The organism is Streptomyces sp. NPDC052016 (assembly GCF_044548445.1).
Classification (GTDB): domain Bacteria; phylum Actinomycetota; class Actinomycetes; order Streptomycetales; family Streptomycetaceae; genus Streptomyces.
Window position 1 is genome coordinate 111,475 of record NZ_JBIUBX010000027.1, and the last position, 41,841, is coordinate 153,315.

The window sequence follows — 41,841 nt, forward strand, 5'->3', positions numbered from 1 at the left end:
CCGCTTCACCCAGGCGGAGCTGGAGGCCGCCCGCGACCGTCTCGTCCCGGACGTGGTCGCGGGCGGTCTGCGCGTGCTGTTCTGCGGGATCAACCCGGGGCTGATGACGGCCGCTACGGGCCACCACTTCGCCCGCCCCGGCAACCGCTTCTGGCCGGTGCTGCACCTGTCCGGTTTCACGCCGCGTCTGCTGAGGCCCGCGGAGCAGCGGGAGCTGCTGTCGTACGGGCTCGGCATCACGAACGTGGTCGCGCGGGCGACCGCACGGGCCGACGAGCTGACGGCGCGGGAGTATCGCGAGGGCGGGCGGCTGCTGGAGGAGAAGGTGGTCCGGCTGAAGCCGCGCTGGCTGGCGGTGGTCGGTGTCACCGCCTACCGGGCCGCCTTCGACGACCGCAAGGCCGCGGTGGGCCCACAGGAGCGGGTCGTCGGGAACACCCGCGTGTGGGTGCTGCCGAACCCCAGTGGGCTCAACGCCCACTGGACGGCCGCGACGATGGCGGAGGAGTTCGCGCGGCTGCGGGTGGCGGCGGAGGACTGACGCCGGCCGGGCGCCTCCCGGCGTCCGGGTGATCCGGTGAACCCGCCGCCCTGACCGTCGCCGCGCGTCAGGTGGCCGGTGGGCTCAGGCGTCCCTGCGCCGCACCCGCCACGCCCCCGCCGCGAGGGCCGCCGCCGTCCACAGGGCGGTCACCGCGAGGCCCGTCCACGGTCCCAGGGTGCCGTCCCGCTCTGTGTGGAGCACCACCTGACCAGCCCGGTCGGGGAGGAAGTCCGCGACGCTGCCGGACAGGTCGCCGATCACGAAGGACGCGAGCAGCAGGAACGGGACGAGGATGCCGAGCGCGGCCACTCCGCTGCGCAGGACGGCCGTCAGCCCCGCGGCGAACAGGGCCATCAGCATCAGGTGGATCCCGCAGCCCACGGCGGCGCGCGCCCCCTCGGCCGCACCGATTCCCTCGGCTTCCTCCCCCAGCGTCACGCTGCCCACGGCCAGGGTGGCGAAGCCCGTGATCAGACCGACGGCCAGGACGGGCAGCGCGATCGCGGTCGCCTTGGCGGCGAACCAGAGGCCCCGACGAGGCACCGCGGCCAGCGAGACGCGCAGCGCGCCGCCCTGGAACTCGGCCGCCACGGCCGTCGTCCCGAACGCGATCGCCGCGACCTGGCCGAACGTGACGCCGAAGAAGGCGGAGAACAGGGGGTCGACGTCGTCGCCGTCCGTGTCGGCGCCGGCGAGGGCGGAGAAGGCGACGGTGGCGAGCAGGACCGCGCACAGGCCGCCGACCTGGGAGCGCAGGGTACGGATCTTGATCCACTCGGCGTGGAGGGCGGGCTGGAACGCCATGGTCAGGCCTCCTGCGGCTGGGCGGCAAACTCGGTGGCGGCCGCGGTCAGATCGAGGTAGGCCTGCTCCAGCGTGCCCTCCTCTGCGGCCAGTTCGAGCAGGGGGACGCCGGCGTCGGACGCGAGGCGGCCGATGTCGTCCACGCGCGCGTGCTCCACGGTCCAGTGCCCGTCGTCGTGGGCGACGGCGTCGTGGCCGTGGCGGGCGAGGGCCTCGCCGAGCGCGGTGGGGTCGGTGGTGCGGATCCGTACGCGGGGCCGTACGCGCGCGTCGATGAAGTCCCGCATCGGGGTGTCGGCCAGCAGGCGGCCCCGGCCGAGGACGACCAGGTGGTCGGCGAAGGAGGCGGTCTCGTTCATGAGGTGGCTGGAGACCAGGACCGTGCGCCCCTCCCCCGCGAGCCGGCGCAGCAACCCGCGGATCCAGACGATGCCTTCGGGGTCCAGGCCGTTGGACGGCTCGTCGAGCAGCACCACCTCGGGCTCGCCGAGCAGCGCGGCCGCGATGCCGAGCCGCTGGCGCATCCCGAGGGAGTAGGTCCTCACGCTGCGGCGCGCGGCCGGGGCCAGCCCCGTCTCCTCCAGCACCTCGTCGACCCGGCGGACGGGGATGCGGTTGCTCGCGGCGAGGGCGCGCAGGTGGTCGCGGCCGGTGCGGGAGCCGTGCGGGGCCTGCGCGTCGAGCAGGGCGCCGACGTGGCGCAGGGATTCGCGCAGGGTGGCGTAGGGGCGGCCGCCGAGGGTGGCGGTGCCGGAGGTCGGCCGGTCGAGGCCGAGCACGAGCCGCATGGTGGTGGACTTCCCGGCGCCGTTGGGGCCGAGGAAGCCGGTGACGCGGCCGGGGACCACGGTGAAGGTGAGGTCGTCCACGGCTCGCCGGGTGCCGTACTCCTTGGTGAGGGCGAGGACTTCGATGCTGGTCATGGCAGCAGCCTCGCCGTCGGGGCGGGGGTTCTTCCTCCCCCTGGGGTGGAGATCGTCTCCCCCGGGCGGGGGAGGTCGGGCGTCGGTGGCGGCTGGCACGATGACGCCATGGTCCGCTTGCTGCGCCCCTTCGGCAGGGCGGTGACGTACACACGACTGCTGCATCTGTTCATCGCCGTCGTGTGGCCGTCCATGTTGCTGTTCGTCAGGGAGGCGTGGTGGATCTGGGCGGTGGCGGCCGCGGCGCTGGTCCCCGTCGGACTGGTGCCCGCGATGCGCACCGTGGAGGGGTTGCAGGCCAGGCTCCTGCTGACCGGGCAGCGGCACGACAGCGGGAGCACCGGCATCGTCGTCGCGCCGTCCGTCACCTGGGCGGACCGTGGGCGGCTCGTGGTGTGGCTTCAGGCGCGGCTCGTGCTCGGGTGCGCGACCTCGGTCGTCGTCGCCCGGCTCCTCTACGCCTCCGTGGACTCGGTGTCGTCGGCGTTCGGGCGTGACGTGGACGAGAGCGCGCTGTTCGCCCTCGACGGCCACCACTGGTGGCATGTCGTGCTCGTGCCCCCGGCGCTGATCGCGTCGGCCGTGACCGTGGTCGTCTCGGGCAACCTCATCACCGCGCTCGCCCTCCGTCTGCTCGGCCCCTCCCCCACCGAACGCCTCGCCGCCCTGGAGGAGCGCACCGAGCAGCTCCTGGAACGCGCACGTATCGCCCGCGAACTCCACGACTCCATCGGCCATGCCCTGACCGTCGCCGTGGTCCAGGCGGGCGCGGCCCGCGCGGCCGGTGATCCCGACTTCACCGCCCGAGCCCTCGACGCCATCGAGGAGACCGGCCGGACCGCCCTGGAGGATCTGGAGCGCGTGCTGGGCGTCCTGCGCGAGTCCGGGCGTCCGGTCGGCGGCCGGCCGACGCTCACGGACGCCGACCGCCTGCTGGAGTCCGCGCGCGCCTCCGGCGCGAAGGTCGACGCCGACATGACCGGGCCCGTGGACACCGTGCCCGGGCCGGTCTCCCGGGAGGGCTACCGCATCCTCCAGGAGTGCCTGACGAACGTGCTGCGGCACGCCGGGCCCGTCCCGGCCCGGGTCCGCATCGCCGTCACGGACGGCACGCTCGCCCTCGAGGTCCGCAATCCGCTCACCGCCGACGTGCCCGGGCCCGGCAGGGGCAGCGGCCTGCGCGGGATACGCGAGCGCGCGGCCCTCCTGGGAGGCAGCGCGCGGACCGGTCCGGACCACGGCGACTGGCAGGTGCGCGTAGAGCTGCCGCTGCGCTGATCTACGCTGGCCGGATGCCGGTGACCGTACTCCTCGTCGACGACGAACCCCTGGTCCGCGCGGGCCTGCGCGCCGTGCTGGAGGCGCAGCCCGACATCGAGGTCGTCGGGGAGGCGGCCGACGGCGCGGCGGTGATCCCGCTGGTGCGGCGGCTGCGGCCCGACGTGGTCGCCATGGACGTCCGCATGCCGCTGATGGACGGCATCGAGGCCACGCGCGCGGTGCTGCGGACGGTGCCGGAGCCGCCGAAGATCCTCGTGGTGACGACCTTCGAGAACGACGAGTACGTGTACGAGGCACTGCGTGCGGGGGCGGACGGGTTCCTGTTGAAGCGGGCCAGGCCGGCCGAGATCGTGCACGCGGTGCGGCTGGTCGCCGAGGGCGAGTCGCTGCTCTTCCCGGCGTCGGTGCGCCGGCTCGCCGCCGAGTACGGCGACGGGCGGGGCAACCGGGCGGCCCGGGACGTGCTGGAGCGGGCCCGGCTGACCGAACGGGAGGCCGAGGTGCTGCGGCTGATGAGCCGTGGGCTGTCCAACGCGGAGATCGCCGCGCAGCTGGTCGTCGGCGCGGAGACGGTCAAGTCGCATGTGAGCGCGGTGCTGGCGAAGCTCGGGGCGCGGGACCGTACCCAGGCGGTGATCACGGCGTACGAGTCGGGGTTCGTGGCGGCGGGTTGAGCCGGGGTGCGCCGCGTCACGGTGCGGATGCGGCACTCGCCGGGGCCCGTCGCGCCGAGTACGATCCGGCCCAACACGCGCACGAGCTGGGAGGACGGACGTTGGGGCGGCTGACCGGCGGGGATCCCTCGCTGCTGCGAAGGATCAACTCCGCGGTGGTGCTGCACGCGCTGCGTGCCGCCGACTGCGCGACGCTGACGGAGATCACGCGGGTGACCGGTCTGTCCCGGCCGACCGTCGAGGGGGTCGTCGAGGACCTGATCGGCGCCGGTCTCGTCGTCGAGCAGGCCGCCGAGGAGGGCGCCGCACGGCGGCAGGGGCGGCCGGCGCGGCGGTTCCGGTTCCGTGCGGAGGCCGGTCATCTGCTGGGCCTGGAGATCGGAGCGCACCGGGTGGCCGCGCTCCTCGCCGATCTGGACGGGCGGGTCCTGGGCGCGCAGGCGAAGGACGTCGACGAGACGGCCCCCGCGGACGAGCGGCTGGAGCGGCTGCGCACCGCGGTCGCCGAACTGCTGCGTCGGGCGGGCGTTCCGCGCAGCTCCCTGCGGGCCGTGGGCGTCGGCACACCCGGGATCGTGGAGGCCGACGGGACGGTGCGGCTGGGCACCGCGCTGCCCGAGTGGACGGGCCTGCGGCTCGGAGAGCGGCTGAGCCGCTCCTTCAAGTGCCCGGTGCTGGTCGAGAACGACGCCAACGCGGCGGCGGTGGCCGAGCACTGGAAGGGGTCGGCGACCGACTCCGACGACGTGGTGTTCGTGCTGGCGGGGTTGAGTCCGGGTGCCGGGTCACTGATCGGGGGGCGGCTGCACCGGGGGTTCGGCGGGGCGGCGGGTGAGATCGGCGCGCTGCACCTGCTGGGCCGGGAGGTGACCCCGGAGACGCTGCTGTCCACGACGGACGAGCCGCTGCACCCGCTGGACGAGCAGGCGGTCGCCGAGGTGTTCGCGCAGGCCCGGAAGGGCGACCAGCGGGCCCGGGCGGCCGTGGACCGCTTCATCCAGCGGCTCGTCCACGACGTGGCCGCGCTGGTCCTGGCCCTCGACCCCGAGCTGGTCGTCGTCGGCGGCTGGGCGGCCGGGCTGGACGGCGTACTGGAGCCGCTGCGGCGGGAGTTGGCGCGGTACTGTCTGCGGCCGCCGAAGGTGGCGCTGTCACTGCTCGGTGAGGCGGCCGTGGCGACGGGGGCGCTGCGGCTGGCGCTCGACCACGTCGAGGAGCAGCTCTTCGCGGTGGAGGGGACGGTGACGGGCCGCTCGGCGGTGGGCCGTCCGTGAAACGCCGCGCGCCCCGGAGGAGTTCCGGGGCGCCGGAGGGGTGCGCTCGGCGGCCGGGTGCGGACCGTTCACGGAGTCCGCCGTACGGGCCGCGCGAGCGCGCCGGCCGTCAGGACGCCTGCCGCTCCGGGCCGTGGTGGATCTCCACGCCGCCGGACGCGCCGAACGTCAGCCGGCAGGTGTCCGCGCGGTAGGTGGCGACGGAGAGCGCCGCGGTGCGGCCCTCGGCGAAGAAGCGGGTGGTGACGACGAGGACCGGGGCGCCGGGCAGCCGGTCCAGTTCCTTGGCGTCGTCCGCGCGGGCGGAGCCCAGCTCCACGGCACGGTCCTGCCCCTCCAGCGCCGGGCGCTGCAGCTCGCGCAGCACGGCACGCGCGCGTGCCGCACCGGACGGGGCGTCGATCGCCGTCAGGTCGGGCACCGACGAACGTGGCACGTAGAGGAGTTCGGCGGCGACGGGCTGGCCGTGGGAGACGCGCGAGCGGCGCACGATGTGCACGGGCTCGTCGCGGTCGGTGCCCAGGGCGTCGGCGACGGCGGCCGGCGGGGCCGCGAGCGTGCAGTCGACGGGGTGCCAGGTGTCACCGGTCGCGCCGGGCCAGTCCTGCCGCTCCGTTCCGACGTCCACGCCCACGCGGGGCGGCGCGACGGTCGTGCCGACACCGCGGCGGCGCTGCAGCCGGCCTTCCAGCTCGAGCTGCTCCAGGGCCTGCCGGAGCGTCGCGCGGGCGACACCGAACCGGGCGGCCAGTTCACGCTCGTTGGGCAGGATCTCGCCCACGGTGAACTCGGAGTCCAGTGCCTCGCTGAGCACGGTCTTGAGATGCCAGTACTTCGGTTCCGGCACCGATTCCAGTTGCGTGGTCCCCACCCTGTCCTCCGCAATCGCCTGGTCCGGCGGCGTTTTCGCGCCCTTGTTTATTAAAGGTTGTTGTACTTCTCTGCGACCATAGGGCGGCCCCCACCCTTGGTCAAGACCAATCCTCGATCCCCCGGGGAGCCCGCGGGGCAGGGCGGCGCAGCGTTCACGCGGAGTTCGCACGAGGCCGTTTCCCGCGGCATGACGACGAGGCCCCCGTCGTGGGACGGGGGCCTCGATCCGGTGCCGTGTTCAGGCGGCCAGGGCGCGCAGCTTGTCGGGGTTGCGGATGATGTAGACGGCCTGGACGCGGCCCTCGGCCACGTCGAGCTGGAACACCGAGTCCGCCTTGTCCCCGGACAGGACCAGGACGGCGAAGCCCCCGTTGACCTCGACGAAGCGGTAGGACAGGTCGGGGACCCCCCGGCGGGCCACGCCGATGAGGAAGCGGCCGATGTGGTCGGCGCTCTCCAGGGTCCGCAGCGGCGCCTTGGCCTTGCCGCCGCTGTCGCCGACGAGACGGGCGTCCGGTGCGAGCAGCTCCATCAGCGCCTCCAGGTCGCCGTCCGCGGCGGCGGCGAGGAACCGTTCGGTGAGCTCCCGGCGCTGGGCGGGGTCGACCTCGTAGCGCGGCCGTCGCTCCTCGACGTGCCGGCGGGCCCGGCCGGCCAGCTGGCGCACCGCCGCCTCGGTGCGGTCGAGGACGACGCCGATCTCGGCGTACGGGTAGCCGAAGGCCTCGCGCAGCACGAACACCGCGCGTTCCAGCGGGGAGAGCGACTCCAGGACGACCAGCACGGCGAGGGAGACGGAGTCGGCGAGGACGGCCCGTTCGGCGGTGTCCTGGACGGTGTCGCCGAAGTCGGTGACGTACGGCTCGGGCAGCCAGGGGCCGACGTACGCCTCGTTGCGGCTCTTGATGCGCGCGAGGCGGTCGAGGGCGAGGCGGGTGGTGACGCGGACCAGGTAGGCGCGCGGTGCGCGCACCTCGGCACGGTCGGCGGCCGACCAGCGCAGCCAGGCGTCCTGGACCACGTCCTCCGCGTCGGCGACGCGTCCGAGCATGCGGTACGCGACGCCCAGCAGGAGTGGGCGGTGCTGTTCGAAGACGTCGGTCGCGGTGTCTGTGGTCACGGGGCCATCCCAGCCGACGCGGCCCGCGGGTGTCCAGACGACGCGCGAACGGGGCTACCCGTGGGTAGCAATTGCTGACAAGCTGTCTACGCGGTGCCGCCGCCCGCCTGCCTTCCGGCGGCCCGTCGACCCGTCGGTCCGTCAGTCCATTAGTCCCGCTTTACGCCAGTCCGTTCAGACGAGGAGCACGCCCATGTCCGCAACCGTGTCCTTCACGGTCCCCTCTCCCCGTGGCCCGCTGCCCGTCACCGTCTCGTACGCGCGCGTGGGGCGCGGCGAGCCGTTGCTCCTGCTGCACGGCATCGGGCACCACCGGCAGGCCTGGGACCCCGTGGTGGACATCCTCGCCACCGAACGGGACGTGATCGCGGTGGACCTCCCCGGCTTCGGCGCGTCCCCTTCCCTGCCCGACGGGCTCGCCTACGACCTGCCCACGACCACCGCGGTGTTCGGCGCCTTCTGCGAGGCGCTGGAGCTCGAACGCCCCCACGTGGCGGGCAACTCGCTGGGCGGCCTGCTGGCCCTGGAACTGGCCCGCGAGAAGCGCGTACGGTCCGTCACCGCCCTGTCCCCCGCCGGGTTCTGGTCGGAGGCCGAGCGCCGGTACGCCTTCGGCGTGCTGCTGACCATGCGGCAGATCTCACAGCGACTGCCGCTGCCCCTGGTCGAGCGCCTGTCACGCTCGGCGGCCGGACGGACGGCCCTCACCAGCACCATCTACGCCCGCCCGGCCCGCCGTTCACCCGAGGCGGTGGTCGCCGAGACGCTCGCGCTGGCGCGGGCCACCGGATTCGACCAGACCCTGCGGGCCGGCACGACCGTCAGGTTCACCGACGACATCCCCGGCATCCCCGTCACGGTGGCCTGGGGCACCCGCGACTGGCTGCTCGTGCGCCGCCAGGGCGTGCGCGCCAAGCAGATCCTTCCCAAGGCCCGCCTGGTCCGCCTGCCCGGCTGCGGCCACTGCCCGATGAACGACGACCCGGCGCTCGTCGCCCGCGTGCTGCTGGACGGGAGCCGCTGAGGCATCCGGCCCGCCGGGCTCGGGGACCCTCGCGGCGACACCCCATAGGCCCGCGGGCGGACCGGGGCATCCCGCCGCAGCTCCATGTCCCCGCACTGGGTGCGCACGCGCGCTCGACGGGGATCGGACGGCGCCCACCGGAACGCCCGGGCGCCGGTGCGCCCGAGCGGGAAATCGGCGCGGGAACGGACGGCGCCGCCAGGGCGCCTCGGCACGCGGACGCCCGGGCCGCCGTACGCCGCGGCGCCCCTCGTCGTCCCGCGGGACAGGCTCCGTCCGCCGCCCCGCGCGCCTGTCCCCCTCGCCGCGAGCCCAGTTGTTCACTTGTGGTTTCCGTGGTCGCTGCGGCGCACCAGTAGGTGTGACGGTGCACACCGGCCGGTTCCCGTCCCTGGAGGCCCTCATGTCCCACCGTCCGTTCCCCGGGCGCCGCAGCGTTCTGCGCGGCTCGCTGGCCGCGTCCGCGGCGCTCACCCTGCCCGTCGCCGCGGGAGCGGCGCCGGCTCTCGCCCTGTCCGGGCGGCCCCGTGCGGGGTGGGGCGTGCAGACCGGGGACGTGACCTCCGACTCCGGGCTCGTGTGGGTGCGGTCCGACCGCCCCGCACGGATGATCGTCGAGGCGGCGGCCACGGAGTCGTTCCGGGGCGCGCGCCGCTTCCACGGCCCGCTGCTCGGCGCGGGCACCGACTTCACCGGCACGGCCCGGCTGCACGGGCTGCCGCCCGGCGAGCAGATCCACTACCGCGTGCTGCTCGCCGACCCGGACGACCCACGCCGTACCGGGGAGCCGGTGACCGGCACGTTCCGGACGGCGTCCGCCCGGCGGCGTGACGGAGTGCGGTTCGTCTGGTCCGGCGACCTGGCCGGGCAGGGCTGGGGCATCAACCCCGAGATCGGCGGTTACCGGATCTACGACGCGATGGCCGCCCTCGACCCGGACTTCTTCCTGTGCAGCGGCGACAACATCTACGCCGACGGCCCGCTCACCGGCACCGTGGCCCTGCCGGGCGGGCGGACCTGGCGCAACGTCACCACCGAGGAGAAGGCGAAGGTCGCCGAGACGCTGACGGAGTTCCGCGGCAACTTCCGCTACAACCTCCTCGACGAGAACCTGCGCGCCTTCAACGCACGGGTGCCGTCGATCATCCAGTGGGACGACCACGAGGTGACCAACAACTGGTTCCCGGGCGAGCTCTTGTCCGACTCCCGCTACACGGAGAAGGACATCGACGTGCTCGCCGCGCGGGCCCGGCAGGCGTTCTCGGAGTACTTCCCCATCTCGACGCTGCGCCGCCCCGACGGCAGGGTGTACCGGGTGGTGCGGCACGGCCCGCTGCTGGACGTCTTCGTCCTGGACATGCGCACCCACCGCAACGCCAACTCGCCGGACGACCAGACCACCGACCCGCAGGGCATCCTCGGCCGCGAGCAGCTGGAGTGGCTCAAGCGCGAACTGGCCCGCTCACGGGCGGTGTGGAAGGTGATCGCCGCCGACATGCCGCTCGGCCTGGTCGTGCCCGACGGCACGGACGGCGCGCCGAACTACGAGGCGGTCGCGCAGGGCGACCCCGGCGCGCCGCTCGGTCGTGAGCTGCAGATCGCCGAGCTGCTGCGGTTCGTCAAGCACCGCCGGATCACCGGCACCGTGTGGCTGACGGCGGACGTCCACCACACCTCGGCCCAGCACTACGATCCGTCGCGCGCCGCGTTCAAGGACTTCGCGCCGTTCTGGGAGTTCGTCTCCGGACCGCTCAACGCCGGCGCCTTCCCGGCCAGCGCGCTGGACGGCACCTTCGGCCCGGACCGCGTCTTCGTGAAGGCGCCCACCACGGCCAACGTCTCCCCCGCCGACGGCTACCAGTTCTTCGGCGAGGTCGACATCGACGGCGACAGCGGGGAACTGACGGTCCGGCTGCGCGAGCAGGACGGCACCGTGCTGTTCACCAAGGTGCTCCGGCCCGGCCTGGTCGGGCAGTGAGTCCGGCACCCGGCAACTCCCGTATTGTGTAAGGGCGCTCCGCGCATCGGTGTCATCCCCCGGTGCGCGGCGCGGCCCGGAGGAGCGGCCCGCGGCGCCTCGACCGTAAGAGAGTTAACAAACAGGACATATGACTCCTTTACCCATCAGTCACAAAGCGTTCGTGATCGCGCAACACCGTTCCTTCACAGTGGCTGCATGAGTCGAGACATGTCTGATGTGACGCGCCGCAAACACGGGCGCCCGGTGCACCACTGGCGGCGGGACGTGGTGGAACTCGCCGCCCTCTTCACGGCGGTCGCGGTGGCCGACGTGGTCGCGAACCTCGTGGGGCACGGCCCCGACGGCCCCCGACTGCTGGTCGTCTCCGCGGCCGCCCTCGTCGCCACCGCGGGGTTCCACGTCTGGTGGTCACGGCGCCACGGCCACGCACCGCCCACGAGTGATACCGATGCCCGGCCGCCCTCTCCCGAGGGGCAGGCCGGGCCCTCCGAACTCCCTGGTGGCGTCACCGCCGAGAGCACCCTGTGGCGGATGCGGACGACCGTGAAGGACGAACCGGGATCGCTGGCGGCGCTGTGCACCACGCTGGCCGGGCACCGCGTCGACATCCTCAGCCTGCAGACGCACCCGCTGGGCGAGGACACCGTCGACGAGTTCCTGCTGCGCGCCCCGGGCACGCTCGCCGCCGCCGACATCACCCGCGCGGTGGCGCGGGCGGGCGGCGCGAGCACCTGGATCGAGCGGGCCGACGCCCACGATCTGGTGGACGCCCCGACCCGGGTTCTGGGCCTGGCCACCCGTACGGCGCTGGACGCGGCCGAACTGCCGCTCGCCCTGCGGCAGTTGCTGGGGCGCTGCACGATCCGCTCACTGCCCGCCACGGCACGGAGCGGCGGACGCGGACCGGACGCCGTACCCGTGGAAGGGGTGCTGGAGGACACCGTGATGCGCCTGCGGGCGCCGGAAGGCGGAGTGATCACCGTGGAGCGGCCGTACCTGCCGTTCACCCCGACCGAGTTCGCGCGGGCGCGGGCGCTGGTGGAGCTGGACGCGCGACTGGGCCAGCGGGTCCCGCGCGGGCACGACGTGCTGACGCTGCCCGAGGGCAGCGCCATCACCGTGCGCCGGGCGGACCCCGGTGACCTGGAGGCGGCGAAGGCGATGCACGAGCGGTGCTCGGCGCGCACCCTGGGCATGCGCTACCACGGGCCGGTCGGCGACGCGGACCGCTACCTCAACCACCTGCTCAACCCGCGCTTCGGCCGCACCCTCGCCGTGCAGACGGCGTCCGGGCGGGTGGTCGGCCTCGGCCATCTGCTGTGGGACGGGGACGAGACGGAGGTGGCGCTGCTCGTCGAGGACCAGTGGCAGCGGCGCGGCATCGGCGGCGAACTGCTCGGCCGGCTGGTCGCGATGGCCGTCGAAGCCGGCTGCGCGAGCGTCTACGCGGTGACGCAGTCCTCCAACACCGGCATGGTCGCCGCCATGCGCGGCCTCGGCCTGCCCCTCGACTACCAGATCGAGGAGGGCACCCTCGTCATCACCGCCCGCCTGGACACGGCGGGCGGGAACGGCGCGGAGCTGTCGTTCGAGGCCTCCGGCGAGCCGATCGTCCGCGACTGACCCTCAAACGGGTCCGCAACGTCGCGCCCGGCCCGCGACGCCTGGCACGCGCTCTCGCCGCACCGGGCGAACACCCGAGTACAACCGGTTCGCGGGCGTCCGCCCGGCACACCGGGAGCACGCACCACATGCCGCATCGCTCCGTCCCTCCGGGCCATGAAGCGATGCGCGGACACCCCCTGGCCGGTGGACGGCCCGGCGCCCCCGGCGCCGGGTCGTCCGGCACGGGGCGGCACGGGGCGGCTCAGCCGAGCCTGACGACGGAGCCCTCCAGCGCCCCGTCCAGGTCGCCCCACAGATCCTCCACGTCCTCCAGCCCCACCGACATCCGCAGCAGCCGGTCGCTCACTCCGGCGCCCCGCCGTTCCTCCGCGTCCACGATGCGGTGGCTGATGGACGCCGGGTGCTGGATGAGGGTGTCGACGCTGCCGAGGCTGACGGCCGGAGTGATCAGGCGGACTCCCGCGATCACCTCGTGCGGGTCGCCGTGCACCTCGAAGGCGACCATCGCGCCGCCGATGCCCGGGTAGTGGACGCGGGCGACGCGCGGGTCGGCGGCCAGCCGGCGGGCCAGTTCGGCGGCGGTCGCGGAAGCGGCCCGCACCCGCACCGGAAGCGTCGACAGGCCCCGCAGCAGCAGATAGCCGGCCAGCGGATGCAGCACCCCGCCGGTGGCGAATCGTATTTGCCGAAGCCGTCCGGCGAACTCCTCGTCACAGGCGACGACACCCGCGAGGACGTCCCCGTGCCCGCCGAGGTACTTGGTCGCGCTGTGCAGCACCAGCCGCGCGCCCTGTTCCGCCGGGCGCTGCAGGACGGGCGTGGCGAAGGTGTTGTCGACGAGCAGCGGGACGGATCCGCAGGCGTGCGCGACGGCCGGCAGGTCGACCTCGGCGAGGGTCGGGTTGGCCGGTGACTCGACCATCACCAGACCCGTGTCGGGGCGCAGCGCGTCCGCGATGCCCGCCGGGTCGGTCCAGGTGACCTCCGAGCCGAGCAGCCCGGCGGTCAGCAGGTGGTCGCTGCAGCCGTACAGGGGGCGGACGGCCACGACGTGCCGCAGGCCCAGGGAGGCCCGCGCGAGCAGCACCGCGCTCAGCGCGGCCATCCCGCTGGCGAACGCGACCGCGCTCTCGGTTCCCTCCAGACGGGCCAGCGCCGTCTCGAAGCGGGCGACCGTCGGATTGCCCAGCCGTCCGTAGACCGGGGGGCCGTCCGGTTCGGCGCCGGTCGTGGCGAACGCGTCGATGCGCGCGGCCTCGGCGCGGCTGTCGTAGGAGGGGTAGGTGGTGGACAGGTCGATCGGCGGGGCGTGCAGGCCCTGCCGGGCCAGGTCGTCCCGCCCGGCGTGCACGGCCTCGGTGGCCAGGGCGCGGGGCGCTGTCGCTGCGGGTCGGCGTACGTCGTCGTACGCGTGCGTGCTCGCTGAGGCTGAGTCCATGGACGGCAGGGTGAACATCGGACGGGCACACGGGGCACGATTCCGTGTTACGTTCGGCCAATGGCCGAATCCGTCGTACTCGACCCGGTGGATCTCCAGCTGCTGCGGCTGCTGCAGAACGACGCCCGGACGACGTATCGCGATCTCGCCGCGCAGGTGGGGGTCGCGCCGTCGACCTGCCTGGACCGGGTGACACGGCTGCGCCGGTCCGGCGTGATCCTCGGACATCGGCTGCAGCTCGATCCGGCCAAACTGGGCCGGGGCCTGCAGGCGCTGCTGTCGGTGCAGGTCAGACCTCATCGACGGGAGCTGGTCGGGCCGTTCGTGGAGCGGATCCGGGCGCTGCCGGAGGCGCTGACCGTCTTCCACCTCACCGGACCCGACGACTACCTCGTGCACGTCGCGGTCGCGGACATGGCCGATCTGCAGCGACTGGTCCTCGACGAGTTCACGGCCCGGCGGGAGGTGGCCCGGGTGGAGACGCGGCTGATCTTCCAGCAGTGGGACTGCGGGCCGCTGCTGCCACCCGCCGCTTCCGGACAAACGCCGTGACGTGTGTCGCCGCCTCGTACGAGGATGGTGGGCATGTCATCGACCAACACTCCGTTGCCCCGCGAGGTCGCCGACGCCTACGTCGACGAGCTCATCGCCCTCGACCCGGTCACCGGCACCTTCCTCGGCGTGAAGGAGAGCTCGAGCCGCCTGCCCGACTTCTCGCCGTCGGGTCAGGAGGCGCTCGCGCAGCTCGCGCGGTCCACGCTGGCCAGGCTCGACGAGGCCGAGCGGCGACCCGGCGCGGACCGTGACATCGAGCGCCGCTGCGCCCGCCTGCTGCGCGAGCGGCTCACCGCCGAACTGGCGGTGCACGAGGCCGAGGAGGGCCTGCGCGCCGTCGGCAACATGTCCACGCCCGCGCACCACGTGCGCGAGGTGTTCACCGTGACCCCGACGCAGACCGACGAGGACTGGGCGGCGATCGCCGAGCGGCTGCGCGCGGTGCCGGCGGCGCTGGCCGGCTACCGGGAGTCCTTGGAGCTCGGCCTGGAGCGCAAGCTGTACGCGGCGCCGCGGCCGACCGCCACGTTCGTCGGTCAGCTCACCGAGTGGTCGGACACGGACGGTTCGGGCCGCGGCTGGTTCGAGGACTTCGTCTCCGACGGCCCCGAGGCGCTGCGCGCGGAGCTGGACGAGGCGGCCCGGGCGGCCACCGAGGCGGTCGCGGAGCTGCGGAACTGGATGCGGGACGTGTACGCGCCGGCCGTCGAGGGCGCCCCGGACACCGTCGGCCGCGAGCGCTACGCCCGCTGGTCGCGCTACTACAACGGCACCGACCTCGACCTGGACGAGGCGTACGCGTACGGCTGGGCGGAGTACCACCGGCTGCTCGCCGAGATGCGGCAGGAGGCGGAGAAGATCCTGCCGGGCGCCGATACGCCCTGGGTGGCGCTCGCGCACCTCGACGAGCACGGCAAGCACATCGAGGGCGTCGACCAGGTCCGCGACTGGCTCCAGGGGCTGATGGACCAGGCCATCGACGCCCTGGACGGCACCCACTTCGAACTCGCCGAGCGGGTACGGAGGGTGGAATCCCACATCGCCCCGCCGGGAAGCGCGGCGGCCCCGTACTACACGCCCCCGACGGAGGACTTCTCGCGCCCGGGCCGTACCTGGCTGCCCACCATGGGGCTGACCCGTTTCCCGGTCTACGACCTGGTCTCCACCTGGTACCACGAGGGCGTCCCCGGCCATCACCTCCAGCTCGCGCAGTGGGCGCACGTGGCCCAGGACCTCTCCCGCTACCAGGCCACGGTCGGTATCGTGAGCGCCAACGCCGAGGGCTGGGCGCTGTACGCGGAACGCCTGATGGACGAGCTGGGCTTCCTCACGGACGCCGAGCAGCGGCTGGGCTACCTGGACGCGCAGATGATGCGCGCCGTCCGGGTCATCGTCGACATCGGCATGCACCTGGAGCTCGAGATCCCGGCCGACTCGCCCTTCCGTCCGGGTGAGCGCTGGACCCCGGAACTGGCCCAGGAGTTCTTCGGCGCGCACAGCAGCCGTCCCGCGGACTACGTCGAGAGCGAGCTGACCCGCTACCTGAGCATCCCCGGCCAGGCGATCGGCTACAAGCTCGGCGAGCGGGCCTGGCTGCTGGGCCGGGAGAAGGCGCGCGAGCGGCACGGCGACACCTTCGACCTCAAGGCCTGGCACATGGCGGCCCTTTCGCAGGGCTCGCTGGGTCTCGACGACCTGGTGGACGAGCTGGCCGGGCTCTGACGGGGCGTGAGCGGGCCGCGGATGGTTGCTGCCGCCCGGCCCGCTCGTACGCCACCCTCTCTCCCACGACGACCGCCCGAACGCTGTTCCTGTCCCCGCGCGTCACCGCGACCGGCCGCGGCGTCGCGGACGCGGCCCGGCCACTTGGCGCGCACGTGGAGACGCTGCGCGACTGGCGGGTGCCCGAACGGTGGCGGGACGCGGCGGGGGCGTCGCTGTACGCCGGTCCGCTGTTCGCGGACGCGGTCACGAGGGATCTGGGAACACGTCTGCTGGAGGCGCCGAAGGACCGGCCGGCCGGCTCCCGTACGAACTGACGCTGCGAGACGTGGAGTTCACCACGATGAGGAGGCGCGCCTGCTGCGGCGCCCCGCGTTCGTGCAGCCGCCGAACGACAAGAACTTCCCGGCCCGGGTCTACGCGGGCGGCAGCGGGCTGCCGGGGCCGGACGCCGTCGAGGGCGCGGAACCGGTGCTGGTGAGCGACACCGTGACGTTCGCCGTGGAGTACCGGCTGTTCGTGCTGGACGGTGAGGTGCGCACCGGCAGCCGGTATGCGGCCCGGGGTGACCTGGATGTCGCCCCGCTCGCGGAGGACCCGCGCCGCGCCGAGGTGCTGGCGTTCGCCGAGCGGCCGGCCGGGTCGGGGCTGCCTAGGGCCGTCGTCGTGGACGTCGGCCTGGTGGACGGTTCCGGGTGGGCGGTGGTGGAGGCCAACGCCGTTTGGGTCGGCGGGCACTACGCGTGCGACGCGGACGCCGCGCTCGACGTGGTGCTGCGCGCGGCCCGCCCCGAGGCGGAGTTCGGGGCGTCGGACCACCCGTTCCTGCGTCCCGTCCCGGAGGCCGTGCGGGACTGACCGGGCGGCCCGGCGGTCAGCAGCCGCAGTCCTCAGTACCCACGGGAGCGGTCAGCGGGTCGGCGTCACGCCGCTCGCGGCCCTCCCAGGTCTCGAACTCGAAGCCCTCGCGCACCCAGTACTCGAAGCCGCCGAGCATCTCCTTGACGCGGAAGCCGAGTTCGGCGAGCGCGAGGGCGGCACGGGTGGCGCCGTTGCAGCCGGGGCCCCAGCAGTAGGTCACGACCGGCACGTCCTTGTCGAGGAGCTGTTCGGCCTGCTCGGGGATGAGCGCGGTGGGCAGGTGGACCGCTCCGGGTATGTGGCCCTGGTCCCAGGACTCGGTGGAGCGGGAGTCCAGGACGACGAAGCCGGGGTCGCCGCCGGCCGCGAGCGCGGCGGCGACGTCGGAGACGTCCGCGTGGAAGACCAGGCTCGCCCGGAAGTGGGCGGCGGCCTCGCCCGGGGCGGCGGGGGCGACACGCAGAACGGGGTTGACGGCAAGGGGGGCGGAGGGGGCGGGGGCCGGCTCGGAAGCGGCGGAGGCCGGCTCGGAGGGGGCGGAGGCCGGCTCGGAAGCGGCGGAGGCCGGCTCGGAGGGGGCGGAGGTGAGGGGAGAGGACGCGGAAGGGGCGGAGATGGCGGTCATCGCGGGGCCTTTCGGTGACGGTGCCGGCGGGTCTTCGACGACGGTGCCGGCGGGTCGTCGGCGACGGTGCCGACGGGTCGTCGGCGACGGTGCCGACGGGTCGTCGGCGACGGTGCCGACGGGTCGTCGGCGACGGTGCCGGCGGGTCGCTGGCGGCGGGTCGGCGGCGGTGCGGACGGGTCGTCGGCGGCAGGTCGGTGCGGTACCGGCGGGTTGCCGATGACCAGAAATCTACGGTCGCCGATCCTCTCCCTGAAGGGGCATTCCCCGGCCTGGACCTTGCCCGGCCGGGGATTCCCCTGCTATCCCTCGCTCATGACCGCGTATTCCCCGGACGCCACCGACTGGCGCATCCTCGAGGTCCTCCAGCGCGAGGGCCGGGCCAGCTTCGCCGACCTGGCGCGGGCCGTGTCGATGTCGGCGAGCGCCGTCACCGAGCGGGTGCGGCGGCTGGAGGAGGCGGGCGTCATCCAGGGGTACGCCGCCGTCGTGGACCCGGAGCGGCTCGGGCTGCCGATCCTCGCGTTCGTCCGGCTGCGCTATCCCAACGGCCACTACAAGCCGTTCCACGACCTGGTGGCCGTCACGCCGGAGATCCTGGAGGCGCACCACGTCACGGGCGACGACTGCTTCGTCATCAAGGTCGCCGCCCGTTCGATGCGGCACCTGGAGGAGGTGTCGGGCAAGATCGGCGCGCTGGGATCGGTGACGACCAGCGTCGTCTACTCCTCCCCGCTGCCCCGGCGCCCGCTCGGTCGCTGAGGCACCGGGTCATCCCCCGGTGCGCAGGCGCACCACCGATCCGCCTCTGCCCTTCACGACCTCCAGCTGCGCGTGGATCCGCCGCCGCAGGTCGGCCACATGGCTGACGATGCCGACGCTGCGGTCCCGCTCGCGCAGGGAGTCCAGGACGTCGAGGACCTCGTCGAGCGTCTGGTCGTCGAGGCTGCCGAAGCCCTCGTCGATGAAGAGCGTGTCCAGGCGCACCCCGCCCGCCTCGTCGGTGACCACGTCGGCGAGGCCCAGAGCGAGCGCCAGCGAGGCGAAGAAGGTCTCGCCGCCCGACAGCGTGGACGTGTCCCGCTCCCGGCCGGTCCAGGCGTCGACGACGTGCAGCCCGAGCCCGCTGCGGCCGCGTCCGGTCCGGTCGTCGGAGTGGACGAGGGTGTAGCGCCCGGAGGACATGCGCTGCAGGCGTACGGTCGCGGCGGCGGCAACCTGCTCCAGGCGGGCGGCCAGGACGTAGGACTCCAGGCGCATCCTGCGCTCGTTGTCCGCGGAGGTGCCCGCGGTGAGGCCGGCCAGACGGGCCACCCGGTCGTACTCCTCGCGCAGCGGGGCGAGCCGCCGTACGCCGTCGGCCGCGCGGGCGGAGAGACGGTCGAGTTCGGCGCAGCGGCGGGCGGCCGCGTCCTGGGCGGACGCGGCCCGGCGCAGGCGTTCCGCGGCCTCGGCGGCGGCCCGTTCGGCCGTGGTGAGGTCGGCGGGCGGCCGCTGGGCGGCGGCCACGGTCTCCGGCTCGGCGAGCACGGCCCGTACGGCGGCCTCCTCCGACTGCCGTGCGTCCAGGCGCCGTTGCAGCTCGCGGTGGGCGGTGTCGTCGAGGAGGGCGTCGGCGGCGGCCTGCGGGGTATCGAAGCCGGCCCGGAAGGCGGCTTCGTCGAGGCGCCCGTCGGCGGCCTTGAGCCGCTCGGCGCTCTCCTCGGCGGCGCGGGCGGCGTCGGCGGCTTCGGTGAGCAGGGCGGCCTGCCGCTCCAGCTGCGCGGCGCGCGCGGCCACGCTCTCCGCGGCACCCCGGGCCTCGGCCAGCTCCTGCTCCAGTGCGGTCCGTTCCCGCTCGAGCCGCTCACGGTGGCCCACCCGGGACGCGGCCCGCACGGCGGCGTCCCGCTGGGCGGCGGTGCGCCGCTCGTGCTCGTACTCGGCCCGGCGCAGCTCCTCGCGGGCGGGATGCAGCGCGGAGGCGTCCCGGCGGGCCTGCGCGTAGCTCCGCTCCAACTCGTCGGCCTCGGCGGCGAGCCGGTCGGTCGGGGAGTCGCCCGCCTCGGCGGTGGCGGCGGCGAGCGCCTCCCGGGCCAGACCGAGGTCGCGCTCGGCGTCCGCGCGCTCCTGCTCCGCACGCTGGAGGGCGGCGAGGGCCTGTTCCTCGGCCTCCCGGTCGACGTGTCCGGCGACCTTGCGCGCGGGTGCCGGGTGGTCGGTGGCACCGCAGACGGCGCAGGGCTCGCCGTCCTTCAGGGTGGCGGCCAGTTCCGCGGCGATGCCGTTGAGCCGCTGCTCCTTGAGGTCGAGCCAGTGCGTACGTGCCTGCAGCGCGCGCTCTCCGGAGGCGAGGGCCCGCTGCTGGGCCCGCTCCGTGTCACGGGCCAGCTCGTCGCGCAGCCGGGCCGCCGTCAACCGGCGCCGGGCGGGCTCCCGTTGGACGGCGAGCTGTTCGGCGCGGGTGGCGGCCTCCTGGGCGGACTCGACCCGGGCCTGGAGCGACGCGCGGGTCGCCTCCCAGTCCGCGAGCCAGCCCTCGGTCTCCGCCAGCACCTCCTCGTCGGCGCGCTCCTGCCGGTCCAGGTCGGCGCGCTCGGCGAGCAGCTCGGCCAGCCGCCGCTCACCGCGGCGGGCCGACTCCAGCCCGCCCAGCTCCCGTGCGGCCCGGCGTGCGGCGGCGGCGAGCCCTCCGGCGCCGTCCTCCGCGAACCGCTCGGGCAGCAGGGCACGCGCGCGTGCCTCGGCGGCGGCCGCCCTGCGATGCTCGGCGTCGGCGGCGTCCCGCAGTTCCAGGGCCGGCGCCACCGCCTCCGCCTTGCGCGCCCGCTCCATCCGCGCCTGCGCCTCCCGATGGGCCCCGGCCCCCTCCTCCAGGAGCCGGGCCCGCTCCCTCGCCCGGGCGAACCGCTCCTGCAACCGCACCAGTTCCCGTACGTCGGCCAGGGCGATCTCGGCGGCGGCCTGGGCGGACTCGGCGGCGAGGCGGCCGCACTCGGCGACCGTCAGCTGCTCGCGCGCGGTGCTGCGGGCGACGGCGGCGGCGGTCAGCACGGCCTCGGCCAGACCCGGTTCACCCGGTGCCATTTCGGGCAGCTCCATGGCGTCCCCGGCGGCCTGCTGCATGCGGTGCGCGTCCGCCAGCAGGGCCGCGTCGCCCTCCCGCACGCGTGCCTCGGTCGTCCGCCGTCGCTCCGCGAGGCGCTTCTCGACCTCGGCGAAGCGCTGGGTGTCGAAGAGGCGTCCGAGCAGCCTGCCGCGCGCCTCGGCGTCGGCGCGCAGGAAGCGGGCGAAGTCGCCCTGGGGCAACAGCACGACCTGGCAGAACTGCTCGCGGCTCATGCCGAGCAGCTGGGTGATCTCCTCGCCGATCTCCTGGTGGGAACGGCTGAGGTCCTTCCAGACGCCGGCCACGGCGTCGTACTCGCGCAGCAGGCTCTGCGCCTTGTCGACCGTCGTGCCCGTGCCGCGCCTCTTGGGGCGCTCCCAGGGCGGCTGGCGGGTGACTTCCAGACGGCGGCCGGCGACGGTGAGTTCGAGGGTGACCTCGGTGCGGGTGCCGGGGGCGGCGTGGTCGGAGCGCAGGGTCAGGCCCTGGGCGCTCTGGCGGGCGCCCGGGACGGACCCGTACAGCGCGTAGCACACGGCGTCCAGGACGGAGGTCTTGCCGGCGCCCGTCGGCCCGTGCAGCAGGAAGAGGCCGGCGGCGGACAGCTCGTCGAAGTCGACGCTCTGGGAGCCGCCGAAGGGGCCGAAGGCGGTGAGGCCGAGCCGGTGCAGCCTCATCGGGCCACCTCCCGGACAGCGTCGTCCGCGCGCACGGCGTCGAACGCGTCCCGCAGGACGGCCTGTTCGCGCGCGTCCGGGCCCGCCCCGCGCACGTGGGCCACGAAGTCCTCGGCTATCTCCTGGTCGCTGCGGCCGGCGAGGCGCCGTGCGTAGGACACGTCGGGGTCGTCCGGGGCGCGCTCGGGGGCGAAGACGAGGCTGAGGGTGTGCGGGAAGCGCTCGCTGAGCCGGGCCATGGGCTCGGCCGGGCGCACGGCGTCCGTGAGCGTCGCCTCGACCCACGCCTCCTCGTGTCGCGCGAGGCCGGGATCGGCGAGGAGCTCCTCCAGTGTGCCCCGGACGCGGGCCAGCGCGCGCGGCACCGGGCAGTCGATCCGCTCCGCGTCGAGCGAGCCGTCGGCCCCGAGGTCGACCAGCCACATCGTCTTGCGGTGCTCGGCCTCGGAGAAGGAGTAGGGCAGCGGGGAGCCGGAGTAGCGCACGCGCTCGGTGATGGTCTGGCAGCCGTGCAGATGCCCGAGCGCCACGTAGTCGACGCCGTCGAAGACGCCGGCGGGCACGGACGCTACTCCGCCGACGGTGATGTCCCGCTCGCTGTCGCTGGGTTCGCCGCCGGTGACGAAGGCGTGGGCGAGAACGACGGATCGCGTCCCCCGCGCGCGCGTGGCGAGGTCGGCGCGGACGCGGTCCATGGCGGCGGCGAGCACGGCCTCGTGGCCGGCCTTCTCCACGCCGAACTCGTCCTTCACGAGGGCGGGTTCGAGGTAGGGAAGGCCGTAGAAGGCGACCTCGCCGTGACCGTCGGCGAGCACGACGGGGGTCCCGGCCGCGCCCGGCGCGGTCCGCAGGTGGATGCCCGCGCGTCCGATCAGCCCGGCGCCCACGCCGAGCCGTCGCGCGGAGTCGTGGTTCCCGGAGATCATGATCGTCGGCACGCCCAGGTCGGCGAGCCGGTGCAGTGCGTCGTCGAACAGCTCGACGGCGGCGAGCGGCGGCACCGCCCGGTCGTACACGTCCCCCGACACGACCACCGCGTCCACCTCGCGCTCGCGCACGGTGCGGACGAGGTGGCCGATGAACTCGGCCTGGGCGCCGAGCATGTTCACCCGGTGGAACGCCCGGCCGAGATGCCAGTCGGAAGTGTGCAGGAGCCTCATGATCCTCGAGACTAACGGCCGGGTCTGACATCACGGGCGGTTACTCCCGTATCGCACCGTCATACCGACGGCGACACGGGGACGTTACGGACATTTGACCCGAAACGCGCAATCTCCCGATCCGCCCGTCCGTCAGGCGTCCCCGTACGCCTCCCCGCCCACCTCGAACCGGGCCGTTCCGGCCGTCGCGTCCGCGAGCCAGGCGCGGAAGGCGTCCACATCGGCGTCCGGCAGCCCGATCTCGATCGTGACCGCCTCCCCGTAGCGCACGTCCCGCACCTCGCGGCCGGTGGCGCGCAGGTCGTTCTGCACCTTGCCGGCCCGCTGATGGTCGACGGTCACCGTCGCCAGGCGGAAGCGGCGGCGCGTGATCGTGCCGAGGGCGTCGATGGCCTCGCCGACCGCACCGCCGTAGGCGCGGATGAGGCCGCCGGCGCCGAGCTTGACACCGCCGTAGTAGCGGGTGACGACGGCGACGACGTACCGCATGTCGCGGCGCAGCAGCATCTGGAGCATGGGCACACCCGCGGTGCCGCCCGGTTCGCCGTCGTCGCTGGCCTTCTGGACGGCGGCGTCGGCGCCGATGACGTAGGCCCAGCAGTTGTGGGTGGCGTCGGCGTGCTCCTTGCGGACGGCCGCGACGAACCGCTGGGCTTCCTGCTCGGTGGCCGCCGGGGCGAGGGCGCACAGGAAGCGGGAGCGGTTGACCTCGGTCTCGTGCACGCCCGCGTGGGCGACTGTGCGGTACTCGTCCGGCATCCGGCCAGCCTATGCGGTGCTCCCCGGGCCGCCGTCTCCCGAGGCGCGGGCGGGGACGTGCGACATGACGGCGCGGGGCGGCCCGGGGTCCGCGCAAACGGACCAACGGCCACTTGGGTTTCGGCGCCCGGGACCGCACGCGACGTCACGCCCCGTCGCCGAGGGCGGCCCCGGTGGCGGGTGACGCACCTCACCGGCGTCGCCCCGCCACCGGCCGATGCGCCGGCCACCGTGCTCCTGGCCCGGCTCAGCGGCTCCCCCGGGGCACCGTCACCGCCGTCAGCCGGGCTCCGCCCGGGGCGAGGTCCCGCCAGGCGGGCCCGTACCAGTCCAGCACCGCGATCGCGGACGTCGGGAACTTCACCCGTACCCGCTCCAGGGCGTCGCCCTCCTCGCCCCCGGCCAGCTCGAGGACCAGCTCCTGCAGCCCCGGGTTGTGTCCCACCAGCAGCAGGGTCTCGACCTCGGATGGCGTCTCCCCGACCACCTCCAGCAGCTCGGGCACGTCGGCCGCGTACAGCCGGGGCTCGTACCGGACCGGCGGTGGCGCGTCCCACTGGGCGCAGGCCAGCTCCCAGGTCCGGCGTGCGCGCACGGCCGTCGAGCACAGGGCGAGGTCGGGCAGCCGGCCGGCCTCGGCGAGCGCACGGCCCGCGGCCGGGGCGTCCCGGAGACCGCGTGGGGCCAGCGGCCGCTCGTGGTCGGGGGTGCCTCCGGGCCACGCCGACTTCGCGTGCCGCACCACGACCAGCCGACGCGGCGGCCCGTCCGCGGCGCGGGCGCTCATGCCAGGGCTCCCAGGTCGCGGGTGAGCTCGAGGCCGAGGAGGCGGTCGATGTAGGCGTACGTCTCGAAGCGGGCGCCGTCCGGCAGCTCCGGTCCGGCCTCCGCCACCGACCGCAGCACGCCCAGTACGCGCGGTACGTCCAGGTCGTCCTCCCAGGCGGTGCGGAGCCGTTCGCCGATGTCGTCGGGGACCGGCCGTGAGGGGCTTCGGGACCAGTCGGCGACGGCGCGGCGCCAGCGTGCGAGGGCGGTGCGGGCCTCCCGCAGCGCGTCCGCGTCGAGCGGGACCGGCCTGCGGTGGTGGTGGGAGAGCAGGGCCAGGCGCAGGGCGGTGGGGTCGGTGTCCGGCGGTACGGGGGCGGCGGCGAGGACGGGGGCCACGGAGATCAGGAGCGCTTCGGGCGGCGCCTCGCCGTCCTCCGCCACCACGTGCAGGCTCCGGGCCCCGCCGGTCCCGTGCGCGACGTCCCGGGCCTCCTCGAAGGGCCGGATGCCGAGGGCCGCGGCGGCCGTCCGCAGTTCCGCCCGCTCCGGCCCCCCGCTGAGCACGGTCATGACGGGCGTGCCGTCGAGTTCGAGGGCGCGGGCGAGGACGTCGGCGACGAGGAGGACACGGAGGGCGCCGGTGCCGGACCCCGAGGCGTGGGCCTCGACGCGGGTCAGGCCGCGGCGGACGGGGGCGGCGGGGACGGGCTCGCCTGTTCGGGCGTCGATGATGCGCAGCACGGGGCGAGCGTAGGCCCGCGGGGAGCCGTTCGCAGCGCGACGGCACGGAATGGGGACGACCCGTACGCTGTTGACGGGACGCAGCAGGTAAGCACCCCTTCCCGTCAGCCATGAGGAGGCCGCCGGTGTACGGCGACGAGGCAACGATCCGCAAGATCCTCACCGAACTCGGCGACACCTGGGCCGTGGTGGGCCTATCGACGAACACGCGGCGCGCGGCGTACGGCGTCGCCGAGGTGCTCCAGCGCTTCGGCAAGCGGGTCGTGCCCGTCCACCCCAAGGCGGAGACGGTCCACGGGGAGCAGGGTTACGCCTCCCTGGCGGACATCCCCTTCGAGGTGGACGTCGTCGACGTGTTCCTCAACAGCGACCTCGCGGGAGCCGTCGCGGACGAGGCGGTCGCCAAGGGCGCCAAGGCGGTGTGGTTCCAGCTCGGCGTCATCGACGAGGCCGCCTACGACCGCACGCGCGCGGCCGGTCTGGAGATGGTCATGGACCGCTGCCCGGCCATCGAGATCCCCCGCCTGCGCTGATTCCCCGGGCCGGCCGTCGTCGTCGCGTACGTGCTGCCGGGCGGGTACGCCCGGGTACGCCGTCCGCGCCGGGCCCCGGACGCTCCCCGGTCGCACGGGAAGGCGGCCCAGTGGCCGATCCGGCGCACTGACACCCTTCCGGGGGACGCCCATAATGTGCGGGTGACCACCTCCCCCCACGCCAACTCCCCTGACCCGCAGCACGTTCCGGTCGTCGTCGTGGGCGCCGGCCCCGCCGGACTGACCGTCGGCAACATCCTGCGGGCCGCGCACCTCGACTGCGTGGTGCTGGAGACGGAGAGCCGCGAGTTCATCGAACGGCGCCCCCGCGCCGGCGTCATCGAGGAATGGGCCGTGCGCGGACTCCAGCAGCGGGGCCTGGCGGGCCGGCTGCCGGAGCGCGCCCAGCAGCACACGGCCTGCGAGTTCCGCTTCGAGGGCGAGCGGTACCGCTTCGCCTACGGCGACCTGACGGGACGTCACCACTTCGTCTATCCGCAACCGCTGCTGGTGACGGACCTCGTGCACGAGTACGCCGACGTGCGCGGCGGGGACGCCCGTTTCTCGGTGCGCGACGTCGAGCTGCACGACCTGGACACCGACCACCCCTCCGTCTCGTACACCTGCCCCGCCACCGGCCGACGGCGGGTGCTGCGCTGCGACTTCGTGGTCGGCGCGGACGGCGCGCGGGGGGTCAGCAGGACCGCGCTGACGCGGGAGCGGGCGCGCATCGCACGGCACGACTACGGCATAGGCTGGCTGGCGTTGCTCGCGGAGGCGCCGCCCTCCTCCGACTGCGTCCTGTTCGGCGTCCATCCGCGCGGGTTCGCCGGGCACATGGCCCGCAGCCCCGAGGTCACCCGCTACTACCTGCAGTGCCCGCCCGGCGACGACCCGGGGAACTGGCCGCACGAACGCGTCTGGGCCGAGCTCCACGAACGCCTCGGGGCGGCCGGAGCGCCGCCGCTCACCGAGGGACGGCTGATCGAGAAGCGGGTGCTGGACATGCACGACTACGTGGTCGAGCCGATGGCGCACGGGCGGCTGTACCTGGCCGGGGACGCGGCCCACCTGGTCGCGCCCATCGCCGCGAAGGGCATGAACCTCGCGCTCCACGACGCCTTCCTGCTCGGCGACGCGCTGGTCGCCCGTCTGACGGAGGGCGACGGCGCCGGCCTGGACGGCTACTCGGAGGCGTGCCTGCGGCGGGTGTGGGACTACCAGGAGTTCTCGCAGTGGCTCTCCGAGGTCTACCACGGCGTGGCCGCCGGTGATCCGTTCCGCGCGGGCACGGCGCTCGCCCGGCTGCGCCGGCTGTTCACCTCGCCCGCCGCCGCTGCCGCGTTCGCCGAGCAGTACCTGGGGACGGCGGAGCGGTACTGACCCGGCGGAGCGGGGTCAGTCGTGCACCGGCCGGTCGGCCAGCCGGTGGTCGGCCACGTTCAGCGCCTCGTCTACCAGGCGGCGCAGATGGCCGTCGCGCAGCGAGTAGACCACCCGCCGGCCCTCCTTGCGGGTGGTCACCAGCCCGGCCAGCCGCAGCCGGGCCAGGTGCTGGCTGACCGCCGGCCGGGCCGCCCCGCACACCTCCGTCAGCGTCGTCACGTCCGCCTCGCCGGACGTCAGGGCGTGCAGCAGCGTCAGGCGGGTGCGGTCGCCCAGCAGGGCCAGCAACTCGGCGGCGAGGGCGAACTGCTCCTCGCCCGGGCTCTGCGGGTGCGCATGGTGCGCAGGTGACAGGTGCATGCGTGCGCTCATACGCACATAATGGCCGTGTGGGCGGGCATGGTCCACCCAGAGCGCCGGAAGGGGACCGATGTGAGCGAGCGGCACGACGACCACCGCGGCCACCGCGTCGACCACGGACATCACCACGGCCACGACGTCGACCACGGACATCACCACGGCCACGTCGTCGACCACGGGCACGGGGGCGATTTCCACCAGGGGCACGGGCATGATCACGGCCACGGCCACGGGCACGAGCAAGGCCACGAGCACGAGCAGGGCCACGAGGACCACCACGGTCACGGCCACCCTGGCCGGCGCCCCGCCTCCGGTGTGCGTCACCGCCTTTCCCACCTCCTCACCCCCCACTCCCACGAGACCGCCGACAAGCTCGACCGGGCCCTGGAGTCCTCGGCGCGCGGCATGCGCGCACTGTGGACCTCACTGCTGGTCCTCGGCCTCACGGCGGTGGCGCAGGCGGTCGTCGTGGTGGCGTCCGGGTCGGTGGCGCTGCTCGGTGACACCGTGCACAACGCGGCGGACGCGCTGACCGCCGTACCGCTCGGGATCGCGTTCGTGCTGGGGCGGCGGGCGGCCACCCGCCGTTTCACCTACGGCTACGGGCGGGCGGAGGACCTGGCGGGTCTGGCGATCGTGCTGACCATCGCCGCGTCGGCGGCCTTCGCCGGGTGGACGGCCGTCGACCGGCTGCTGGATCCACGGCCCGTCGACCACGTGCCGGCGGTCGCGGTGGCCGCCCTGGTCGGCTTCGCGGGCAACGAGTGGGTGGCCCGGTACCGCATCCGCGTGGGCCGCGCGATCGGCTCGGCGGCCCTGGTCGCGGACGGCCTGCACGCGCGCACCGACGGCTACACGTCACTGGCGGTGCTGCTGGGCGCCGGCGGATCGGCGCTGGGGTGGCACCTGGCGGACCCCGTCGTGGGGCTGGTGATCACGGCGGCGATCGTACTGGTGCTGCGGGACGCGGCGCGTGAGGTGTTCCGGCGGGTGATGGACGCCGTCGACCCGGCGCTGATGGACGCGGCCGAGCGGGCGCTGCGGCAGGTCGCGGGCGTGCGGGAGGTGGGCGAGTTGCGGTTGCGCTGGATCGGGCACCGGCTGCGCGCCGAGGTCGCGGTCGTCGTGGACGGCGACGTGACGGTACGTAAGGCGCACGCGATCGCCGTGGACGCCGAACACGCCCTGCTGCACGCCGTGCCGCGCCTGACGGCCGCCCTGGTCCACGCGGATCCGACACCGGCGCCGGGCGAGGACGACCCGCATCTGGCCCTCGCCCATCACTCCGCGGCCTGAGGTCAGGCCACCCCGAGCCCCTCCAGGACCACGGCCCCCGGCAGTTCGGCGAACGCCTTCCCCGGCACCAGCAGCTTGCCGCGCCGGCGCCCGCTTCCCACCAGGACGTACGGCAGGTCGACGACGGCCGAGTCCACCAGCACCGGCCAGGCGTCCGGGAGTCCGACGGGGGTGATGCCTCCGTACTCCATGCCGGTCTCCCCCACGGCCGTGTCCATGGGCGCGAAGGAGGCCTTCCGGACGCCGAGTTGACGGCGCACCACGCCGTTGACGTCGACCCGGGTGGGGGACGGCACGACGCAGGCGGCCAGCGTGGTCTCACCGCCGCGCCTGCCCGCGACGACGACGCAGTTCGCCGACTGCTCCAGCAGTTCCTGCCCGTAGTGCTCCACGAAGACGGCCGTGTCGGCCCACTGCGGGTCGGTGTCGACGTAGAGGATCTGCTCGGCGGGGACGCTGCCGCTCCAGTGGCGTAGGGCGTCGGCGACCGGACGGGTCAGCTCGTCGAGGCAGTCGGGGGCGGGCTGTGCGTCGTCGAAGTGTCCGATGGGTGCGCGCATGGTCCGCACGCTAACAAGACCCGGCTGCCGTCGGCGCCGGCGTCTCAGGGGACGGGCGGCACCGAGACGGCCATCACCATCTCCATCGGCACGTCACCGCGATTGCGGTACACGTGCGGGACGCTGGCCTCGAAGGAGGCGCTCGCGCCGGCCGGCACCAGGTGGTCCTCGCCGTCGACGGTGAGCGTCAGCTCGCCCGCGGTGACGTGGACGAGTTCGAAGGTGCCGCCGGGGTGGGGTTCGGAGGGGCTGTTCTCCCCCGGCATCAGCCGCCAGTCCCACATCTCCAGCGGCCCGGGGGCCTCCGCGCCGGCGAGGAGCCGGTTGTAGCTGCCGGCTTCGGTGTGCCACAGCCGTACCGCCTTCTCGGCGGGGACGATGCGGACCTTCGGACCCCGCTCGTAGTCGAGGAGCGTGGTGACGCTGATGCCGAGCGCGTCACCGATCTTGACGACCGTGCCGATGCTCGGGTTGGTGCGGGCCTGCTCGATCTGGATGAGCATCCCGCGGCTGACGCCGGCCCGGGCGGCGAGCACATCCAGGGTGAAGCCGCGCACCGAGCGCCAGTGCTTGACGTTGCGCGCCAGGGACTGGGTCAGGAGTTCGAGGTCCGACACGTTCCGTCCACTCCCGAAGTTCAATATTCTGGATGCCAGGGTTCATTGGCCTGCACTACGATGGGGTGCACCCGATCGTGCACCGAACTGTACTGCGAGGGATCCGTGACAGCACTCTTCGCCCTGGCCACGAGCCTCCTGTGGGGCCTGGCCGACTTCGGCGGCGGGCTGCTGACACGGCGCACCCCGGCCCTGACGGTGGTGGTCGTCTCGCAGACGATCGCGGCGGCCGTCCTGGGCGTGATCGTGCTCGCCACCGGCGGCTGGAGCGAGGCCGGGCCCCGTCTGTGGTTCGCGGTCGCGGCCGGTGTGGTCGGCCCGGTGGCCCTGCTCTCCTTCTACCAGGCGCTGGCGCTCGGCCCCATGGGGGTGGTCTCCCCGCTGGCCACGCTGAGCGTGGCCGTTCCGGTGTCCGTCGGTCTGTTCCTGGGCGAGCGCCCCGGGCCGGCGCAGCTCGCGGGCATCGCGGTCGCGGTCCTCGGGGTCGTCCTGGCGGGCGGCCCGCAGCTCAGGGGTGCCCCGGTGCAGCGCCGGGCCGTTCTCCTGACCCTGGTCGCGGCCCTCGGCTTCGGCACCGTGTTCGTCCTGATCACGGAGGCCTCGACGACCGTCACGGGCCTGTTCCTCGCCCTGTTCGTGCAGCGCGTGACCAATGTGGCCGTGGGCGGCGCCGCCCTGTACGTCGCCGTACGGCGCGGGGCGCCGGCGCTCTCCGGGGGCGGCCTGCGCCGGTCCTCGCTGCCAGCGTTCGCCTTCGTCGGACTGGCCGACGTCGCCGCGAACGGCACCTACGCGGTCGCCGCCCAGCACGGCCCGGTCACCGTCGCCGCCGTGCTCGCCTCCCTCTACCCGGTGGTGACCGCCCTGGCCGCCCTGGGCTTCCTGCGGGAGCGGCTGCGCGCAGTCCAGGCCGCGGGCGCGGGCCTGGCCCTGGTGGGCACGGTGCTGCTGGCGGCGGGCTGAGTCAGCCCTCGGGTTCGAGCCGGGCGAGCCTCGCCGCCGACTCCTCGTCGAGCCCCGAGAGCGCGACCAGTTGTTCCGAGGTGACCCCGTCCGGAATCGGCACGGGCGCCGGGGTGCGCAGCGGCGGCTGCCAGCCCTCGGCGGGCGTCCAGCGCCGTACGACCCGGGCGGGCGCCCCCGCCACCACGGCGTGGTCCGGGACGGTCCCGCGCACCACGGCCCCGGCCGCCACGACGACGTTCCGCCCGATCCGCGCCCCCGGCAGGATGACGGCCCCCGTGCCGATCCAGCACCCCGGCCCGATCTCCACGGGCTCCATCCGCGGCCACTGCTTGCCGATGGGCTCGTGCGGGTCGTCGTAGGAGTGGTTGGTGGAGGTGACGTAGACGTACGGCCCGAAGTAGCAGTCGCTGCCGATGGTGACCGTCGTGTCGGCGATGACGTGGCTGCCGCGGCCCAGGACGACGCCGTCGCCGATGCGCAGGATCGGGTCGGGCCCGAGGTCGAGGTCGGGCATCAGACCGGCCGTCAGGGTGACCTGCTCCCCCACGATGCAGTGCGCGCCGAGACGGATCCAGGGCTCACCGAAGACCGTGCCGAGCGGGAAGGCGAGCCGGGTTCCGCTGCCGATCGAGCCGAAGCGGAGGCGCCCGGGGTGTTCCGCGGTGACCGAACCGGTGCGCTGCACCCAGGCCCAGCCCGCGTGAACCGCCCGCTGCGCGAGGCGGCGCCACCATGATGAGAACGTGTTCTTGCGCTTCGGCACCCGCTCACGGTACTCAGCGCGCACCGGCCCCAGGACGCCGTTGCCCTGTGATCTTCACCCCACCGGGTGACGTACGGTGCCGGTGTACCCCGGACGAGGAGGAGACGGTGATGACGCACAAGGCGCTGATCACGGGCATCGGCGGCAGGGAACCGAAGATCCACGAGGAGGCCTTCGTGGCGCCCACGTCCTCCGTGATCGGGGACGTGACCCTGGAGGCGGGCGCGAGCGTCTGGTACGGCGCGGTCGTGCGCGGCGACGTCGAACGGATCTCCGTCGGCGCGCAGAGCAACATCCAGGACAACTGCACGCTCCACGCCGACCCCGGGTTCCCCGTCACCATCGGCGAGCGCGTCTCCGTCGGCCACAACGCCGTCGTCCACGGCGCGACCGTGGGGGACGACTGCCTCATCGGGATGGGGGCGACGGTGCTCAACGGCGCCGTGATCGGGGCGGGCTCGCTGGTCGCCGCCCAGGCGCTGGTGCCGCAGGGGATGGAGGTGCCGCCCGGGTCGCTGGTGGCGGGGGTGCCGGCGAAGGTGAGGCGCGAGCTGACGCCGGAGGAGCGGGAGGGCGTGACGCTGAACGGGACCCTGTACGCCGAGCTGGCCAGGGCCCACGGCGAGATCCACGAGTAGGGCCGCACCCCGGGGGCGCGGCCCTGTGTCGCCATGCGGTTCCGCGTGGGCGCGACCGGCCCGAAGGGTCCGCGCCCGGCTACTCGGCGGCCGCCACGGCCTCCGGAGCGACTGCGGCCTCGGTCTTCGCGGCGCCCTCCATCTTCCTGGCCTTGCGCTTGAGCACCAGCATCGACGTGAGGCCGATGAGGACGGCCGCCACCAGCCCCAGCCAGGAAAACCTCTTCAGCCAGGACTCGGCGACGACGCCCACGTAGTAGATGACGGCCGTCGTGCCGCCCGCCCACAGGATGCCGCCGAGGACGTTGGCGATGAAGAACTTCCAGTACGGCATGTGCAGCACGCCCGCGAGCGGACCCGCGAAGATGCGCAACAGGGCGATGAAACGGCCGAAGAAGACGGCCCACATGCCCCACTTCTCGAAGGACCGCTCCGCCGTGGCGACGTGCCCCTCGCTGAAGTGCCGGGGGAACTTCCTCCCGAGCCAGGCCAGCAACGGGCGTCCGCCCTTGCGGCCGATGGCGTAGCCGATGGAGTCGCCGATCACCGCGCCGGCGGTGGCGCAGGCGCCGAGGATGAGCGGGTCGATCTCGCCGTGCTGCGAGGCGAGCAGCGCCGAGGAGACGAGGATGATCTCGCCCGGCAGCGGGATGCCCAGGCTCTCCAGACCGATGACCAGGCCCACCAGCGCGTAGATGCTGACCGCGGGTACGGCCTCGAGCCACTCCTGGACGTGCACCGCCGGTTCCCTCCGATTGGCTTCGCTACTCCCGGCTTCTTCCGGTTCTCTCCGGTACGGCCGGTGCGCCGCGCGCGGGCGCACGGCGGGAAGCCTACCGGGTCGGCGGGGATCGCCCAGGCCGGTCCGAGGTGCCGTTCACCGCACCACGGACCCATGGGTCGGGCCGCCCGAGGGACGGCCGCACCATGGACGCAAGAGTCCGGCCGACCGACGCCACACCATGGATCCATGAGTCCGGCCGACCGACGGACGACCCGCCGCCGGAGCGCTCCTGCCCTTCCTTGACCGACATCCACGACGGCCGGACGGCCCCGTCCACGCAATGGACGACTTCGCCACGGACCGGACGGTCTCGCCCACCGACTGCACGGCCCTGCCCACGCACTGGACGGCTTCACCCACCGATCGCACGGCCTTGGCCACGGACTGGGCGGTCTCGCCCACCGACCGCACGGCCTTGGCCACGGACTGGACGGCCTCGCCCACCGACCGCACGGCCTTGCCCATGGCCGGACGACCCGCCCACGGACCGAACCGCCTCGCCCGCGGGCTGCACGGAATTCCCGCCCCGCTGCACGGCCTTGCCCACGGCCGGACGACCCGCCCACGGACCGAACCGCCTCGTCCGGGACCTGCACGGCCTCGCTCAAGGACCGGACGGACTCGCCCGCCGACCGGGCGGCTCAGCCCACCGGCCGGGAGCCCTTCACCGGCCGGGAGCCCTTCACCGGCCGAAGCAGTCACCGCCCGCCGTCCGTCCGGCCTCCGCTCAGCCGCGCGCCGTGGTCAGGCCCGTGAGGGTGTCGTCGAGTACGTCGCCCACAGCGCCGACCGGCTCGGAGACGGAGACGGGAGGCGTCGCCGCCCGGTCCGGCGGCCCGGCCGGCTCGCAGCAGGCCACTTGCGCGAACCGCGTCTCGTACTCCGGGGCGGGCGGCGCCGGGGTGGCATTGGGCGCCGGGACGCTGTCGCCGGGCCGTGACGGGTCGCCCGGCGGGGCCACCGGTCGCCGCTGGGGCTCCGCCGGGGACGACGGCCGTCCCTGCTCCTCCCCCTCCGGCGCCGGTGCGCCCTTCACCTCCACGGTGGCGTCGAACACCCAGCGCTGCCCCTCGGACCCGTCGCGGTCCGCGACGACGACGTCCGTCCGCGACCCGCCCGGGCCGGGCGTGACCACCTGGTCGCCGTGGCCCCGCCGCAGCAGGAGTTCCCCGCGGACGGTCAGGTCGAAGAAGACCTCGCCGGCGTGCACCACGCAGTCGTCCAGGACGGCCCTGCCGCGGTCGGGGTCGGCGGCCAGGCAGAGGGTCGGTGCGGCGGTGCTGCGCAGCAGTCCGTCGTCCCGGTACGACCACTGCTGCGAGGCGGCCGGCGAACAGGCCGCGACGACGGCCGGGGCCCCGGCCTCGATCCGCCCGCCGGCCGTGTCGAGGCACAGCCCCGTGGCAGCGTTGCGCAGTCTGCCGTGGGCGACTTCGGCGGGGCGGGAAGCGGGGGCGGCGGCCGAGGAGGAGCCGGTGGAGGCGGGGGCCTCCGGTGTGCGCGCGGTCGTGCCGGTCCCGACAGGGCTGGTGCCGCCGGCGGGTGCGCCCCAGGTGGCCGGGGAGTCCGGGACACCGTGGTCCTCGGTCCAGCTCCTGGTCACCAGCACGGCCGCGAGCAGGGCGAGGCACGTCAGTCCGACCCCGGCGAGGACGGCCTTGGAGCGCCGGCCCGGCAGGTCGAGCAACCGGGCCGGGGCGGTGCGGTGGCGGCCGCCGCCACCGGGCGGGCGTACTTGACCCCGCGGGCGTACTTCACCGCGCGGGCGTACTTCACCGCGCGGGCGTGCTCCGCCGCGCGGGCGTGCTCCGCCGGGTGGGCGTGCCGCCGTCGGCCGGCCCGGTGCGGCGGCCGTGTCCGCGGTGGCCGTCGCACGCCCAGGGCGGGAGTCGAGGTAGCGGCGGGCGCCCCAGCCGAGAACGGTCTCGGCGAGGAGGACGTCCAGTCCGCCGTCGAAATGGCTGAGTTGTTCGGCGGCGTGGCGGCAGTAGCGGCACTGCGCGAGATGCTGCCGGACATCGGGCAGCAGGGTCCCGCCACGGCGCAGGGGAACGTCGAGAAGGCGGTTGTAGAAGCGGCATTCAGGGGTGGGCGCGAGTTCCCGGTGCGCGCGTACGCAGCCCGCCCGGAATTGCTCACGGGCCCGTTCCAGACCGGCCGTCGCGGTGATGCCGTCGACGCCCAGCAGACCGGCCGGTACGGTTATCGGCTCGGCTTCCACCTCCGTATGCCACAGGAGGCATTGGGAAGCGGCGGAGAGGGACTGGAAAGCCCGCTCGGCGAGTTGTCGCCTTTCGGGTGTCGCGGCTCGCGCGGCGCGCAGTCCGCGGCCGCCGACGGTTCTGCGCAGTTCCGGCAGGACGGCCACCACTCCGTCGGCTCCGGCCCATGCGCGGACCGTGTCGCGTACGGAGACGAGGAGTTGGGGACGCAGGGCGCCGTCGGCGCGCCCGGCCGCCAGCCGCCCGAAGACCTCGTGGAACGCGGCGGCGGCCACGATCCGTGCCGAGTCCTCTGGGCCGGCGAGGCAGACGGTGGCGTAGTCGTGAGCCGCGCGCCAGTGCCGGGCGAGCAGCAGGGCGACCGCGCGGGCGTTGCCGTCCGTGCCGAGCCGGGCGGCGAGGTCGCGGTCGGAATCCCCGGGGGTCCATCCGGGGCGGGGCGGGTAGGGCGGGCGTGGGGGGTTGGGGAACTGCACGGAACCTTTTCCTTCCCAACTGACGAACGGCACGCGTACATACACGTCCGCCGGAAAGCGGTGCCTGAATGGTGCGGTGACCGGTGCGTACTTCTGGTCCGACCAGGCGTGATTCCGGCCGGACCGCCCGCGGGGGAGGCTCACCTTCGCACATGCGCCTCACAGGAAACAAGGAGTTCGAGTGCCCTCGGCCCAAAGCGCGGCGTATGGAGAATAGTTACCGGCGGTATCCGCACCGGCATTCGAAATTTGCCGCGGAGCGCACCCGTCAACTTGTGTGTGGGGAAAGGCGATCGGCACACAGGATCTCCCGCTTCGGGACCGCCCGACACAGGAATCTCAGAGCCGGTTCCCGGGGTACTCCCATCCCGGTGGTCCACCATGACCGCCATGAACGCCCCCCACTCCTCCCCCGTCGCCGCGCCGGCTCCCGTCGTCCGCAAGGCGGTCGTCCCGGCGGCCGGACTCGGCACCCGCTTCCTGCCCGCGACGAAGGCGACCCCGAAGGAGATGCTCCCGGTCGTCGACAAGCCGGCCATCCAGTACGTCGTCGAGGAGGCCGCCGCGGCCGGCCTGGACGACGTCCTCATGGTCACCGGCCGCCACAAGCGGGCCATCGAGGACCACTTCGACCACGCCTTCGAACTGGAGCAGGCCCTCGCGGCCAAGGGTGACACCGTGCGGCTGGACGCCGTGCGCGATCCCGCCCGCCTGGCGGACATCCACCACATCCGGCAGGGCGACCCGCTCGGCCTCGGCCACGCGGTGCTGTGCGCCCGCCACCACGTCGGGGACCAGCCGTTCGCCGTACTCCTCGGCGACGACCTCATCGACCCGCGCGAGACGCTGCTCAGCCGGATGCTCGAGGTGCGCGACCGGTACGCCGGAACGGTGGTCGCCCTGATGGAGGTCCCTCCGGAGCAGGTGCACCTCTACGGCTGCGCGGCCGTGGAGCCCTCCGGCGAGGACGGCGTCGTACGCGTCACCGGACTCGTGGAGAAGCCCGCCCGCGAGGACGCGCCGAGCCGGTACGCCGTCATCGGGCGTTACGTCCTCGACCCGGCCGTCTTCGACGTCCTGGAGCGCACCCCGCCCGGCCGGGGCGGCGAGATCCAACTCACCGACGCCCTTCAGGAGTTGGCCGCGTCCGGCACCGTGCACGGCGTCGTCTTCTCCGGCCGCCGCTACGACACCGGCGACAAGGCCGACTACCTCCGCACGGTCGTCCGCCTGGCGTGCGACCGCCCCGACCTGGGTCCGGATTTCGTGGCCTGGCTCAAGGAATTCGTGGCCGGGCTGGAGAACGGGGAGGGGGCGGAGGACCGGCAACTGGCGGCGTGAGGGCGCACATCCGGTCTCCGATCCTCGGTCACGGATCACGGACGCGAGCACCCGGCCACCGGTCATGGACAAGAGCGGTGACCGGGGCCCCGGATGGCCGGGAGCTGGCCCGCACCGCACCCGGAGGGCCCCGGCGCGCGGTCGTCGCTCAGCCGTTGGGACGCAGGGTCCACACCACGGTCATCTCGCCGGTGACGGCTCCGTCGCCGCGGCGGATCTCGATGGCCACGGGGAACTCGGGGCGCTCGCCCGCGTCGAGCTGGGCGACGACGTCGGCGGCCGGGCGGCCGAGGGTCGCGGTGGCGGTGACGGGCCCCATCGCGAGCTTCTTGTAGGAGATCTCGGCGCTGACGGCGAGCGGCACGGCCCGAGAGAGCTGGTCGCCGAAGGCGGCGAGGACGATCGCGCCGCTGGCGGACTCGCCGAGCGTGAACATCGCACCGGCGTGCGGCCCGCCCACGTGGTTGTGGTACTCGCTCTGGTCCGGCAGGGCCACCACGGCCTTCTCCGGGCTGGTCTCGAGGAACTCGAGGTTCAGGGTCCGGGCCATGGGCACCGTGGCGGCGAGCATCTCGCCGATGGACATCTGGTCTGCGCTCATGCGGCGATGTTACCCACGAGTAGCCGACGCTCGCCAGAGCCGCGTGAGGATCGCCGTATGCTTGCCGCCCAGGTGGCCCGGAGAGCAACCAAAGGCCGGCGGCCCCGACCCGCGGCCGAACCCCTACCGGCAGCCCGGCTTCCAGCGACAACCCGCCCCGTACGCGCGGCAGCCGGACGCTCCCTGGAACGCCCCGACCGTGACGGCGACGCCTCCGACGCCCGGCGACGGTGGCGGCCGCGGCCGGCGGACGAAGGTGGTGGCGATCGCCACGGCGGCCGTCGTCGTGGTGGCCGCCGCCGTGACGGGCGCCGTGCTGGCGGGCGGCGGGGACGACGAGGCCGTTCCCGGTCCGGTCCCCTCCTCGGCGCGGGCCTCGGCCTCCTCCTCCGCGACCGGGACTCCCCGCGGGGACCGGACCGGGGAGCCGACCGTCGCCGGCTGGAGGGCCGTCGTGAACCCCGGCCTCGGCGCCGCCTTCGACGTGCCGCCCGGCTGGGCCCCGCAGTCGCGCGACTGGGTCACGTACGTCGCGGAGGACGACGACCCCGCCGACGAGCCGCTCGTCGCCATGAAGGCGCCGGCGGTGCTGAAGGCACAGTGGTGCGCGTCCGACGACGACCGGGACGGCGGGACCGAGCACACAACCCTCGCGAGCGCCGGTACCCGGGGCAACGACGGCGCCAGGAGCACCGAGGAGATCGCCCGGGCCGACTCGGCGGCGTGGGTCTACGGCGGCTACGCCCAGCCCGACCACGACAAGGTGACGACCGGTCCGGTGACCTCGTTCACCACCGCCTCCGGTCTCACCGGCAGCGTCGCCACCTCGCGGTCCTCCGGCGTCGAGGGGCGGGGCAGGTGCGACTCCGACGGCAAGGCCACGACGTTCGCCTTCAGGACACCGGACGGCGACCTGGCCTCGTGGTCGTTCTTCGGCGCCGACGGGGTCGGCGACGAGGTCCCGGACGCCACGATCCGCGAGATCATGGCGACCGTGCGGGTGTTCACGCCCACCGAGTCCTGATTCGGTACGTCCCTGACAAGGGGCGGTGACCCATTCGTGTCCCGGTCGGCACTAGGGTTTCAGGCCATGTGGCCAGGACAGCAGCCGCCCGGGGGAGAGCAGAACCCGCAGGCGCAGAACAATCCCTACCAGCAGCCGGGATACCAGCAGCCGAATCCCTACCAGCAACCCGGCTTCCAGCAGCCCAATCCCTACGCGCAGACGCAGCAGTGGGGCACCCCGGCGCCCGTGGGCCCGCCGCAGACCGGCGGGCCGGGCGGTGGCAACCGGACGAAGCTCATCGCGATCGTGGCGGCCACGGCCGTCGTCGTGGCCGCCGGTGTCACGGGCTTCCTCGTCCTCGGCGGCGATGACGACGACCCGGCGAAGGTCACCGGCAAGGGCAGCAAGAGCCCCACCGTGTCCACCGGCCCGAGCACGTCGGCCTCGTCGTCGACGGGCACGGACGACAACCCGCGCGCCACCGAGACGCTGCAGCCGACCGTCGCGGGCTGGAAGGTCGTCGTGAACCCCAAGCGGGGCGTCGCCTTCGACGTGCCGGCGGACTGGGAGGTCCAGTCGCCGACCCTCAGCCAGGGCTTCGAGTGGGAGGACAAGGAACAGCCCGACGGCTACGACTCGATCATCCAGTCGGGCACCGCCGAGTACAAGTCGAAGTGGTGCACGGAGGACGACGACAAGGACGGCAAGACCGACGACACCGCGCTCGCCATCGTCGGGACCAAGGGCGCCGAAGGGGCCAAGAACACCGACGAGATCGCGATCAACACGCCCGCCTGGTGGGTGTTCGGCGGCTACACGCAGCCCGACAAGAAAAGCATTGCGTTCGACGAGAAGGCCACCGCCTACACGACCGCCTCGGGCATCAAGGGCAGTTACGCGTGGGCCCGGTCGACGAACACGCCCCAGAAGGGCAAGTGCGACAGCGACGGCAAGGCGATCACGTTCGGCTTCAAGAACTCCAAGGGCGACTACGTCTCCTGGAACCTCTACACGGCCAAGGGCGTGAAGGACGAGCTCCCCGACGCGACGATCATGAAGATTCTCAGCACCGTGCGCCTGCACGGCGAACCGACGGAGGGCTGACCTCCGGAGGGGCGGCGGCGGGTCGCCGGTTTGGCAGATCGGTGTCCGGGCGGCGATAGTCGGCCGGTGACCTCAGCCGCCGACACCCGCCCCCGCCTGCGCAGACCCGCCTGGGCGGGCCGCAACTACAGCCTGCTGACCGCCGCCGCGTTCATCACGAGCCTCGGCAGTCAGGGCGCACTCATCGCCGCCGCGTTCGCCGTCCTCGAGACGGGGGGCGACGGCGGCGACGTCGGTCTGGTGGCCGCGGCCCGCACGCTGCCGCTCGTGCTGTTCCTGCTGATCGGCGGCGCGGTCGCCGACCGGCTGCCCCGGCACCGGGTGATGGTCGCGGCCAACGCCCTCAACTGCCTCTCGCAGGCCGCGTTCGCCGTGCTGGTGCTCGCGGGTGAGCCCCGGCTGTGGCAGATGATGCTGCTGACCGCGCTGGGCGGCACCGGTCAGGCGTTCTTCAGTCCCGCCGCCGAGGGCATGCTGCTGTCCTCCGTGAAGGGCGAGCAGGCGGGCCGGGCGTTCGCGGTCTTCCGGATGGCGATGCAGGGCGCGGCCCTCGGCGGTGCGGCGCTCGGCGGCGCGATGGTCGCCGTGGTGGGGCCCGGCTGGGTGCTCGCCGCGGACGCCGCCGCGTTCGCGCTCGCCGGGGCGCTGCGCGCGTTCCTCGACGTGAGTCACATCCCGGCGCGCGGGCCGGGCGGCGGCATGCTCGCCGATCTCCGGGAGGGCTGGCGGGAGTTCAGCGGCCGTCCGTGGCTGTGGGGCATCGTGCTCCAGTTCTCGATCGCGAACGCGGTCGTCGGCGCCGCCGACGCGGTCTACGGTCCCCTCGTCGCCCGGGACCACCTGGGCGGGGCCGGCCCCTGGGGCCTCGCGCTCGGCTTCTTCGGCGCGGGCACGGTGGCCGGCGCCGTCCTGATGACCCGATGGAAGCCCCGGCGCCTGCTGTTCGCCGGCACCCTGTGCGTCTTCCCGCTGGCCCTCCCGTCGGCCGCTCTCGCCGTTCCCGTCCCCGTCGCCGTCCTGTGCGCGGTGATGTTCCTGACCGGCGTCACCCTGGAGGTCTTCGGCGTGTCCTGGATGACCGCCCTCCACCAGGAGATCCCCGAGGACAAACTCTCCCGCGTCTCGGCCTACGACTGGTTCGGCTCGGTCGCCCTGGTCCCCCTGGCCACGGCCCTCGCGGGCCCCGCGGAGTCCGCCTTCGGCTGCACGGCGTCCCTGTGGGGCTGCGCCGCCCTGGTCGTCGTCGTCACGGCGGCGGTCCTGTGCGTCCCGGACGTACGGAACCTGACCCGCCGCACGAAGGTGGCCCGGCGGAGCCCGGCCGACGGCGCCACGGGCGAGGGGGACCGACTTGCGGACGCGGGTCCCGGACGCGAGGGCCTGGCCGGGGTGGACGCGGGGCCAGGGACGACCTGACGGAACGGCATACGGCCTGACGGAAGCCCCCAGGGGGACGGCACCCTGCGGCCGGGAGCCATCCTCCCGCCGCCGCAACGGCCGGGACCGGGAAGGACCCGGGCAGAGGAGCCCCCAAGCATCCCGACCCGGCGATGCCCAAGGGAAATCGGCCCGGTGGACCCGCCCGAGACAGCCGACCCTGCGAGCCGAGAAACCCCGAGCCCGGCGGCCCCCAGCCCTCCGGGGAAGGACACGGGCCGGGTGGCGGTCAGCCGATGCCGAACGCGCCCTCCGGCGGCTCCGGGGACGGCACCGCCTCCTCGTCCCGCACCGGGCCGGCGTCGCCGATGAAACGGCGTAGGCCGGGGCCGTGTTCGACGCGGGCCGGGAAGGCGTCGGAGGCGGTGCGGCGGGCCACGGCGGTGACGTCGAGGGGGTGGTGGGCGGCGACGAGGACCGCGTTGCCGAAGCGGCGGCCGCGCAGGACCGCCGGCTCGGCGATGAGGGCGAGTTCCTCGAACTCCGCCGCGAAGGTGGCGAGCTGGGAGCGCAGGAAGGCGAACGGAGCCGCGTCCGCGAGGTTCGCCAGGTAGACGCCGTCGGCGCGCAGGACGCGTACGGCCTCGCGGGCGTAGGCGAGGGACGTCAGGTGGGCGGGGACGCGGGAGCCGCCGAAGACGTCGGCGATGACGACGTCGGCGGAGCCGGCCGGGGCCGCCTCCAGCCAGGCGCGCGCGTCGGCCGCGTGGAGGGTGATGCCGGTGCCGGGCGGGACCGGGAGGTGCTCGGCGATCAGGTCGAGCAGTCCGTGGTCGGCCTCGACGACGTCCTGCCGGGAGCCGGGCCGGGTCGCCGCCAGGTAGCGGGGCAGGGTGAGCGCCCCGCCGCCGAGGTGCAGCACGTCCAGTGGCCGCCCCGGCTCGGCGACGGTGTCCAGGACGTGCCCGAGCCGCCGCGCGTACTCGAACTCCAGGTGCGTCGGCTCGTCCAGGTCGACGTAGGACTGCGGCGCCCCGTCCACCGTCAGCAGCCATGCCCGCTCCCGGTCGACGTCCGGCATCAGCTTGGCGGTGCCGTGGTCGACGGCTCGGGTGACGGGTATGGGCTCGTCGTTCACCGTCCCATTGTGCCGCCGGCGCGCACGCCGCCGGATCGCGCTTCGGAAGCGTGGGGGGGGGGGGGGGGGGGGGGGGCGCCCCGCCCCCCCCCCCCCCCCCCCCCCCCCGCCCCCGGCCCCCCCCCCCCCCCCCCCCCCCCCGCCCCGCCCCC

The 41,841-nt window shown here is 74.3% G+C and carries 40 protein-coding genes (1 of these 40 only partly in view); 21 read left to right on the forward strand and 19 right to left on the reverse strand.

Annotated features, from left to right (window positions below; translation table 11 throughout):
- Positions 1-541 carry the 3' portion of a G/U mismatch-specific DNA glycosylase gene (gene mug, locus ACIHAR_RS30240; protein ID WP_400022700.1) on the forward strand. It extends 5 nt beyond the left edge of the window, so 541 of the gene's 546 nt are visible here — the last part of the coding sequence; the start codon falls outside the window, past its left edge; the stop codon is at positions 539-541.
- A gap of 84 nt (positions 542-625) precedes the next feature.
- Here mug and ACIHAR_RS30245 read toward each other — a convergent pair whose 3' ends face one another.
- On the reverse strand, positions 626-1,348 hold the full coding sequence (locus ACIHAR_RS30245; protein WP_365471058.1) for an ABC transporter permease: 723 nt from the start codon (positions 1,346-1,348) through the stop codon (positions 626-628).
- A gap of 2 nt (positions 1,349-1,350) precedes the next feature.
- On the reverse strand, positions 1,351-2,271 hold the full coding sequence (locus tag ACIHAR_RS30250) for an ATP-binding cassette domain-containing protein (protein ID WP_400022679.1): 921 nt from the start codon (positions 2,269-2,271) through the stop codon (positions 1,351-1,353).
- Between the two features lie 108 nt (positions 2,272-2,379).
- Between ACIHAR_RS30250 and ACIHAR_RS30255 the strand changes: the two genes are divergently transcribed.
- The 3 genes from ACIHAR_RS30255 to ACIHAR_RS30265 all read left to right on the forward strand — a co-directional run bounded on the left by ACIHAR_RS30255 (position 2,380) and on the right by ACIHAR_RS30265 (position 5,500).
- Positions 2,380-3,549, forward strand: a complete 1,170-nt coding sequence (locus ACIHAR_RS30255) for a histidine kinase (protein WP_365471064.1) — start codon at positions 2,380-2,382, stop codon at positions 3,547-3,549.
- Positions 3,550-3,563: 14 nt separating this feature from the next.
- Positions 3,564-4,226, forward strand: a complete 663-nt coding sequence (locus ACIHAR_RS30260) for a response regulator (protein WP_384656460.1) — start codon at positions 3,564-3,566, stop codon at positions 4,224-4,226.
- Positions 4,227-4,327: 101 nt separating this feature from the next.
- Positions 4,328-5,500 (forward strand): ROK family transcriptional regulator, encoded by a 1,173-nt coding sequence (locus tag ACIHAR_RS30265; protein ID WP_384656458.1) that lies wholly within the window; start codon positions 4,328-4,330, stop codon positions 5,498-5,500.
- 109 nt (positions 5,501-5,609) lie between these two features.
- On the opposite strand, the gene ACIHAR_RS30270 is transcribed toward ACIHAR_RS30265, so the two are convergent.
- On the reverse strand, positions 5,610-6,371 hold the full coding sequence (locus ACIHAR_RS30270; RefSeq protein WP_388756206.1) for a GntR family transcriptional regulator: 762 nt from the start codon (positions 6,369-6,371) through the stop codon (positions 5,610-5,612).
- 240 nt (positions 6,372-6,611) lie between these two features.
- Positions 6,612-7,493: an RNA polymerase sigma-70 factor gene (locus ACIHAR_RS30275; protein WP_400022680.1), complete on the reverse strand. Its 882-nt coding sequence runs from the start codon at positions 7,491-7,493 to the stop codon at positions 6,612-6,614.
- Positions 7,494-7,686: 193 nt separating this feature from the next.
- Between ACIHAR_RS30275 and ACIHAR_RS30280 the strand changes: the two genes are divergently transcribed.
- The 3 genes from ACIHAR_RS30280 (at position 7,687) to ACIHAR_RS30290 (ending at position 12,121) form a co-directional block, all read left to right on the forward strand.
- On the forward strand, positions 7,687-8,517 hold the full coding sequence (locus ACIHAR_RS30280; RefSeq protein WP_365471079.1) for an alpha/beta fold hydrolase: 831 nt from the start codon (positions 7,687-7,689) through the stop codon (positions 8,515-8,517).
- Between the two features lie 403 nt (positions 8,518-8,920).
- Positions 8,921-10,495 (forward strand): alkaline phosphatase D family protein, encoded by a 1,575-nt coding sequence (locus ACIHAR_RS30285; RefSeq protein WP_365471082.1) that lies wholly within the window; start codon positions 8,921-8,923, stop codon positions 10,493-10,495.
- Between the two features lie 210 nt (positions 10,496-10,705).
- Complete coding sequence (locus ACIHAR_RS30290) at positions 10,706-12,121, forward strand: GNAT family N-acetyltransferase (protein ID WP_400022681.1); 1,416 nt, start codon at positions 10,706-10,708, stop codon at positions 12,119-12,121.
- 244 nt (positions 12,122-12,365) lie between these two features.
- On the opposite strand, the gene ACIHAR_RS30295 is transcribed toward ACIHAR_RS30290, so the two are convergent.
- Positions 12,366-13,562 (reverse strand): PLP-dependent transferase, encoded by a 1,197-nt coding sequence (locus ACIHAR_RS30295; RefSeq protein ID WP_365471088.1) that lies wholly within the window; start codon positions 13,560-13,562, stop codon positions 12,366-12,368.
- A gap of 60 nt (positions 13,563-13,622) precedes the next feature.
- Between ACIHAR_RS30295 and ACIHAR_RS30300 the strand changes: the two genes are divergently transcribed.
- The 4 genes from ACIHAR_RS30300 (at position 13,623) to ACIHAR_RS30315 (ending at position 16,697) form a co-directional block, all read left to right on the forward strand.
- Positions 13,623-14,114 carry an Lrp/AsnC family transcriptional regulator gene (locus ACIHAR_RS30300; protein ID WP_365471091.1) on the forward strand — a complete coding sequence of 164 codons (492 nt, stop codon included), beginning with the start codon at positions 13,623-13,625 and terminating at the stop codon, positions 14,112-14,114.
- 33 nt (positions 14,115-14,147) lie between these two features.
- Positions 14,148-15,839 carry a DUF885 domain-containing protein gene (locus tag ACIHAR_RS30305; RefSeq protein ID WP_400022682.1) on the forward strand — a complete coding sequence of 564 codons (1,692 nt, stop codon included), beginning with the start codon at positions 14,148-14,150 and terminating at the stop codon, positions 15,837-15,839.
- Positions 15,840-15,994: 155 nt separating this feature from the next.
- Positions 15,995-16,156: a hypothetical protein gene (locus ACIHAR_RS30310; protein WP_400022683.1), complete on the forward strand. Its 162-nt coding sequence runs from the start codon at positions 15,995-15,997 to the stop codon at positions 16,154-16,156.
- A gap of 61 nt (positions 16,157-16,217) precedes the next feature.
- Complete coding sequence (locus ACIHAR_RS30315) at positions 16,218-16,697, forward strand: ATP-grasp domain-containing protein (protein ID WP_400022684.1); 480 nt, start codon at positions 16,218-16,220, stop codon at positions 16,695-16,697.
- Positions 16,698-16,713: 16 nt separating this feature from the next.
- On the opposite strand, the gene ACIHAR_RS30320 is transcribed toward ACIHAR_RS30315, so the two are convergent.
- Entirely contained in the window at positions 16,714-17,163 is a 450-nt protein-coding gene (locus ACIHAR_RS30320; protein WP_400022701.1) for a rhodanese-like domain-containing protein, read from the reverse strand.
- Between the two features lie 477 nt (positions 17,164-17,640).
- Between ACIHAR_RS30320 and ACIHAR_RS30325 the strand changes: the two genes are divergently transcribed.
- Positions 17,641-18,087: an Lrp/AsnC family transcriptional regulator gene (locus ACIHAR_RS30325; RefSeq protein ID WP_365467619.1), complete on the forward strand. Its 447-nt coding sequence runs from the start codon at positions 17,641-17,643 to the stop codon at positions 18,085-18,087.
- A gap of 9 nt (positions 18,088-18,096) precedes the next feature.
- Here the strand turns inward: ACIHAR_RS30325 and ACIHAR_RS30330 are convergent, their stop codons facing one another.
- The 5 genes from ACIHAR_RS30330 to ACIHAR_RS30350 form a co-directional block, all read right to left on the reverse strand.
- Entirely contained in the window at positions 18,097-21,090 is a 2,994-nt protein-coding gene (locus ACIHAR_RS30330; RefSeq protein WP_400022685.1) for an AAA family ATPase, read from the reverse strand.
- The gene (locus ACIHAR_RS30335; RefSeq protein ID WP_400022686.1) at positions 21,087-22,250 is read right to left on the reverse strand and encodes an exonuclease SbcCD subunit D; all 1,164 of its coding nucleotides are present in this window, start codon (positions 22,248-22,250) and stop codon (positions 21,087-21,089) included. Before ACIHAR_RS30335 ends, ACIHAR_RS30330 begins: the two co-directional genes overlap by 4 nt.
- Before the next feature lie 132 nt (positions 22,251-22,382).
- A complete protein-coding gene (locus tag ACIHAR_RS30340; protein WP_400022687.1) occupies positions 22,383-23,009 on the reverse strand; it encodes a YigZ family protein in 627 nt (208 codons plus the stop codon).
- A gap of 247 nt (positions 23,010-23,256) precedes the next feature.
- Entirely contained in the window at positions 23,257-23,796 is a 540-nt protein-coding gene (locus tag ACIHAR_RS30345) for a SixA phosphatase family protein (RefSeq protein ID WP_400022688.1), read from the reverse strand.
- Complete coding sequence (locus ACIHAR_RS30350) at positions 23,793-24,521, reverse strand: hypothetical protein (RefSeq protein WP_365467605.1); 729 nt, start codon at positions 24,519-24,521, stop codon at positions 23,793-23,795. The genes ACIHAR_RS30345 and ACIHAR_RS30350 overlap by 4 nt, the downstream gene beginning before the upstream one ends.
- Before the next feature lie 125 nt (positions 24,522-24,646).
- Between ACIHAR_RS30350 and ACIHAR_RS30355 the strand changes: the two genes are divergently transcribed.
- Together ACIHAR_RS30355 and ACIHAR_RS30360 are read left to right on the forward strand one after the other, a co-directional pair.
- A complete protein-coding gene (locus ACIHAR_RS30355) occupies positions 24,647-25,054 on the forward strand; it encodes a CoA-binding protein (RefSeq protein WP_365467602.1) in 408 nt (135 codons plus the stop codon).
- Positions 25,055-25,216: 162 nt separating this feature from the next.
- Complete coding sequence (locus ACIHAR_RS30360; protein ID WP_400022689.1) at positions 25,217-26,437, forward strand: 4-hydroxybenzoate 3-monooxygenase; 1,221 nt, start codon at positions 25,217-25,219, stop codon at positions 26,435-26,437.
- A gap of 15 nt (positions 26,438-26,452) precedes the next feature.
- Here the strand turns inward: ACIHAR_RS30360 and ACIHAR_RS30365 are convergent, their stop codons facing one another.
- On the reverse strand, positions 26,453-26,812 hold the full coding sequence (locus ACIHAR_RS30365; RefSeq protein WP_365467597.1) for a metalloregulator ArsR/SmtB family transcription factor: 360 nt from the start codon (positions 26,810-26,812) through the stop codon (positions 26,453-26,455).
- Between the two features lie 303 nt (positions 26,813-27,115).
- Here ACIHAR_RS30365 and ACIHAR_RS30370 point away from each other — a divergent pair, with 303 nt between their 5' ends.
- Complete coding sequence (locus ACIHAR_RS30370) at positions 27,116-28,096, forward strand: cation diffusion facilitator family transporter (RefSeq protein ID WP_400022690.1); 981 nt, start codon at positions 27,116-27,118, stop codon at positions 28,094-28,096.
- Between the two features lie 2 nt (positions 28,097-28,098).
- Here ACIHAR_RS30370 and ACIHAR_RS30375 read toward each other — a convergent pair whose 3' ends face one another.
- The gene (locus ACIHAR_RS30375) at positions 28,099-28,656 is read right to left on the reverse strand and encodes a YbaK/EbsC family protein (protein WP_400022691.1); all 558 of its coding nucleotides are present in this window, start codon (positions 28,654-28,656) and stop codon (positions 28,099-28,101) included.
- A 44-nt stretch (positions 28,657-28,700) separates the two neighbouring features.
- Positions 28,701-29,273: an XRE family transcriptional regulator gene (locus tag ACIHAR_RS30380; protein WP_365467589.1), complete on the reverse strand. Its 573-nt coding sequence runs from the start codon at positions 29,271-29,273 to the stop codon at positions 28,701-28,703.
- A gap of 105 nt (positions 29,274-29,378) precedes the next feature.
- Between ACIHAR_RS30380 and ACIHAR_RS30385 the strand changes: the two genes are divergently transcribed.
- On the forward strand, positions 29,379-30,236 hold the full coding sequence (locus ACIHAR_RS30385) for a DMT family transporter (RefSeq protein WP_400022692.1): 858 nt from the start codon (positions 29,379-29,381) through the stop codon (positions 30,234-30,236).
- A 1-nt stretch (position 30,237) separates the two neighbouring features.
- Here the strand turns inward: ACIHAR_RS30385 and ACIHAR_RS30390 are convergent, their stop codons facing one another.
- Positions 30,238-31,002 carry an acyltransferase gene (locus ACIHAR_RS30390; protein WP_365467584.1) on the reverse strand — a complete coding sequence of 255 codons (765 nt, stop codon included), beginning with the start codon at positions 31,000-31,002 and terminating at the stop codon, positions 30,238-30,240.
- 110 nt (positions 31,003-31,112) lie between these two features.
- On the opposite strand from ACIHAR_RS30390, the gene ACIHAR_RS30395 reads away from it, so the two are divergent.
- Positions 31,113-31,640, forward strand: coding sequence for a gamma carbonic anhydrase family protein (locus ACIHAR_RS30395; protein ID WP_365467581.1), 528 nt, complete (start codon positions 31,113-31,115; stop codon positions 31,638-31,640).
- 79 nt (positions 31,641-31,719) lie between these two features.
- On the opposite strand, the gene ACIHAR_RS30400 is transcribed toward ACIHAR_RS30395, so the two are convergent.
- Both ACIHAR_RS30400 and ACIHAR_RS30405 read right to left on the reverse strand, forming a co-directional pair.
- Positions 31,720-32,379, reverse strand: a complete 660-nt coding sequence (locus ACIHAR_RS30400; protein WP_400022693.1) for a DedA family protein — start codon at positions 32,377-32,379, stop codon at positions 31,720-31,722.
- 772 nt (positions 32,380-33,151) lie between these two features.
- A complete protein-coding gene (locus ACIHAR_RS30405; RefSeq protein ID WP_400022694.1) occupies positions 33,152-35,122 on the reverse strand; it encodes a ricin-type beta-trefoil lectin domain protein in 1,971 nt (656 codons plus the stop codon).
- Positions 35,123-35,512: 390 nt separating this feature from the next.
- Here ACIHAR_RS30405 and galU point away from each other — a divergent pair, with 390 nt between their 5' ends.
- Positions 35,513-36,463 carry a UTP--glucose-1-phosphate uridylyltransferase GalU gene (gene galU / locus ACIHAR_RS30410; protein WP_365467572.1) on the forward strand — a complete coding sequence of 317 codons (951 nt, stop codon included), beginning with the start codon at positions 35,513-35,515 and terminating at the stop codon, positions 36,461-36,463.
- Between the two features lie 148 nt (positions 36,464-36,611).
- On the opposite strand, the gene ACIHAR_RS30415 is transcribed toward galU, so the two are convergent.
- The gene (locus tag ACIHAR_RS30415) at positions 36,612-37,049 is read right to left on the reverse strand and encodes a DUF4442 domain-containing protein (RefSeq protein WP_365467637.1); all 438 of its coding nucleotides are present in this window, start codon (positions 37,047-37,049) and stop codon (positions 36,612-36,614) included.
- Between the two features lie 214 nt (positions 37,050-37,263).
- On the opposite strand from ACIHAR_RS30415, the gene ACIHAR_RS30420 reads away from it, so the two are divergent.
- From ACIHAR_RS30420 to ACIHAR_RS30430, 3 genes are all read left to right on the forward strand, one after another.
- Positions 37,264-38,088 (forward strand): hypothetical protein, encoded by an 825-nt coding sequence (locus ACIHAR_RS30420; protein WP_400022695.1) that lies wholly within the window; start codon positions 37,264-37,266, stop codon positions 38,086-38,088.
- Between the two features lie 66 nt (positions 38,089-38,154).
- Entirely contained in the window at positions 38,155-39,174 is a 1,020-nt protein-coding gene (locus ACIHAR_RS30425) for a hypothetical protein (RefSeq protein ID WP_365467566.1), read from the forward strand.
- 66 nt (positions 39,175-39,240) lie between these two features.
- A complete protein-coding gene (locus tag ACIHAR_RS30430) occupies positions 39,241-40,590 on the forward strand; it encodes an MFS transporter (RefSeq protein ID WP_400022696.1) in 1,350 nt (449 codons plus the stop codon).
- 250 nt (positions 40,591-40,840) lie between these two features.
- Here ACIHAR_RS30430 and ACIHAR_RS30435 read toward each other — a convergent pair whose 3' ends face one another.
- Positions 40,841-41,632: a spermidine synthase gene (locus ACIHAR_RS30435; protein ID WP_400022702.1), complete on the reverse strand. Its 792-nt coding sequence runs from the start codon at positions 41,630-41,632 to the stop codon at positions 40,841-40,843.
- Positions 41,633-41,841: the final 209 nt, after the last annotated feature.

Coding starts and splice junctions, on each gene's coding strand:
- ACIHAR_RS30305 (WP_400022682.1), top strand. CDS start 14,148: ATGTCATCGACCAACACTCCGTTGCCCCGCGAGGTCGCCGACGCCTAC.
- ACIHAR_RS30295 (WP_365471088.1), bottom strand. CDS start 13,562: ATGGACTCAGCCTCAGCGAGCACGCACGCGTACGACGACGTACGCCGA.
- ACIHAR_RS30290 (WP_400022681.1), top strand. CDS start 10,706: ATGTCTGATGTGACGCGCCGCAAACACGGGCGCCCGGTGCACCACTGG.
- ACIHAR_RS30345 (WP_400022688.1), bottom strand. CDS start 23,796: ATGAGCGCCCGCGCCGCGGACGGGCCGCCGCGTCGGCTGGTCGTGGTG.
- galU (WP_365467572.1), top strand. CDS start 35,513: ATGAACGCCCCCCACTCCTCCCCCGTCGCCGCGCCGGCTCCCGTCGTC.
- ACIHAR_RS30330 (WP_400022685.1), bottom strand. CDS start 21,090: ATGAGGCTGCACCGGCTCGGCCTCACCGCCTTCGGCCCCTTCGGCGGC.
- ACIHAR_RS30255 (WP_365471064.1), top strand. CDS start 2,380: ATGGTCCGCTTGCTGCGCCCCTTCGGCAGGGCGGTGACGTACACACGA.
- ACIHAR_RS30245 (WP_365471058.1), bottom strand. CDS start 1,348: ATGGCGTTCCAGCCCGCCCTCCACGCCGAGTGGATCAAGATCCGTACC.
- ACIHAR_RS30280 (WP_365471079.1), top strand. CDS start 7,687: ATGTCCGCAACCGTGTCCTTCACGGTCCCCTCTCCCCGTGGCCCGCTG.
- ACIHAR_RS30325 (WP_365467619.1), top strand. CDS start 17,641: ATGACCGCGTATTCCCCGGACGCCACCGACTGGCGCATCCTCGAGGTC.
- ACIHAR_RS30335 (WP_400022686.1), bottom strand. CDS start 22,250: ATGAGGCTCCTGCACACTTCCGACTGGCATCTCGGCCGGGCGTTCCAC.
- ACIHAR_RS30365 (WP_365467597.1), bottom strand. CDS start 26,812: ATGAGCGCACGCATGCACCTGTCACCTGCGCACCATGCGCACCCGCAG.
- ACIHAR_RS30250 (WP_400022679.1), bottom strand. CDS start 2,271: ATGACCAGCATCGAAGTCCTCGCCCTCACCAAGGAGTACGGCACCCGG.
- ACIHAR_RS30425 (WP_365467566.1), top strand. CDS start 38,155: ATGTGGCCAGGACAGCAGCCGCCCGGGGGAGAGCAGAACCCGCAGGCG.
- ACIHAR_RS30395 (WP_365467581.1), top strand. CDS start 31,113: ATGACGCACAAGGCGCTGATCACGGGCATCGGCGGCAGGGAACCGAAG.
- ACIHAR_RS30435 (WP_400022702.1), bottom strand. CDS start 41,632: ATGCCGGACGTCGACCGGGAGCGGGCATGGCTGCTGACGGTGGACGGG.
- ACIHAR_RS30375 (WP_400022691.1), bottom strand. CDS start 28,656: ATGCGCGCACCCATCGGACACTTCGACGACGCACAGCCCGCCCCCGAC.
- ACIHAR_RS30300 (WP_365471091.1), top strand. CDS start 13,623: ATGGCCGAATCCGTCGTACTCGACCCGGTGGATCTCCAGCTGCTGCGG.
- ACIHAR_RS30415 (WP_365467637.1), bottom strand. CDS start 37,049: ATGTCCATCGGCGAGATGCTCGCCGCCACGGTGCCCATGGCCCGGACC.
- ACIHAR_RS30285 (WP_365471082.1), top strand. CDS start 8,921: ATGTCCCACCGTCCGTTCCCCGGGCGCCGCAGCGTTCTGCGCGGCTCG.
- ACIHAR_RS30260 (WP_384656460.1), top strand. CDS start 3,564: ATGCCGGTGACCGTACTCCTCGTCGACGACGAACCCCTGGTCCGCGCG.
- ACIHAR_RS30340 (WP_400022687.1), bottom strand. CDS start 23,009: ATGCCGGACGAGTACCGCACAGTCGCCCACGCGGGCGTGCACGAGACC.